Source organism: Bacillus sp. FSL M7-0307 (assembly GCF_038627835.1).
Classification (GTDB): Bacteria; Bacillota; Bacilli; order Bacillales; family Bacillaceae; genus Bacillus; species Bacillus altitudinis.
The window spans coordinates 3070226-3127896 of record NZ_CP152023.1; the positions used below are offsets into that span (position 1 = coordinate 3070226).

The 57671-nt window shown below is 42.3% G+C and carries 54 protein-coding genes, 1 tRNA gene and 1 pseudogene (2 of these 56 running past the window's edge); 8 read left to right on the plus strand and 48 right to left on the minus strand.

Annotation, left to right across the window (positions count from 1 at the left end; all coding sequences use genetic code 11):
- The 3 genes from MHI41_RS15820 to MHI41_RS15830 form a co-directional block, all read right to left on the minus strand.
- Window positions 1–146, minus strand: the beginning of a protein-coding gene (locus MHI41_RS15820; RefSeq protein ID WP_008347711.1) for a sugar-binding transcriptional regulator. 892 nt of this gene lie to the left of the window's left edge; 146 of the gene's 1038 nt are visible here — the first part of the coding sequence; its start codon is at window positions 144–146; its stop codon lies off the left edge, out of view.
- Between the two features lie 288 nt (window positions 147–434).
- Complete coding sequence (locus MHI41_RS15825) at window positions 435–1856, minus strand: amino acid permease (protein WP_017359211.1); 1422 nt, start codon at window positions 1854–1856, stop codon at window positions 435–437.
- 101 nt (window positions 1857–1957) lie between these two features.
- On the minus strand, window positions 1958–3151 hold the full coding sequence (locus MHI41_RS15830) for an ornithine--oxo-acid transaminase (RefSeq protein ID WP_046344494.1): 1194 nt from the start codon (window positions 3149–3151) through the stop codon (window positions 1958–1960).
- 209 nt (window positions 3152–3360) lie between these two features.
- Here MHI41_RS15830 and MHI41_RS15835 point away from each other — a divergent pair, with 209 nt between their 5' ends.
- A complete protein-coding gene (locus MHI41_RS15835) occupies window positions 3361–4803 on the plus strand; it encodes a sigma 54-interacting transcriptional regulator (protein WP_017368078.1) in 1443 nt (480 codons plus the stop codon).
- 227 nt (window positions 4804–5030) lie between these two features.
- On the opposite strand, the gene MHI41_RS15840 is transcribed toward MHI41_RS15835, so the two are convergent.
- Window positions 5031–5768 carry a FadR/GntR family transcriptional regulator gene (locus MHI41_RS15840; RefSeq protein WP_017368079.1) on the minus strand — a complete coding sequence of 246 codons (738 nt, stop codon included), beginning with the start codon at window positions 5766–5768 and terminating at the stop codon, window positions 5031–5033.
- 174 nt (window positions 5769–5942) lie between these two features.
- Window positions 5943–7241, minus strand: coding sequence for an RNA polymerase factor sigma-54 (gene rpoN / locus MHI41_RS15845; protein WP_282833391.1), 1299 nt, complete (start codon window positions 7239–7241; stop codon window positions 5943–5945).
- A gap of 70 nt (window positions 7242–7311) precedes the next feature.
- Between rpoN and yvfG the strand changes: the two genes are divergently transcribed.
- On the plus strand, window positions 7312–7527 hold the full coding sequence (gene yvfG, locus MHI41_RS15850; RefSeq protein WP_017359206.1) for a protein YvfG: 216 nt from the start codon (window positions 7312–7314) through the stop codon (window positions 7525–7527).
- 24 nt (window positions 7528–7551) lie between these two features.
- On the opposite strand, the gene MHI41_RS15855 is transcribed toward yvfG, so the two are convergent.
- The 19 genes from MHI41_RS15855 to MHI41_RS15945 form a co-directional block, all read right to left on the minus strand.
- On the minus strand, window positions 7552–8877 hold the full coding sequence (locus MHI41_RS15855; protein ID WP_282833390.1) for an MATE family efflux transporter: 1326 nt from the start codon (window positions 8875–8877) through the stop codon (window positions 7552–7554).
- 63 nt (window positions 8878–8940) lie between these two features.
- Entirely contained in the window at window positions 8941–9756 is an 816-nt protein-coding gene (locus MHI41_RS15860) for a dipeptide/oligopeptide/nickel ABC transporter ATP-binding protein (RefSeq protein WP_282833389.1), read from the minus strand.
- Between the two features lie 13 nt (window positions 9757–9769).
- Window positions 9770–10585, minus strand: coding sequence for a nickel import ATP-binding protein NikD (gene nikD / locus MHI41_RS15865; RefSeq protein ID WP_197025605.1), 816 nt, complete (start codon window positions 10583–10585; stop codon window positions 9770–9772).
- 4 nt (window positions 10586–10589) lie between these two features.
- Window positions 10590–11423, minus strand: a complete 834-nt coding sequence (gene nikC / locus MHI41_RS15870; RefSeq protein ID WP_342494301.1) for a nickel ABC transporter permease subunit NikC — start codon at window positions 11421–11423, stop codon at window positions 10590–10592.
- Window positions 11420–12364 (minus strand): nickel ABC transporter permease subunit NikB, encoded by a 945-nt coding sequence (gene nikB / locus MHI41_RS15875; RefSeq protein ID WP_060832666.1) that lies wholly within the window; start codon window positions 12362–12364, stop codon window positions 11420–11422. The genes nikC and nikB overlap by 4 nt, the downstream gene beginning before the upstream one ends.
- A gap of 18 nt (window positions 12365–12382) precedes the next feature.
- Window positions 12383–14002 carry a nickel ABC transporter substrate-binding protein gene (gene nikA / locus MHI41_RS15880; RefSeq protein WP_048002931.1) on the minus strand — a complete coding sequence of 540 codons (1620 nt, stop codon included), beginning with the start codon at window positions 14000–14002 and terminating at the stop codon, window positions 12383–12385.
- Between the two features lie 164 nt (window positions 14003–14166).
- On the minus strand, window positions 14167–15330 hold the full coding sequence (locus MHI41_RS15885) for a DegT/DnrJ/EryC1/StrS family aminotransferase (protein ID WP_282833387.1): 1164 nt from the start codon (window positions 15328–15330) through the stop codon (window positions 14167–14169).
- Window positions 15327–16016 carry an acetyltransferase gene (locus MHI41_RS15890; protein WP_052321040.1) on the minus strand — a complete coding sequence of 230 codons (690 nt, stop codon included), beginning with the start codon at window positions 16014–16016 and terminating at the stop codon, window positions 15327–15329. The genes MHI41_RS15885 and MHI41_RS15890 overlap by 4 nt, the downstream gene beginning before the upstream one ends.
- Window positions 15979–16572, minus strand: coding sequence for a sugar transferase (locus MHI41_RS15895; protein ID WP_050826619.1), 594 nt, complete (start codon window positions 16570–16572; stop codon window positions 15979–15981). Before MHI41_RS15895 ends, MHI41_RS15890 begins: the two co-directional genes overlap by 38 nt.
- Before the next feature lie 20 nt (window positions 16573–16592).
- A complete protein-coding gene (locus tag MHI41_RS15900) occupies window positions 16593–18122 on the minus strand; it encodes an MATE family efflux transporter (RefSeq protein WP_282833386.1) in 1530 nt (509 codons plus the stop codon).
- Between the two features lie 28 nt (window positions 18123–18150).
- On the minus strand, window positions 18151–19179 hold the full coding sequence (locus tag MHI41_RS15905) for a polysaccharide pyruvyl transferase family protein (RefSeq protein ID WP_282833385.1): 1029 nt from the start codon (window positions 19177–19179) through the stop codon (window positions 18151–18153).
- Window positions 19179–20207, minus strand: a complete 1029-nt coding sequence (locus tag MHI41_RS15910; RefSeq protein ID WP_224558725.1) for a glycosyltransferase — start codon at window positions 20205–20207, stop codon at window positions 19179–19181. Before MHI41_RS15910 ends, MHI41_RS15905 begins: the two co-directional genes overlap by 1 nt.
- Window positions 20208–20234: 27 nt before the next feature.
- On the minus strand, window positions 20235–21338 hold the full coding sequence (locus MHI41_RS15915) for an EpsG family protein (RefSeq protein ID WP_171465787.1): 1104 nt from the start codon (window positions 21336–21338) through the stop codon (window positions 20235–20237).
- A 14-nt stretch (window positions 21339–21352) separates the two neighbouring features.
- Window positions 21353–22483 carry a glycosyltransferase family 1 protein gene (locus tag MHI41_RS15920; protein ID WP_171465788.1) on the minus strand — a complete coding sequence of 377 codons (1131 nt, stop codon included), beginning with the start codon at window positions 22481–22483 and terminating at the stop codon, window positions 21353–21355.
- On the minus strand, window positions 22476–23315 hold the full coding sequence (locus MHI41_RS15925; protein WP_019743110.1) for a glycosyltransferase: 840 nt from the start codon (window positions 23313–23315) through the stop codon (window positions 22476–22478). Before MHI41_RS15925 ends, MHI41_RS15920 begins: the two co-directional genes overlap by 8 nt.
- Before the next feature lie 2 nt (window positions 23316–23317).
- A complete protein-coding gene (locus tag MHI41_RS15930; protein ID WP_019743109.1) occupies window positions 23318–24457 on the minus strand; it encodes a glycosyltransferase family 4 protein in 1140 nt (379 codons plus the stop codon).
- Entirely contained in the window at window positions 24423–26297 is a 1875-nt protein-coding gene (locus MHI41_RS15935; protein ID WP_019743108.1) for a nucleoside-diphosphate sugar epimerase/dehydratase, read from the minus strand. Before MHI41_RS15935 ends, MHI41_RS15930 begins: the two co-directional genes overlap by 35 nt.
- A gap of 165 nt (window positions 26298–26462) precedes the next feature.
- Complete coding sequence (locus MHI41_RS15940) at window positions 26463–27146, minus strand: CpsD/CapB family tyrosine-protein kinase (RefSeq protein ID WP_008347761.1); 684 nt, start codon at window positions 27144–27146, stop codon at window positions 26463–26465.
- Window positions 27136–27867, minus strand: coding sequence for a Wzz/FepE/Etk N-terminal domain-containing protein (locus MHI41_RS15945; protein ID WP_007500132.1), 732 nt, complete (start codon window positions 27865–27867; stop codon window positions 27136–27138). The genes MHI41_RS15940 and MHI41_RS15945 overlap by 11 nt, the downstream gene beginning before the upstream one ends.
- A gap of 257 nt (window positions 27868–28124) precedes the next feature.
- Between MHI41_RS15945 and MHI41_RS15950 the strand changes: the two genes are divergently transcribed.
- Complete coding sequence (locus MHI41_RS15950) at window positions 28125–28595, plus strand: helix-turn-helix domain-containing protein (RefSeq protein WP_019743107.1); 471 nt, start codon at window positions 28125–28127, stop codon at window positions 28593–28595.
- Window positions 28596–28887: 292 nt separating this feature from the next.
- On the opposite strand, the gene MHI41_RS15955 is transcribed toward MHI41_RS15950, so the two are convergent.
- The 4 genes from MHI41_RS15955 to MHI41_RS15970 all read right to left on the minus strand — a co-directional run bounded on the left by MHI41_RS15955 (window position 28888) and on the right by MHI41_RS15970 (window position 32185).
- Window positions 28888–29112 (minus strand): phage holin, encoded by a 225-nt coding sequence (locus tag MHI41_RS15955; protein WP_008347764.1) that lies wholly within the window; start codon window positions 29110–29112, stop codon window positions 28888–28890.
- 133 nt (window positions 29113–29245) lie between these two features.
- The gene (locus MHI41_RS15960; RefSeq protein ID WP_007500130.1) at window positions 29246–30142 is read right to left on the minus strand and encodes an iron-hydroxamate ABC transporter substrate-binding protein; all 897 of its coding nucleotides are present in this window, start codon (window positions 30140–30142) and stop codon (window positions 29246–29248) included.
- A 16-nt stretch (window positions 30143–30158) separates the two neighbouring features.
- Complete coding sequence (locus tag MHI41_RS15965) at window positions 30159–31160, minus strand: iron ABC transporter permease (RefSeq protein ID WP_017359188.1); 1002 nt, start codon at window positions 31158–31160, stop codon at window positions 30159–30161.
- On the minus strand, window positions 31157–32185 hold the full coding sequence (locus tag MHI41_RS15970) for an iron ABC transporter permease (protein WP_207209290.1): 1029 nt from the start codon (window positions 32183–32185) through the stop codon (window positions 31157–31159). The genes MHI41_RS15965 and MHI41_RS15970 overlap by 4 nt, the downstream gene beginning before the upstream one ends.
- Window positions 32186–32519: 334 nt before the next feature.
- Between MHI41_RS15970 and MHI41_RS15975 the strand changes: the two genes are divergently transcribed.
- Window positions 32520–33929 (plus strand): polysaccharide deacetylase family protein, encoded by a 1410-nt coding sequence (locus MHI41_RS15975; protein ID WP_048001963.1) that lies wholly within the window; start codon window positions 32520–32522, stop codon window positions 33927–33929.
- A gap of 16 nt (window positions 33930–33945) precedes the next feature.
- Here the strand turns inward: MHI41_RS15975 and abc-f are convergent, their stop codons facing one another.
- From abc-f to MHI41_RS16025, 10 genes are all read right to left on the minus strand, one after another.
- Window positions 33946–35505: an ABC-F type ribosomal protection protein gene (gene abc-f / locus MHI41_RS15980; RefSeq protein WP_216895298.1), complete on the minus strand. Its 1560-nt coding sequence runs from the start codon at window positions 35503–35505 to the stop codon at window positions 33946–33948.
- A gap of 334 nt (window positions 35506–35839) precedes the next feature.
- Complete coding sequence (locus tag MHI41_RS15985; RefSeq protein WP_073412768.1) at window positions 35840–36610, minus strand: dipeptide/oligopeptide/nickel ABC transporter ATP-binding protein; 771 nt, start codon at window positions 36608–36610, stop codon at window positions 35840–35842.
- A complete protein-coding gene (locus MHI41_RS15990) occupies window positions 36604–37422 on the minus strand; it encodes an ABC transporter ATP-binding protein (RefSeq protein WP_272511146.1) in 819 nt (272 codons plus the stop codon). Before MHI41_RS15990 ends, MHI41_RS15985 begins: the two co-directional genes overlap by 7 nt.
- On the minus strand, window positions 37385–38272 hold the full coding sequence (gene opp1C / locus MHI41_RS15995) for a nickel/cobalt ABC transporter permease (protein ID WP_073412772.1): 888 nt from the start codon (window positions 38270–38272) through the stop codon (window positions 37385–37387). Before opp1C ends, MHI41_RS15990 begins: the two co-directional genes overlap by 38 nt.
- Before the next feature lie 5 nt (window positions 38273–38277).
- Complete coding sequence (opp1B, locus tag MHI41_RS16000) at window positions 38278–39207, minus strand: nickel/cobalt ABC transporter permease (RefSeq protein ID WP_017368098.1); 930 nt, start codon at window positions 39205–39207, stop codon at window positions 38278–38280.
- Window positions 39208–39222: 15 nt separating this feature from the next.
- Window positions 39223–40866 (minus strand): nickel ABC transporter substrate-binding protein, encoded by a 1644-nt coding sequence (nikA, locus tag MHI41_RS16005; RefSeq protein ID WP_342494302.1) that lies wholly within the window; start codon window positions 40864–40866, stop codon window positions 39223–39225.
- A 289-nt stretch (window positions 40867–41155) separates the two neighbouring features.
- A complete protein-coding gene (locus tag MHI41_RS16010; protein ID WP_317328060.1) occupies window positions 41156–42325 on the minus strand; it encodes a macrolide family glycosyltransferase in 1170 nt (389 codons plus the stop codon).
- 167 nt (window positions 42326–42492) lie between these two features.
- A complete protein-coding gene (locus MHI41_RS16015) occupies window positions 42493–43383 on the minus strand; it encodes an ABC transporter substrate-binding protein (RefSeq protein ID WP_073413322.1) in 891 nt (296 codons plus the stop codon).
- Window positions 43384–43632: 249 nt separating this feature from the next.
- On the minus strand, window positions 43633–44097 hold the full coding sequence (locus MHI41_RS16020; RefSeq protein ID WP_073412777.1) for a DinB family protein: 465 nt from the start codon (window positions 44095–44097) through the stop codon (window positions 43633–43635).
- Window positions 44098–44397: 300 nt separating this feature from the next.
- A tRNA-Arg gene (locus MHI41_RS16025) sits at window positions 44398–44473 on the minus strand.
- Window positions 44474–44726: 253 nt separating this feature from the next.
- Between MHI41_RS16025 and clpP the strand changes: the two genes are divergently transcribed.
- Window positions 44727–45323 carry an ATP-dependent Clp endopeptidase proteolytic subunit ClpP gene (gene clpP / locus MHI41_RS16030; RefSeq protein WP_007500118.1) on the plus strand — a complete coding sequence of 199 codons (597 nt, stop codon included), beginning with the start codon at window positions 44727–44729 and terminating at the stop codon, window positions 45321–45323.
- A 55-nt stretch (window positions 45324–45378) separates the two neighbouring features.
- Here the strand turns inward: clpP and MHI41_RS16035 are convergent, their stop codons facing one another.
- Complete coding sequence (locus MHI41_RS16035) at window positions 45379–45957, minus strand: TIGR00730 family Rossman fold protein (protein WP_060781447.1); 579 nt, start codon at window positions 45955–45957, stop codon at window positions 45379–45381.
- Window positions 45958–46093: 136 nt separating this feature from the next.
- On the opposite strand from MHI41_RS16035, the gene MHI41_RS16040 reads away from it, so the two are divergent.
- Window positions 46094–46435 carry a MazG-like family protein gene (locus tag MHI41_RS16040; protein WP_017368102.1) on the plus strand — a complete coding sequence of 114 codons (342 nt, stop codon included), beginning with the start codon at window positions 46094–46096 and terminating at the stop codon, window positions 46433–46435.
- Window positions 46436–46464: 29 nt separating this feature from the next.
- On the opposite strand, the gene MHI41_RS16045 is transcribed toward MHI41_RS16040, so the two are convergent.
- A complete protein-coding gene (locus tag MHI41_RS16045) occupies window positions 46465–48087 on the minus strand; it encodes a SulP family inorganic anion transporter (protein ID WP_060781448.1) in 1623 nt (540 codons plus the stop codon).
- A gap of 37 nt (window positions 48088–48124) precedes the next feature.
- On the minus strand, window positions 48125–48706 hold the full coding sequence (locus tag MHI41_RS16050; RefSeq protein ID WP_025208023.1) for a carbonic anhydrase: 582 nt from the start codon (window positions 48704–48706) through the stop codon (window positions 48125–48127).
- A gap of 563 nt (window positions 48707–49269) precedes the next feature.
- On the opposite strand from MHI41_RS16050, the gene MHI41_RS16055 reads away from it, so the two are divergent.
- On the plus strand, window positions 49270–50247 hold the full coding sequence (locus tag MHI41_RS16055) for a D-glycerate dehydrogenase (protein ID WP_035390199.1): 978 nt from the start codon (window positions 49270–49272) through the stop codon (window positions 50245–50247).
- Between the two features lie 342 nt (window positions 50248–50589).
- Window positions 50590–50916 (plus strand): annotated as a pseudogene (locus tag MHI41_RS16060) (ribonuclease); the annotation flags it as partial.
- Between the two features lie 166 nt (window positions 50917–51082).
- Here MHI41_RS16060 and MHI41_RS16065 read toward each other — a convergent pair.
- The 7 genes from MHI41_RS16065 to MHI41_RS16095 form a co-directional block, all read right to left on the minus strand.
- Window positions 51083–52324 (minus strand): dicarboxylate/amino acid:cation symporter, encoded by a 1242-nt coding sequence (locus MHI41_RS16065; protein WP_282833381.1) that lies wholly within the window; start codon window positions 52322–52324, stop codon window positions 51083–51085.
- A 13-nt stretch (window positions 52325–52337) separates the two neighbouring features.
- A complete protein-coding gene (locus MHI41_RS16070) occupies window positions 52338–53648 on the minus strand; it encodes an aminotransferase class V-fold PLP-dependent enzyme (protein WP_234900739.1) in 1311 nt (436 codons plus the stop codon).
- A 600-nt stretch (window positions 53649–54248) separates the two neighbouring features.
- Window positions 54249–55121, minus strand: a complete 873-nt coding sequence (locus MHI41_RS16075) for a MurR/RpiR family transcriptional regulator (RefSeq protein ID WP_039963728.1) — start codon at window positions 55119–55121, stop codon at window positions 54249–54251.
- Window positions 55122–55369: 248 nt separating this feature from the next.
- Window positions 55370–56122 (minus strand): arylamine N-acetyltransferase, encoded by a 753-nt coding sequence (locus tag MHI41_RS16080; protein WP_282833380.1) that lies wholly within the window; start codon window positions 56120–56122, stop codon window positions 55370–55372.
- A 39-nt stretch (window positions 56123–56161) separates the two neighbouring features.
- Window positions 56162–56419 carry an HPr family phosphocarrier protein gene (locus tag MHI41_RS16085; RefSeq protein ID WP_008348124.1) on the minus strand — a complete coding sequence of 86 codons (258 nt, stop codon included), beginning with the start codon at window positions 56417–56419 and terminating at the stop codon, window positions 56162–56164.
- A gap of 26 nt (window positions 56420–56445) precedes the next feature.
- The gene (gene whiA / locus MHI41_RS16090; protein WP_008348125.1) at window positions 56446–57396 is read right to left on the minus strand and encodes a DNA-binding protein WhiA; all 951 of its coding nucleotides are present in this window, start codon (window positions 57394–57396) and stop codon (window positions 56446–56448) included.
- Between the two features lie 17 nt (window positions 57397–57413).
- Window positions 57414–57671, minus strand: partial view of a YvcK family protein gene (locus MHI41_RS16095; RefSeq protein WP_035389612.1) — the end only. Its footprint extends 702 nt past the window's final position; the window shows 258 of its 960 coding nt (coding positions 703–960); its start codon lies beyond the right edge, outside the window — the gene reads right to left on this strand; it ends in the stop codon at window positions 57414–57416.

Genomic DNA, 57671 nt, shown 5'->3' on the forward strand with positions numbered 1-57671 from the left:
CGTTCACTCAGACCAAGACTTGTCGCAAGACTTCTGCGACCAATTGGTTCAGCTAATCTGATGTACTGCAAAATGTCGTAGCGTTTTTGCATAACTGTGAGAAGATCTGGTAATAATTTTTTTTGAGCTTCCAATAAACGATTCATGGCTAACGACCCTTTCTTTTCACGTTGGACTAAAAACGTCCCACTGTGACAAAAAACGTCCCGCCACAGCCAAAAAAAATCAATCCCTGCTTTCTTTAATTATTTTAACAGGATAATCTTGCATTTTCAACTCTTACAAACACATTTAGACAAAAAATAGACACATTTTGACCGATAACCTGCTTGTCATCTAGCTTTCCGCTATTTTATTTTTTTCAAACTATTTATTTTCTTCTATATTGAATGCATTTGTCTTTGAAAAGGTGCAGGCGGTCAAAAGCCGCCTGCTTATGTTTTCGGTATCGTTTCTTTCTCTTCATTAAACCGTTTCGCATCTTCCTTCGGTTTAATCTTGAGGTAGTAAATGATGTAGCAGGCGGCCATAAATGGAACTCCGCAATAAAGACCAATCCGCTGATCCTCAATAAAGAATAAACTGATAAGAACAATGCCAAATGCGATAAAACCTGCTAATGGCACAAATGGATAGAAAGGCGTTCGGAAGACCAGATCCTTTACATCTCCGCCCTCTTTTATGAATTGTCTCCTAAAGAAGTATTGGGATAAACAAATAGACATCCAAACAACGACAAGCACCATACCCGAAATGGAGATGAGCCAGACATATACCGTTTTTGGTGCTACAACACTCGTGAGCAGTGATAGAGCGGATACACCCATTGTCACCAATAAGGCATTGATCGGGATTTTACGTTTGGATAATTTTTTCGTGAAAACAGGTCCTTTCCCGTCTTTTGAAAGCGCCCATAGCATACGTGATGATGCATATAATCCAGAGTTCGCTACAGATAAGACGGCTGTAATGATGATAAAATTCATGATATCTGCGGCGTATGGTATGCCGACCTTGTCCAATACCACAACAAACGGACTATCCACTGCGCCGGCGGTCTGCCATGGAAGAAGCGCTGCAAGAACCGCAATGGATAAAACAAAAAAGACCATCGTCCGCCAAATAATATTCCGAATAGAACGCGGGAGTGTTTTTTCCGGACTTTCACTTTCACCTGCTGCAATCCCTACAAGCTCTGTTCCTTGAAAGGAGAAATTGACTGTGACCATGGTTAATAAAATCGCCAAAAGACCATTAGGAAAAAGGCCGCCATGATCCGTCAAATGACGAAATAGTGGGGCAGGTTCCCCGCCTTTTAAGTGAATCATTCCGAAAATTGCGCCAATTCCAATGATAATAAACAATAAGATCGCAGCAACCTTGATGGCTGAAAACCAGAACTCTGTTTCAGCGAAACTGCGTGCCGAGATGGCATTGATGGAAAATAAGATGACGCTAAAGGCAAGACACCAAAGCCAAACAGGGATATCTGGGAACCACCTTTGGAGTAGAATACCTGCTGATGTAAACTCAAGTCCAATCGTACACGCCCAGCTAAACCAATAGAGCCAGCCGATCATAAAGCCCGTGGATGGACCAATATACTTCGTGGCATACTCCTGAAAAGAACCAGCTGTCGGCATCGCCACTGCTAATTCACCAAGACAGAGCATCACCAAATACATGAGCAATCCGCCAATGATAAACGAAAGAATGGCTCCCCCTGGGCCTGCCTGATGAATAATGAGTCCTGACCCAAGGAAAAGGCCTGTTCCAATGACCCCACCTAAGGCAATCATAAAGAGATGTCTACTTTTCATGGAACGCTCTAGTTCATTATGCTGTTCTGGCTTCAAATCCGCTTCCCCACTTTCACTCTTCTATTCATCAACCTTTGACAAAATTCGCCGTTCATTGAAAGAGAAAGGGAGAATTTGAAGGCTTCTCCCTTGATCATTTATGCTTGAAATAACGCTTCGATATGAGCGATTGCCCAATCCAAGTCTTCTTTTGAAATGGTGAGCGGCGGTGCAAATCGAATTACTGTCTCATGGGTTTCTTTGCATAACAGCCCGGCTTGCTTGAGCTTCTCGCAATAGGGTCTAGCTGCCTCAGTCAGTTCCATTCCAATAAATAGTCCACGCCCGCGCACTTCCTTAATGACAGGACTTTGAATGCGTGACAGTTTGTCTTTGAAATATTCCCCAAGCTCCAATGAGCGCTCGGCAAGCTTCTCGTCGATTAAAACATCTAGTGCAGCTAGCGATACTGCGCACGCAAGAGGATTCCCGCCAAAGGTAGACCCGTGAGATCCTGGGTTAAACACACCTAAAATATCACGATTTGCTACAACACATGAGATCGGGAATACCCCGCCGCCAAGTGCTTTACCAAGAATCAGCATATCCGGCTCAATGCCTTCCCAGTCGCATGCAAACATCTTGCCAGTCCGCGCTAATCCCACTTGAATTTCATCTGCGATCAATAACACATGTTCCTTCTCACAGATCGCTTTTGCCTCTTTTATAAAGCCCTCGGGCGGCATGACAATGCCCGCTTCCCCTTGAATCGGTTCAAAGAGAAAAGCTGCTGTTTGCGGAGTGATCGCTTCGCGTAACGCCTCAATATCTCCATAAGGGATGAGCTTTATGCCCGGAAGCATCGGACCGAAACCTCTTTGATATTCTGCTTCCGAAGAAAGTGACACAGCCGTCATTGTACGACCATGAAAATTCCCGGTACATGCAATGATTTCTGCCCGATTCTCTTCGATACCCTTGACATCATAGCCCCATCGTCTCGCTGCCTTTATCGCCGTTTCCACAGCCTCTGCTCCTGTATTCATCGGCAATGCCATCTCTTTATTCGTTAATTTGCAAATCTTCTCATACCAAGGACCAAGCTGATCATTATGGAAGGCCCTTGATGTGAGTGTCACACGGTCAGCTTGTGTTTTAAGCGCTTCTATAATGCGGGGATGGCGATGTCCTTGGTTCACTGCAGAATATGCACTGAGCATATCCATGTATCGGTTGCCCTCAGGATCAGTCACCCACACTCCCTCAGCCTCTGAAATCACAATTGGCAACGGATGATAGTTCGCCGCACCGTATTGTTCTGTTTGATGAATCAATGCTTTTGTCTGTGTCATCGTGTATTCCTCCTTCTGTAAGCTTGCCTCTTTTTATGGGGTTCATCTTCACTCTTATGTTATGCAAGGATCATGCCAACTTAGTGATCGTTCTGTGCCTAGGATTGTTCTCACCTTTAACGCAAAAATATTTTGCACATGCAAATTTTTTTAGAGGAAACCGCAAAATTTTTCATGTAAAATAGAGGTAATGTCTGGAGGTGGCGCAAGTGAAAAAAGATCAGCATACCGCAAAGCTTGAAAATGAGATTGATCTATATAAACAAATGCTCGATTTAATTGATGTTGGGGTTCACGCCATTGACGAAAATGGCAATACCATTGTTTATAATAAAAAAATGATGGAGATCGAATCTTTAAAACGTTCTGATGTCCTTTATAAAAATGTATTAGACCTCTTTGTGTTTCAGGACGAGATGCACAGTACACTTGTCCAAGCGCTGCGAACCGGGAAACAAACGGTTCATGCAAAGCAGACGTATCACAACTACAATGGAAAAGAAATCACAACGATTAACCATACATACCCGCTCGTTCGAGACGGTTTGATTCAAGGGGCAGTTGAAATTTCGAATGATGTCACGAAACTGGAACGGCTCATTCACCACAATATGAAGAAAAAAGGAAACACACGCTTTACATTTGATTCAATCATTGGGGAAAGTCCTGCCTTTTTAGAAGTAATTGAACATGCGAAACGAGCCACACGTACCTCTTCTTATGTGCTGATTGTTGGTGAAACAGGGACGGGGAAAGAGCTATTTGCACAAAGCATTCATAATGGCAGCAGCCGTTCATCTGGACCATTTATTACGCAGAATTGTGCAGCGCTGCCTGATAACCTCATTGAAAGTCTGCTTTTTGGAACACAAAAAGGGGCTTTTACAGGGGCAACAGATCAGCCCGGTCTATTCGAACAAGCACAAGGTGGTACACTGCTTTTAGATGAAATCAACTCATTACACCCGGCTCTTCAAGCAAAACTATTGCGCGTCTTGCAGGAGAAGCGCGTGAGAAGGTTAGGCAGTACAAAAGAAATCGCCATTGATGTGAGAGTGATTGCTAATATGAATGAGGACCCTGTGGATGCGATCGCAGGTGGACGGATGCGAAAGGATTTATTTTACCGGCTTGGCATTGTCACCTTGTTTATCCCGCCGCTCTCTGAGCGAAAAGAAGACATCCCGACATTTGTGATGCATTTTATTCAAAAATATAATGAACTGTTTCAAATGAATGTGAAGGCGGCTGATGAAGAGGTACTTGCCCTGTTCCAAACTTATCATTGGCCAGGTAATGTAAGAGAGCTGGAGCATGTGATTGAGGCTGGAATGAATATGATGATGGACGAAACATACTTAAGCTTGCATCACCTTCCTTACCATTTCCGATTCAAGCAAGGAGAAGGTCATCCTAGTGAACACATGCAGATGAGTCCGGTGCAGCCTACAGCTGCAGCTGATACCTTCGTCTACACGAGCTCAGAACATACGACTGATTTCCAAACCCAAATGGAACGATTTGAAAAACAATACATCGTCCATTACTTAAATAAAATGGACGACAATATTTCACAGACTGCAAAGATATTGGGCATGAGCAGGCAAAGTCTGCAATATCGAATGAAAAAATTGCATATTTCTCTTCAATAATAGAGCTGTGCCCTTATGCGGCACAGCTTAGATTGTTGACAAAGGGCTAAAATGACCTTTATTTTAGCCCTTTGTCTTCTTTTCAGCGTGATAGAAAACCTTTGCAGTCTAGGAAGGACGAGCACTGGCACGGAGCGAATTTGACATTCGTGAGTACCAGCGCGCAGGACTGACAAAGAATGCGAGGGTTTGTCTACACGCTGAGCTGTGCCCTTATGCGGCACAGCTTATTGTATATCTGGCTTTCCTTCCTGTTCTTGCAGCACATCACCAAGAAGTTGTTCTACTTTTTCCAAATGTGTGAGCATCGCCCGCTCTGCTTCTTCTGGCTGTTTGTCCATGATAGCTTGATAAATTCGTTCATGGTCCTTGTAAAGCTGACGTATGGACGCTTTTCTTGAGAATAACACGACTTTTCTTGTTTCTCGCATCGTTTCCATTAACAAGGTTGAGACCTGATTCATTAAAGCCTCTAGTAAATGATTCTTTGAGGCTTTGGCGATGGCAAGATGAAATGTGAGGTCTGCCTCCTCACCAATTTCTTTATGTGCTTCTGCACGCTTCATTTGTTCAAGTGCATCATGCAGTCGATGGAGGTCATCGTCTGTCCGCAGCAATGCTGCCTTTTTGACAGCACCTGATTCAATGATTGATCTCACTTCAAGAAGCTGCGCGATATCCTGCTGCTTCATCAAAAAAGCAGGAGATAAACAAAATGTGAGCTGCTCAGGATCGAACTGCTTCACATATGTGCCTTCTCCTTGCTTCATCTCTATTAATCCGATCGCTTTCAGAGCGGACAGTGCCTCTCTCACAGCGGAACGGCTGACTTGAAAGTTTTCAGAAAGTGCTTGAACCGAGTCTAGTTTTTCCCCTGGAAGTAGCTCCCCCGTTCGAATGGATTCGACTAATGCGTCCGCAATTTCTTCATATATTTTTTTCGTTTTAATTTGTTTATATTTCAATTGGTCTCACCTCATCACTGTTGTCTTCCTATCAGCTCATGCCCTATCTTATACTTTACCCCAAAATTCAGATCACACCTCTCCCCTTTTCTCAATTCTCAAGAAATCTTCGATCCCGCTCTTCCACTCATCAAAAAAGAAGCACGTGCCTTTGTTTCTGGCATGTGCTTCTTTTTAATCATAGCGTTTCCGCAGCGTGGAAGACGGAAGGTTCATTTGCTCACGATATTTGGCAATGGTTCTGCGAGAGACACGGATACCAAAGGTTTGTTGAAGCTGCGTCATGATTTGCTGATCCGAATATGGTTTTTTCTTATTTTCTGATTGAATCAGCTCTGCAATGTGCGTCTTCACTGTGTAGCTGGATGCTTCTTCTAGCGAATGCCCTTCTAGTTTCGCTTGAAAAAACTGTTTCATTTCCATTAACCCATAAGGGGTCTGCACCATTTTTCCTTTGACTGTTCGGCTCACTGTCGACTCATGCACTTGTAATATATCTGCAATCCGCTTCATCGTAAGCGGTTTCATTTTATGCTTTCCTGTCAGGAAAAAATCAGTCTGTTGTAAGATAATCTCACGAACGACATTTGTCATCGTTTGTTTTCTCTGCTTCAGCGCTTGAACAAGCCAATTGTACTGCTGCTGCTTTTCCTTTAAATACGTGTATGCTTCATGCCGCTTTTGATCTTGAATCATGGCGAAATACCCTTCATTCATTTCAATGTCCGGAAAAGCACGCTGGTTCAGCTCGAATGTGATGTGACCTCCCGTAGCTGTAATCAACACATCTGGTTCTATATACACATCCTGGTCTTCATAAGAGAAATGAAGGCCTGGTCTTGGTTCGAGAAGCGACACCTCATCTTGTATGGCCTGCAAGGTTTTCAAAGGTATACCTGTTTTTGCCGCGATTTCCTTCCAAGCCTTCCTTGCGAAAAGAAAGAAATGCCCTTCGATGATCAGCTCTGCTTCATACCAGCGATCCTTTTTTCGTCTAAGCTGGAGCAGGATACATTCTTGCAATGATCTAGCGCCAATACCAGCAGGCTCTAATGATTGAAGCTGATGAAGAACAGCTTCTACTTCTTCTGCCGAAGCCTGTAAAACAGCGGCCATTTGGTCAACCGGTTCATTTAAATAGCCATTGGAATCAATGGACTCAATCATGAAGTGAAAAATCCTTTGATTCTTTTCACTTAAATTCAAATCAATGGCCTGTCTCTTTAAATACATTTGCAGGCTTTCTTTTTGATGCGTACGATACGGCTCTGTCATTCGATCTTGCGTTCTTTTATGATAAACTGGTTGATAGCTGTCCGTGTCTTTCCGCTCAATCAGAGGGTTCTCAAGCGCTAACTGATCAAGATACTCACCCAGCTCTGCACAATTCAGTTGCAGCAGCGTAATCGCCTGCCTGAGTTCTTGTGTGAGTACCTGCTTTAATACTAGTTCTTGTTGCAGTTTAAGGCTCATTGTCTCCCCTCCCTCTCATCATTTTACATGAAGATTGACGGACCGTATATACGAAATAGGAGTGATGTCCATGTCTGAACTTTTTTCTGTTCCATACTTTATTGATAACTTAAAACAGCACATTGCCATGAATCAACATGAAGACAAGATTCATGCCATGAACGCTTATTATCGTTCAGTGGTTTCTACACTTGTGCAGGACCAATTGACGAAAAATGCTGTTGTCTTGAAGCGAATTCAGCATCTCGATGAAGCGTACCAAAAGGTGAAAAAAGAAAGCGAATAAATGGACGAAAAACAGCACCCTTTGTCACGATTGCAAAGGGTGTTTATCATGTAGGAAAAGCTTTTGATCCAGCTTCGATTTGTACATCATCAAAAAGCCGGACCGCCCTACAGTATAAATGATAAAGGCAAACCATAGTCCGTGATTGTGCCATATCGGAATGACTGCCGCTTGAACAGCCACAAACAAAATCATCGCAAACAGCATTGAATTCCTGACAGGAGCAATTTCTGTCGCACCTGTGAATACACCATAAATCACCAAGCCAAAACAAGCAGCAAACGGATAAAGAACGAGCCAATCGGCATATTGCAGTGTCACATCAAGAAGCTGAGGCAAATTTGTAAACAGGCTCAAAATCGGTACTTTAAAGAAAAAGTAACCTGTCGCAATGACACATGCCATCACAACTGCCCACTGTCTCGAAAGGGTTAATGTTTTATCATAGAGCGCTCGGTCGTTCGCCCCTACTGATCTGCCGACAAGAATACTGGATGCATTGGCAAATCCATCGAACAAATAGGCCATGATGTAGTGAATTTGAAATAAAATGGCATTCGCCGCCAATTGCTCCGTTCCGAAAGACGCTCCCTTCGCTGTAAACATGTTGATCACGACAAGCAGACAGATCGTTCGGATAAACAAGTCTTTATTCACATGAAACATTTTCTTTACTGCACGTGTGTCCATCACCTGCCGGATAGACGGCATCCGAAAACCGTTTGACGTATGCTTCAAGATGATCCAGGCCCCTAACACAAAAGCAGTGAGTTCAGAGATCAATGTCGCCGCTGCCACACCTTTGACGGCAAAAGAAAACGCATGAACTAAGATCAATGCCAAGATCATATTCATGACATTGATCAAAATTTGTAAAGAAAGGGCTTCTTTCATTTTTGCCATCCCCATCAGCCAGCCGAGTATGACGTAATTCATCAAGGTAAATGGCGCTCCCCAGATCCGAATATGAAAATAGTCCGCTGCATATTCGCGCACATCAGCAGCAGGAGAGATGATCCATAATGCGGATTGAATAATGGGCCATTGAAGAGCAATAAAACAAAGCCCGACAATAATAGCCAGCAAAAAAGGCCTTAGAAAAGCAAGAACACCCTGCTCCTCGTTCTGCGCTCCGTTTGCTTGGGCAGCAAAAGCAGATGTACTTACCCGCAGAAAACCAAACAGCCAGTACAATGTACTAAAAATGAGACTGCCGACTGCGACGCCCCCTATATAAGCGGGGTTGGCAAGCTGTCCGACAACTGCTGTATCGACAGCTCCAAGTAATGGCGTGGTCATCGTTGAAATGGTTAAAGGGATCGCCAAAGCTAAATATGCTCGATGGTTCACGATGCCACCTGCCTTTCATGAAAAATAGCCTCTCTTAAAAGAGGCATTGAGGGAATGAAAAGGTTAACGAACCGGCCTGCCAATCGTTCGGGACAAAGGGTGGCTGGCGAGCGTTGCCTCCTTCATTTTCAGCACAGCTTCGTGCTCTGATATAAAGAAATCATCCTTCGATTGAAACTGAGCCACAAGCTCACCCTGATCAAGAATCGCTAATTGATCACTTAAATGATAGGCCGCTGTCAAATCATGTGTAATAAATAAGTATGCAAGCTTCAGCTCTTTCTTTAATTCTACTAACAAATCTAAAATGACTGCCTGCGTAACCATATCTAAGCTACTGACTGATTCATCCAGCACAATGAGCTTTGGCTGAAGCACCAGTGCTCTGGCGATGTTGATCCGCTGTAGCTGGCCGCCGCTAAATTGGTATGGGTACTTGGACAAATCCTGCTCACTGAGCCCCACTCTTTCTAACCAGTGAATGAGTATATGCTGACGTTTTTTTCGGGTCATTGGTTCATAGTTTTCAAGCGGCTCAGATAGAATTTGTTCCACTGTCCATCTTGGATTCACTGCTGAATATGAATCTTGAAATACCGCTTGTACATGCCGGCGGAAATGCTGATGTGTCCGCTGATCTGCACGAATAATATCCTGACCTTCAAACAGAACTTGTCCGCTACTTGGCTTCTCTAGTCCAAGGATGATGCGGCCAAGTGTACTTTTCCCTGCACCACTTTGACCTAATAATCCAAGACAAGTGCCTTCTTCAATGGTCAAATGGACGTTTTTCAGGACAGGGGCTCTCCCTTTTGTCCTCATCAGAAACGATCGGCTGCCATATGAATGACTAACTGCTTTCACTTCTATTAAATGCAACGGTCTTCTCACCTCAAATCGGGCAAACAGCTGGAATGGATGGACGAGCTGCTAAAAGTTTCTTTGTATAATCATGCTTCGGGTGTTCAAAAAGCTCAAGAACTTCAGCCTTTTCAACGATTTTTCCTTGTTTCATCACCACGACCTGGTCTGCCATTTCCGCAATCACACTAAGATCGTGGGTAATGAGCAAAATCGCCGTTCCGTATTCATGACGAATTTGATTCAAGTGCTCAAGCACCAGCTTCTGATTGTGTACATCTAATGCGGTTGTCGGTTCATCTGCGATGATCAGAGGCGGATGCATACAGGCAGCCATAGCAATCATGACACGCTGGAGCATCCCCCCGCTTAATTCAAAAGGGTACTTACTCAGTAATTGATCTGGATGCGGCAGGTTCATTTTCTCTAAGGCTTCAATTGCCTGGACCCGAGCCTTCCTTTTACTGACAGATGTATGCCGGCGGATTGTTTCAATCAATTGATGTCCAATTGTCCATACAGGCGTAAAGCTATTCATCGGATTTTGCATAATATATGAGAGATCTTTGCCACGAATAGACCGCATATGCTGTTCACTCAAACCGATCAATTCTCGACCTTGTAGAGTGATACTGCCTGTCACTTCCGTTGTTTTTCGATCAAGCATGTTTAAGATCGACATACTTGTCACCGTTTTTCCGCATCCGCTCTCACCAATTAATCCAACAATTTGACCGCGCTTTACCTCAAATGCTATTTCTTGAACAAGAGAAATGGTTCCTTGCGGCGTTTTCGTATGCACATGCAGGTTCTCTATATTTAAAATAGACTCTTCCAACTGACTCATTCCTTTACACACGACGTTTGATGCCATATTTCTCTGAAAGGGCTTCTCCCAGTAAGTTGAATAGAATGACCACAGCCATAATCACAAGGCCCGGATAAAGCATCAGCTGAGGATTTGTTTGAATATAAGATTTTCCTTCATGGATCATCGCTCCCCATTCAGGCATAGGCGGCTGAACCCCTAAGCCTAGAAAAGACATGGCGGAAATGTCCATAATCGCCCAGCCCATTTCAAGTGTGCCCACAACTGCGAGTGGCGGCAGTACATTCGGAATCATATGCTTTCTCATGATATTCCAATGGGAAGTACCACTAATCTTCGCAGCTGCAATAAAGTTTTGTTCTTTTAAACTAAGGACCATCCCTCGAAAGACGCGAGCGTAATACACCCACTGCACAAGCATCAAAGCCAGCACCACTTGAGAAAGCCCCGGTCCAAAAATACCGACTAATCCAAGGATCAGTACCAAATTCGGAAATGCCATGACCCCGTCGCACAATCTCATCAATACGTGATCGATCCAGCCGCCTTTATATCCAGATATCAGCCCTACGATTAAACCGATAGATAGAGAGGAAACAAAGATTAACAACGCACAGCCTAGTGAAATACGAGCACCATATAGAATACGAGATAAATTGCATCTTCCCAATTGATCGGTGCCTAGAGGATACTCCCATGAAGATCCCTTTAGTTTCATTGCAAGATTAACAGCCGCCGGGTCATGCGGAGCGATCCATGGTGCACATACCGTCACAATGAGCAGGAGACCGAGCAGCAGCACACAGATCGAGATCATCTTTTGATGATAGAAGAGGTGTTTTACTTTTGTCATCATGGCTGGCGGCCTTCCTTTCTAGAAATACGGGGGTCAATGAGCAGCTGAAGAAGATCCACTATCAAGCTGCTTAAGATAAAGATACACGCCGCCATCAACACATAAAATTGAATGACCGGCAGATCCCGGTTAAAGATCGCTTCAATAAAAAATCGTCCAAATCCAGGCCATGAAAAAACAGCCTCTACAATAATAGTCCCTGTGAGTAGCTTGCCAAGATTCACGCCAAGTCCTGTCAGCATCGGTGATATCGCCATTCTGAAGACATGTTTGAACATAATCGATTGTTCCTTTAACCCTCTCATTCTCGCATATTGAACAAAAGGCTCGTGAAGCGTCTCACTCACACTCGCTCGCAATAATCTCGTATACATCGCAATTAACGGCACAGCCAGTGTAATGGATGGCAGTACAAGATGTTCCCATGTACCAACACCTTCAACAGGTAAAAGATCGAGTTTCACTGAAAAAAAGAAGATGAGCAAATACCCCAAAACAAAGGTCGGGATAGATGCTCCTAGGAAGGAAATCAACCGGCTCACATGATCTACAACGCCATTTTTTCTCACCCCGCTGAAAAAACCCAGTGGAATACTGACACAAATTGCGATCAGCAGACTAGTGAACGCCAATTGAATCGTCGCAGGTATTCGATAGATCACCTCATCAAGCACAGGCTGATTGGTCATATACGACCGCCCAAAATCAAGACGGACGACTTTTTCAATCGTATGAAGGTACTGCATGTAAAAAGGTTCATCTAAACCAAATTCACTTCGTTTTTGGGCTAATACCTCATCAGTAGGCTGAATATGAGCCGCTGCTAAATATGCCTCCGCTGGATCAACTGGTGACAGATGAATCATGCCAGTTGTGAACAGTGTGGCTAGTAGAAATACAGGAATGATAGATAACATTCGTTTGATGATATAGCGGCTCATTTGCTTACCTTCCTTCTGTTACTTCAGCTTGATGCCTGTGAAAGGATGTTCATCTCGATTCGCAGGGAAATCAAAGTCCTTCACATCTTTTTGATAAACAGCTGTCTTTTTAAAATAAGAGATTGGCACAATCGCCCCTTGATCTTGCAAGGAAGATAAGACGGACGAATAAAGTGCTTTGCGTTTGTTTTCATTTGTTGTCGATGGAATCTCCGTCATTTCTTTGATCAGCTTATCTTTATTCGGATACGCTGAGATCGCCTCTTTGAATCCAAAACCATCTGATGAGACAACGTTCATAAATGTATGCGGATCATACGGCGCTCCGTAATTGCTAAAGAAGTTCATATCAAATTTGTTCGCTTTAAACCGCTGAACCTGCGTCGCCAGCTCGACACCTTCAAGTTTGACGCCAACGCCAATGGCTGCCCATTCTGCCTGCAGTGTTTCAGCCATTGTTTTTTGAATCGATTCTGCTGAGTCATACATCATACTAAACTCAAGTGTTTTTCCGTCTTTTTCGCGTATGGTTTTTCCTTTTGGAAGCGTCCAGCCCGCTTCATCCAGTAAAGCCTTCGCTTTGTCCACATCATATTGGAAAGATTTCACCCGGATGCCTGACGTATATGGCATGTTTGTCGGCAAGATGTGATCTGCTACATCCTCTAAGCCAGAGGTCACACCTTCCACCAATGATGTTTTATTGATCGCATACTGAAGGGCGTGACGCACTTTCTCATCTGACAGCTGATCGACTTTTGTGTTCATGACAAGCTGTCTTGTGGCTACAGGCTCTGACATCTTCGTTTCATACTTGCCGCTCGCCTCTAGTTGTTTAAAAGCATCAAGGCTAATCGTTCCTTCTCCATAAAGTAAATCTACATCGCCTTTTTCAAATGCCATCACTCTTGTTTCGGCATCTGGAATGACCTTCACTTTGATTTCTTTGACCTTTGGTTTCTCTCCCCAGTAGTGGTCATTTCGTTCAAAAATCGCGTAATCATCTTTTTTGTACGTCTTTAATACCCAAGGACCTGTCCCCACTGGTTTTTCGATTCCTTTTGATGTATCTCCGTTTTTCGGAAAACCTGCTTCGCCTAGGAAACGTACGGGGCGCACAACAGCTAACTCTTGAACAGTTGGATAATAAGGCTCAGTTAATGTGAGTTTAAACGTTTGCTTGTCCACTGCTTCTGTCTTTTTGATTTTCTTTATGACACCTAACCAGCTATGTACTTCTTTGTTTTTTAAAATCGTATCAAAATTCTTTTTCACAATGTTCGCATTAAATTTAGATCCATCTGAGAACGTGACATTGTCTCTAAGATGGAACGTATACACCTTGCCATCCTTTGAAACATCCCATGATTTTGCTAATTCAGGTTTAAGCTTTCCATTTTTTTGATAGCTCACCAATGGTTCGTAAATCATGGATTGGGCAAACAATTGTGATGGATTGTATATGTGTGGATTCATTTCGCCAATATCTCTCGGCCATGCCATGGTGATCATATCAGGATGATCCTTGTCTCCACCTGCTCCATTATTTGCTTGAGAACAGCCTACTAGTAAGAAGATCAGTAGGATAGGTAATATTGTATTTATTTTAATTTTCGGAAAATTACTCCAAATAGACATAAGTTGCTCCTCCTAATTGATGCTGATAATCATTTTCATTTTAAGGAGGAAGGACTCTGTTGTCAATATCATATTTGAAACGAAATGACAATATATATTCCTTATTATTCCACAAATTAAGGGATTTGTTAAAAAGAGAGGCAGGCTGCTGATGAACGAGCAGCCTATGAGGAGGGTAATGCTTTCTTTTGCAGGGCGTTGTACAGTGTATCAATGACAAGCTCCTGTTCCGCGTCTGTCATGCTTGTACCAGATGGCAGGCAAAGACCTGTCTCAAATAACAACTCAGATGCAGGGACTTCATCGGCTGTTGTATAAAAAGGATAACCATGAAAGAGCGGCTGCTGGTGCAGCGGCTTCCATACACGCCTTGCTTCGATCTGCTTTTGTTCTAAAGCATCTATCATCTCTACTGGAGACATCTGTGCATGATGATCCATGGTGAATGTGGTCAGCCAGCGGTTTGATGTGGTTTCTTGATATTCTGGCATAAATTGAAGGGCTTCAATATCGGCTAAAGCATCTTGATAACGCTCGAAAATGCGGCGTTTTTGCTGAACACGCTCCTCTAACACTTCCATTTGTGCAATTCCTACACCTGCGAGCAGGTTGCTCATCCGATAGTTATATCCCCCCTCTTGATGTTCATAGTGTAGGGCATGTTCTCTTGCCTGTGACGCGAGAAATCGGCATCGGTCGATCGCTGCTTCATCATCACTGACAAGCATTCCGCCTCCTGATGTTGTAATGATTTTATTTCCGTTAAAAGAGTAAACACCGAACCTGCCCATTGAACCGCTTTTTCTTCCTTTATATATACTGCCTAACGATTCAGCCGCATCTTCAATGATTGGCACATCATATGCCTCACACACTGCTATGATTTCATCCATTTTCGCACTTTGTCCGTATAAATGAACGACAATAACTGCACGGGGTCTTTTCCCAAGTCGTTTTGTTTCAGCAAAGGCTTTCTCTAACGCCAGCGGACACATATTCCATGTCTCTTTTTCTGAATCAATAAAAACAGGTGTCGCTTGTTCATATAAAATAGGATTTGCACTGGCAACAAATGTGAGAGTGGAACAAAAGACCATATCTCCCTTTTGAACGCCAAGGAGTTTTAAGGCAAGGTGAATGGCTGCTGTTCCTGAAGATAATGCCGCTCCTCTCTTCACCCCTGCATAATCCGCGACCACTTGCTCAAATTCATTTACAAGCGGTCCTAATGGTGCAATCCAATTGCTCTTAAATGCCTCCTCTATTTTCATCTGTTCTTTTCCACTCATATGAGGAGGAGATAAGTAGATTCGTTTCCTGTCTCTCATGATTTCCCACCTTCTCTTCGATCTTTGATCTCAATTGCAGGAACGCCTACGGCGACTTTCTGATCATGTATATCTCGGGTCACTGCCGCTCCTGCGCCGATCACTGCCCAGCTTCCAATGGTTCTGCCAGGTATGACAGCAGCCCCAGCTCCAATATGAGCACCCTCTCGCACAGAGACACAGCCGGTGAGCACGGCTCCCGGGGATAGGTGCGTAAAGGATTCGAGAAAGCAGTCATGCTCCACGATAGAACCGGTGTTGATAATGGCATGCTCACCAATTACTGCATCTGCTTGCACAACAGCCCTTGCCATCACAACCGTTCCTCGGCCAATCTTCGTTGACGAGCTCACAACTGCCTCTGGATGAATCAGTGTGGCAAATGCCCTCTCTTCAAATGCGAGACGTTCTTTGATCCTCTGTCTGATTTCATTTTGCCCAATGGCAATCAGCCATTGCATATCAGGTATTTCACATCTTACCTTTTGACTCATAGAAACCGGACCATACAGAATACCGGTTTGAGTGTCAGCCTCCTCAAATCGATCGTCTAATACAGCACACAATGAGTAATCAGGATGCAAAAAAATCAACTCCTGAATGACCTTGCTGTGTCCGCCAGCCCCTATTAAGCCAATGGGCTGCTCTTTACGTATCGGTTCCTTTGAATTTTTCAGCTGTTGCATGATTTGGCTGCTGCACCCCTTCTGTTTTGATGACTTTCAGCAAGGTCATCCATAAGATTTTCATATCGAGCCAAAACGATTGGTGCTCTACATACCAGAGGTCATAGGTGAATTTCTCCTCCCAAGAGAGAGTATTTCTCCCATTCACCTGGGCCCATCCAGTGATACCAGGCTTCACAAGATGACGCTTCGCTTGCTCCTCTGTGTACATTTGTAAATACTCCATTAAAAGCGGTCTTGGGCCAACGAGACTGATTTCCCCTTTGAGTACATTGACAAGCTGCGGCAATTCATCAAGACTGAGCTTACGAATAAAGGTGCCGGTTTTTGTTAATCGAAGATGGTCTGGAAGCAGTACGCCATGTTCATCGCGTTCCTCGGTCATCGTCCGAAATTTATAAAGCATAAACGGCTGTCCGTACAGACCAGGCCGCTCTTGTCGAAACACCACAGGAGCTCCGATTTTCCACCTAATGAGTCCATAGATGAGAAGGAAAAGAGGACTCCCTGCGATGAGCAGTGTCAGTGCCACGACCACATCTATTATTCTTTTCATCATTGCTTCTCCTTTCCACACTAGCGGGAGACAGCCCGTTCAATAGCAGCTTGTTTCACCTTGCGCATGAGCTGTATCCGCTCTTGTTTTGTTCCTGCAAATTGATACAAATAGCCTAAGTAGAGAACGAAACATATTCCGCCAATACAAAATAGCTCCCACCATCTCGTCACATCATACACAGCCTGAATGCCGGCACAGATCCCCCATATGAATAGAGTCCCAAACAGCGGAACGACTGTATGTTTGTAAAAGATGGTGCTTTTCTGTTTCGTGATCTTGGCTGTATACAATGGGAGAAAAACGATATTTTTCATCAATAAAACAACGGCCCCTGCTGATGCAATGCCATATAACCCAAGCTGAAGTAGGTGAGTCAGTCCATAGGCGAACAGGACATTGGAACCGCCTAATATGAGTGTCACAACCGCCGGCACTTTAAAGCGGTTAAAGGCAGTAGGTACATAGGTCAGCGGTAAAAACATCAACGTGAAACACAAATAAGCCGCATGAATCATCAGCAGCCATTTCAGTTCCTCAAAGGCTGGTCCAAGCCATAACAGCATGAGTGGACCGGCAAGACCTCCTAACAGAGCTGCGGGGAATGCCACAAATAAACCACTCCATTTCATGGCATTGGCGGCGTATTGAATGAGCCCCTGCTCGTCTTGGTTTGAATATAATTTTGTGATCGTTGGCGCAAACACAATCGCAAGTGTCCCTGCAAGGGTGCGCAATAATAATGGAAATTGTAAAATGGCGGCATACTGTCCAGTCGCTTCTGCCCCAATCAGTAAGTTGGTCATCAATAAATCGATTTGTAAAAACAACAAAATGCCCATTTGCTCAAATGAATGCCACACCCCTGATCGAACCAGCGTGAGACTTGAAGATAAAGAAACGTACCGCCACTTAAACGAAAACCAAGGAATGAGTTTCTTAAAATAATAGAGACCCATTCCCAAAGCGGCGAGACTCCCCATAATGGCTGCAAGTGGAATATGCCAAATAGCTGGTGTCGTCACGGTAAATAACAGCACAATCACAAGCGCCCTGCCAAACATCTGAATGGCCTGTCCAACACTCGATACATATAATTTGTTCGCATAAAACGGTGCCGCCCCAATACCAGACATGACGAAATTGAGCATAAATAAAAGACCCCCTAACACAAAGGCGATCTGTGTATCTTTTGCAAGATGAGCAGGCACATGGAGCCAATCAACCAGCTGCTGAGACATGAATAGACAAAGTAAAAAAAGACAGATGGATAAAAAGAGAGAACTGACAAAATAGGAAGCGAGATAGCGCTGCGCTTGTTCCATCTCTCCTTTATGAGCCGCAACAGAAAAAAAACGCACCACCACAGCACTTAATGAAGCCGTAATGACCGATAAATAATTGATCATATTTTGCGTCAGATGAATCAGACCAAACGCTTCCACTCCAAGTGTATGAACAATGTAAGGCGTTAAACAAACAGACATCAGCATCATCAAGATAAACGTCATCACATTTGCACTGACATTGTAAAGAAACGCACGGTTCATGGTGATTTCACGCAGTGTTTAAGGGCCTTCATCCAGCTTCCTCTCCCTTTTGTCCGCTTGTTTTCATATGCTGATGAATGGCCTTTTTCACCGCTTCCTCCGTTGGTTCCTTCAAAAGGGTCATAAACGGCAAGTGCGCTACCCATTCATATCCTTCCATGACTTTATGATCAAACGACCTGATGACAACACACGGTGTTTGTGTGATCGCACAAAAGATCATGCCATGCAGTCGATCTGTCACGACGACTTGTGCCTGTCTCAACTGCGTCCATAACGTGGATAATTCCTCTAAACGAGTCGTTCGATTTACTCGCTTACCAATGGTTGTTGTGATAAAACCAACTTGATCATACGTTTCTTTGATATGCTCCTGCAGTTGTTCTCGTTTCTCTTTCGTGAGATATGCCTCCTTATCCTCACGCAGACAAAGCAGCACTCCTTTACGGGTTTGACTCTTTGATGTTTCGTCTAATGTCAGGACCATATCAGGCTGTTTCCACACCTCTTTATTAGGAAAATGCTGCTTCATCCATTGATAGGTGGTTTGATCTCTTGCCATCAAAAGAAGCCTCGGGTGTTGTTGATATGCTTGAATAGCGCGGCGTTCTTCTCTTTTCCCTCTCTTTGTTTCTGTAAAATGAGCAGTAGCGGGCAGCTGAATGACGGGATAGGACTTAAAGGCATTCATGATAAATTGTCTTGTCCATTCTTCATATCGATATAAATCGCCCATGTTGCCCCCGCCGATGATACAGACAATGTCCTCTGGGTGCCGCGCGTGCTTCAGCGGACGTGCTAGACGATACATCTCCTGCATGTCTACTTCTATGATTTGATAGTCTGGAAAGTGCTTTTGTAAAAAACAGCAGCTGGCATAGGCAATCGCGTGATCACCTAAGTTGTCATGTGCCGGCAGCAGCGTGAGAATGATTTTCTTCTGATGACGCAGCTCTGGCAGTCTTTGGCGGCTCAACCTATATTGGAGCGGATACTTGACCTTTAAGAGCAGCCACTCTGCGGCATGTGCTTTTAATTGCTGCAATGTCACAATCATCACCCCGATTTTCTCGTTTGATATTCAATCCATTTTTGATAGCTTGAAGCTGCGACAGAGAGCGGATACACCCACTGCAGCCTAGCAAGGAATAAGATCATTCGCTTGCGCACAGTCAGCTTCGATGGTTCCACTTGTTTCACAGCCTTCTGAAAAGCTTCATGTGTCACCATTTCACGCATATGACCAAGCTTTTTTTGAAAGGACAGGGAATTTTGGCTCTTCCATTCATTGAGCATACAATGCAGCGTATGATTCACGATAAAAAAATAAAAAGCCTTCTCATATGGTGTCAGCTCATCATGCTCTTTTAAAAACAAACGCTGCGCGTCATAAAACGCCAGTCCATGCTGAAAATACTGCTTTTGATATCGCTGGACAATGGATGACAAATGAACCCGGTAATAATAAAGCGGCTCATGAACAAAGGCAATGACACGTGATAAAGAAAAACAGCGCAGCGTGACATATTGATCTTCAATATTCTCAAGCTCACCTCTCAACGGAAAACGGATATGATGCTTTTCGATAAACGCCCGCCGATACAGCTTATTCCATGAGAATCCCGTGATCTCACCATGTAATAACGATTCTATTAAACTTGTCTTATCGGCTTCCTGCTGAGCTAACAGCGTCGTCGGTATGATCCGTTTTGACTGTTCAAACTGAATCCAATATTCACTGACAACAAGATCGGCACCGGTGTTTTCGGCTTCTTGATATAAAGCCTCACAGTATTGAGGAGCGAGAACATCATCTGAATCAACAAAGGCAAGATACGTTCCTGTTGCTTCTTCTATGCCCCTGTTCCTCACCGCTCCCAGCCCTTGATTGATTTGGTGAATCACCCGAAATCGCTCATCACGCGCAGCAAACGCTTCAAGGATGTCTCCACTGTGATCGGTAGATCCATCGTTAATAAGGATGACCTCTATATCTGAAAAGCTTTGGTCTGCAATCGATTGAAGACACTGCTCCACATATTGACTAGTGTTATAGACTGCGACCAATAGACTGATAGCTGGCATGACAGCAAGCCCCACCTTTCTTCAAATCTACTTTGTAAAAATCGTTCGGTACGGTAAAACAGAAGAATCAAACGGCATCAGCATGATGCTGTACAAAATATAGCAAACCGCAATTCCGATATACATAAAGAAATTGGTTCGCTGATCAAAAATCCGTGTGAAATAAGGCAGTAAAATGAGCTGATACAGACCAAAGTAAATATGAAATCTTGCATAAATGACATCCTTCGTTGCAAGGATGCCAAACAAAAATCCAAGCAAGCAAAAATTCACAATATAATCACTCTCTGGCGTCAGCTCACGAAGTCGTTTTCGACAAAAGAACGCAAGCAATAACGGCAAAATCAAGACACCAATTTTCGTCACATTCATTCCATTCGTATTCGTTGTCAGCCACTCCTCGTAATGACCATAAGAACTCCCTTGCAGCATCACCACAAACACGGAGACAAAGCGGTCATACAGAGCGGTTAAGCCTAGAAAAATCATACATAACACAAACATCATCCAAGACCATGCCTTTGTTCTGACAATGAAATAGACTGGAATCATAATGAGTGCCGATGAATGAAACAGCGCGCATACAAGCACGAGCGGAAAATACCATTTCCACTGACCTTTGATGACAAACTGGATGGCATAAAAAAGAATCGCTGCCACCATATACTGCCGCATGCCATTAAACGAAGCGTAATAATGAAATGTGCCGAGAAATAGTAGCATACTAAGCTCAAATGGCCGTCCATATCGCACAAGTGTTTTGATAATAAAAAAATAGGTGATGATCCCAACTGTGATATACATGATTTGCGGCTCATGTGACAGTTGATTGAGCATCCATAAGATCAATGTAAACCCCGGATCAGTGGCGGCCTTGTCTACACCGAATCCGAAAATATGCCAAGGCTTGTCATAGTTGACGGAGAACTCATACATTTGTCCATAGGTTACGAAATCAGTTCCTACTTTGTAGCGTATGCCCGCCACAATACAAAGAAATAAAAATGGAAAAAACACCAGAAGCTTGTTCGGCCGCCAGCCGCTTTGTATGGTATCATCACGTCTGCCATAAAATGCGGCAAAACTCGACCATAAATAGACCATGATCATGTTCACCAAATAAACCGCCATCTGCCAATCCTTCCTTACAATCCATACACATTCATCACACGGGTGATGTTCTGTTTCACATCAAATCCTCTAAGGCCAAGCTGAGAAATAATCGTCTCCTGAAGAGGAGGGTCTGCATGGTAGGCTTCTAGTATGGCTTTCATCCACTCATGTGCTGAATCTTGCAAGGATTTTCGTTTCACAAGCCCACAACCTAAATCGACTTCCTTTGTGATATGATCTGAAATCACACAAGGAAGTCCAGATGCCTGCGCTTCCACTAATACGAGCGGAAGACCTTCAAACAAAGACGGCATCACAAACACATCAAATGCTTTCATATACTGCGGAACCTCTGAGACAACGCCCGTAAACACAATGTCTTCCATTAATCCTGCTTTCACTGCATACGATTCAACCACTGGCCGGAGCGGCCCATCTCCTATGAGAACTAGCTGAAAGGAGACCCCTTGTTTTTTCAGTGTCTGCGCTAATTCGATGAAAAAAACATGGTTTTTCTGCTCATGAAATCGGCCAATATGTCCAATAATCAGTTTTCTCTCGTGAAGATGGAGGTCTTTTTTCATCTTCACCTTCGCTTCTGGCTCCAACTGAAAAAAAAGGTCCAAATCAATCCCATTTGGCAAAATGTCCACTCGTCCATCGTGCATTCTTTTTTGTCCAAATAAAAAGGTACCGGCATCTTCACCGCATGCAACGAGCTGCGTAGAAAAGGCAAAGATCAGCTGACGAAATCCTTTGAGCATCAAATGATCAACCCGGCTAGGAGACTGTTTCCAAGCGGTATTATGTGAATGGCAAATGCGTATCTTCACACCTGCCAGTTTCGCAGCAAGGGCAGAAAAGCCCGTTTGAAAATCTGTATGTGCATGCACCGCCTGATAAGGTCCCGTTTGCTTAATCGTCTTCGTCAACGTTCTCACAAACGTCCATGGAGAGGACGCTCCAATACTTGGGACATAAAAAATTCGCCCACCAAGCTGACGAATTTCCTCATCGTAATCACAGACATCCTCCCGGTGGGTAACGAAATCAAATTGAAGAACATTCCGGTCGAGCGCTCGATAGATGTTCATGATCATCGTTTCTGCTCCGCCTCTATTCATTCCGCCCACAACGTGCAGTACACGCTTTGGCTCACTCATCCCGAATCGTCCTCCTTTTCCCCATAGATCCTCCAAGCTTTCGCTGATGATAAAACCTCATGATCTTTGGCGACAAACAAGCGCGGATGACCGGCTTAAGCGCAAAGAGATAATCAAACGGCGACAATTTTAATTGCTTGCATGCTTTTAAAACAAGCCAAGCATTATCCATTGAGTATCGGAATTTCCGGCGCTGAAAGGCCGCTTCATCCTCCCTTACAAGGTATAAGGGCTCTTGCAAATTAAAGCCTTTTCTCCCCGCAGCAAAAAAACGAATCCACAGATCGATATCTTCCATCCGTCTGGTTGTTTTGACAGAACGATAGCCATTTAAAGACTTGTAGGCAGACGCTCTCATCATAATCGTCCCATGACAAAAAGGCGTTCCTCTTGCCAGCACCCTTCGATCAGGCTCTGAGACAAGTGCCCGAACGCCCTTCGTCCCTGACTCATCAAACACCGTCATCGCCGTCCCAACCACATCATATTCCGGATGTGCTTCAAGGAAATGAACCTGTTTTTCTAATCGTGTAGACACCGATATATCGTCGCCATCCTGTCTTGCAATCAGCTCTCCTTTAGCTTCAGTGAGACAACGATTTAAACTGGCGGCAAGTCTTTGATTATGTTCATTTCGGATGATGCGAATTCTATCGGGATCACGCATGGTATAGTGCAGCACTTTTTCATAGGTGCCATCTGTTGATGCATCATCACATATGAGGAGCTCCCAGTTTTCATAGGTTTGATGAAGAATCGATTCAATGCTTTCTTCTACTGTCTCTTGGCAATTGTAAACACCCATGATAATCGATACTTTCGGCTGACGCATGCTCACATCACCTTCTCTTTTTGATCCATATACGTTGTGTAAATTTCCTCCATTGCACTTACCGTCTGCTCCTGTGCAAATGCGTGAGCCATAGAACGTCCCGCTTTCCCCATCAGATGGAGCTGGTCCTTTTTATGATAGAGCTGCTGTAAATAAACGGCTAAACCATTCACATCATGCGGTTTGACTAAAAAGCCGTTCACTCCATGTTTGACGAGCTCACAATGCCCTCTATTTTCTGTTGCAATCACCGGCTTTTCAGCAGACATCGCTTCAAGAAGATTCATCCCAAGTCCTTCTCTCAAGCTGGTTGATACACATACATCGCTCATATGCATCCAATCTTCGATGTGTTTGCAAAATCCCGCAAACTGTACATGTTCCTCAAGATTCAGCTGACAGACCAGCTTTTCATAGGACGACCGACTTGTCCCTTCTCCAGCAAATACAATTTTCACTTGTGGTATATTCCGATACACCTGCGCGCAAGCTTTGATGAGCATTCCTTGATTTTTATTGTCATTTAATTCACCAGCACACAGCACGATAAAATCTTGCGTGGTAAAACCATATGCTTTACGAAGGCGTTTTTTTTCTTTGTCATCAACTGGTGCAAACCGCTTCATATCCACACCCATACCGGGAACATAATGCACAGCTGCCTTCTCTTTTGACAGACGATCGGCTCTTTCATAGTCTTCTCCATTAATGGTGATGAGTGCATCTGTATATTGAACGAGCCATCTCTCAACTGGATAATAAAGCAGCCAATTTTGAAGCGGTGCCCCCTTCCAAAAGTGAAAGCCATGCGCTGTGTAAAGAACTTTCGTCCCTTTTTTGCGCGCTCCTTTGGCCGCTAGCCTGCCAATGACACTCCCCATCGGTGTGTGACAATGGATGAACTGATAATGCTCTTTTTCTAACAGCTTTTTCAGCTCCACATAAGCAAGCCGGTTGTGCAGATGAAAAGGGGAACGCTGAATCGGAATGGAATGCGCTTGATCCACATACGGCAGCTCCAGCTGGCCATTTGCCGCTGTATGCACTTCCCATCCTTGTTCCTGAAACCACCTGAAATACGGGAGATGGAACGCCTTAAAATGATAATCAACCGTTGCGCAAAACAAGACTTTTTTCTTCATTAGCAAGTGGCTCCTCCTCTCGTTGCATCGGTTCAGGCAATACATCATGCGACTCAATGGCGGCAAACAAGGCCTGTCTTAATTGATCGTCACTCATCATGTTAAATTCGTGAATAAAGCGGTTCAGCACATACGGATCACCATCCAAGGCATGGCCGATATGGATTTTCGGGAAAATTTGCTCCTGTGCTTTTTCATGCTGGTTGAGTAACTCCTCGTACATTTTCTCTCCGGGACGAATACCCGTAAATGTGATGGGAATCTGGTCTGTGGTGTAGCCTGAGAGGTGAATGAGGTTTTCTGCGAGGTCGACAATTTTGACTGGCTCCCCCATATCTAAAACAAAAATCTGCCTTCCTTCTGCTAGTGCACCAGCTTGAATAACAAGCCTTGATGCTTCTGGTATCGTCATAAAATATCTTGTCATGGCTGGGTGCGTGACGGTCACTGGCCCGCCTTTTTCAATTTGTTTTTTAAAGATTGGAATGACACTCCCCCTGCTCCCGAGTACATTCCCAAACCGAACGGCGACAAATTTCGTTTCACTGCTTGCCCCCATTTGCATAATCACCATTTCAGCAAACCGCTTTGTGGCTCCCATCACATTGGCAGGGTTGACCGCTTTGTCAGATGAGATGAGGACAAATGTTTCAACTCCGTGCTCATGTGCAGCTTCTGCCACATTTTTTGTCCCGATAATATTGTTTTTCACCGCTTCTTTCGGGCTAATTTCCATGAGCGGGACATGTTTATGAGCGGCGGCATGATAAATCATATCCGGCTGAAAATGACCAACGATTTCACTCATTTTTTGTTTATCTTGAATATCCGCAATTTGTGGATATAGGCTAATGCTATCTCCATACAATTCTTTCAGCTCTAGTAAAATAGAATGAATGCTAAATTCTCCATGTCCCACAAGCACAATCGCCCGAGGGGCAAATACACAAATTTGACGACAGATTTCTGACCCGATAGACCCGCCAGCTCCTGTCACCATAATCGTTTTTCCTTTTAGGTGAACGGATAGACGGCTTGTATCTAATTGAATCGGCTCTCTTCCAAGCAAATCCTCTGGCTGTACATCCCGCAATTGATTCAGCGCATGGGTTCCTTTTAAAATCTGTTCCATTTCCGGCATAATCTGTGTTTTGATTCCAGTCGCTACACATTCCTTATACAGTCCTTTTAATGTGTGACTGCTTTTGGATGGAATGGCGATAATGATTTTTTGAATATCCATCATCGCAACAGCCGTTTGAATATGTTCTTTTCCCCCAAGAACAGGCAGCCCCATAATTTCAAGCTTATGCTTTGTTTTGTCATCATCAATGAAAGCGACCGGCTCAATATGTACATCACTCGACTGCTGAAGCTGACGAACGATAATGGTCCCGGCTGATCCAGCGCCAATGATTAGTGCCCGCTCCTTTTCAACTTGATACCGCTTCGCACCATCATGAAACAGCCTGGATGCCATACGAGATGCACCGATGAATAACACATGGAAAAGCCAGACAATAAATAAAAAGCGAAATGGCCATGTCTGCACAAAAATGTACAGCATCGTCATGGAAAATAAAAATGAACACGCAAAGGTCTTCATTAAAGAAAATAGCTCTCTAACCCCTGTATAGGCCCATACTTGCTTGTACACGTGAAAAATATACGAAAACAAATGGTGCCCGATCAGTAGACTGAGCGAAGAAATGACGAGCATTTCAAATGTATATACGGTTAACGCTGCCTCTTGGACAAATTGAAAGCCAAAAAAGACGGCAACTAAAATGAGATATGAATCTAGTGCCACGATGATTGATAATCTTTGGGCGTAAGTCAACGCTCCTCCCCCTTTTTAAAGCATCACTATTCTTACATAAAATGGGCATCAAACCCGTCCTCACATCCCACTACCGATGACGAGCATCTAAGGCATATGTCATGCCCACAGCAGGATCGAGTGCCTCCGTTGTTAAAGATTAGGAGACATCACCTATCAATCTCTTTAATACATATAGTGCCTTCCCTTTTTCACTTTCTTGCCATTTAGCATCGCCCCAAGCAGTTTCCCTGTCGTACCCTCTAATACTTCTTTTGATTTCTTCACAGCGGCAATCTTCGTTTTACCACTTAAAACCACAAGAATGCTTCCATCCGTCCGGTTCGCTAATATTTTTGCATCGGCTACAGGCAGAAGCGGTGTGGAATCAACAATCACCATGTCATACTGCTGTTCAATCTCGTAAAATAGCTGCTTCATCACAGAGGAGGAAAGCAGCTCAGCGGGATTTGGCGGAATGGTCCCACTCGGAAGCAGCTCTAAATGCTCAATCGGTGTAGGCAAAATGGCTTCCTCCAAACTGCAATTATTTAATAGCACATTGGTCAAACCGGTGTGCGGACTCAGATCAAAATATTCATGAATGGCTGGTTTACGTAAATCAGCATCCATGAGCAAAACCCGTTTTTTCTGCTGTGCAAAAACAGCTGCCAAGTTTGCAGCCGTAAATGATTTTCCTTCCTTCGGCAAGGAGGATGTGACCAATATCGACTTCAGCCTCGTTTGAATCGACGTGAATTCGATGTTCGTTCGGATCGTTCGGAATTGTTCCGCAATGACAGAGTGAGGATTTAATACAGAAATACAGGATAAATCTCTTTTTTCTCTTTTTTTCCTCTTAAAAATCAATGTTCTGTCCTCCCGTTATGACGGACTGCTTGTCTTTTTTTGCCCTCCTGTCTGCATGCATCTGATAGACACTGCCGAGCGACGGCAATCCGATCTCTTCTCTTATTTGATGTGTTCGTTTCACCGTATCATCGAGTAAATTCATTAAGAAAATGAGTGTCATTCCCCCTAATACAGAGGCGCCTAGTGCCAGAACAATGTGAACGAATTTACGTGAGTTCATCAGTATCGTGTTGGACAGCTTGGCTTCAGACAAAACATTAATGCGATCCATATTCATGGTTTTTTTGATTTCTTCTTGCAATACCTCTGTGGCTGTATTCGCAATGGCTACTGCCTTCGCTCGGTCCTCATCTTGTACAGAAATATTTATGACCTCTGACTCATTTTCTGTACTTGTGGCAATTTTGTGTTTTAATCCTTCAGCCGATTCTGTAAGATTGAGTGTTTCTTTTACTTTTTCAATAACGATTGGACTTTTTAATAGGACTTGAAAGGTACGTGTATATTGAAGGTTCATCTGAATATCGTTTAAATTCGCTTGTGCATCACTGCTTCGTTTATGAACAAGAATTTGAGTGGTTGCCTGATATACAGGAGTCGAGACATAGAACTGATAGTAGGCTGAAATGCCCGTTACGATCAGGACAATCAGGATCAGAAGGGCCATTTTCTCTTTTATGACAGAAAACAGCTGCTTAAAACCTATATTCTCATTCATAGATACCTCCCGATTTCATCATAAAAAGGTTATATATGGTTTCTTTTTGTTAATGATTGGATTATAAAAGATAATACCCGCAAAGAAAAATGTCATAATAGGTCTTATAGTTCTTTTTAAAGAACGAAATCGTTCGTTTTCTTTTGTTTACTTCCTGTTTCTTACGTTTTTGAATTTTATAAAGAACAATTTATTTCTTATAATGAACGAAAAGGTCGCAGAACGATTCGCCGGGGAGAAGGGAGATCATATATCGAATGATAGGAAAGGTGATACGCATTTACCGAAAGAGGAAAGGATACTCAATTCAGCAGTTGGCTGAAGATGCCCATGTCTCTAAATCGTATTTGAGTAAGATTGAGCGTGGTGTCCATCGTAATCCATCTGTCCAGTTTTTAAAAAAGGTATCCTCATCACTAGACATTGATTTACAAGAGCTGTTTGATGCAGAAACGATGATGTTTCATTACGCTGAGGGCGGTGAACAGGAGTGGCGGGATCATATCGTTCATGCCGTCCAATCCGGCATGCCTAAAGAAGAACTGTATCAGCTGCTCCAAACCTACAGAAAGGAGCAGGAAGGAAAGACGTTGCATGTCAATCAGAGAAAGCTGACCGACTCAAATATGTCAGAATGGAAGCGTCTCATGAATGAAGCAAAGGCCATTGGCTTAACCATCGAGGAAGTGAAAGCGTTTCTTACCAATATGGGAGAACACCGGGCGTAAGCCACTGAGATAAAACCAATTTGCGGGGAGAAGCGCTTGTCGCTTCGATGAAATAGAGCCTTTTTGCATGAAAAGGCTCTATTCAGTTTATGGACAAAGGGCTAAAATGAACTTGATTTTAGCCCTTTGTCTTCTTTTCAGCGTGATAGAAAACCTTTGCAGTCTAGGAAGGACGAGCACCGGAGCGGAGCGAATTTGACATTCGTGAGCACCGAAGCGCAGGACTGACACCGAATGCGAGGGTTTTTCTACACGCTGATAGCCTTTTTGCATGAAAAGGCTCTGTTTTCTGTTATTCTTCTTTTTTGGTTCGTGCTTTTTTCGTAATATCATTGTTCTTCCAATAGGCCCATAGTGATGTGATGCCAAGAAAAGCTAACGTAATGAATTGCTGCACACCTTCTTCATCAATTGGAATTGGGCTTTTTCCTGCAGCGGTGAGAGCGCTGTTCACAAGTGCCAATAAAAGCAGCACAAGCCTCGCAATAGTGCCTGCACTAATTTTTTGAACCTTCAACTGTAACCCCTCCCCTTGGACGATACTGCTCGTTCCCTCTCATATGTATGCAAAAAGCGAATGAATAGAAGAATGAATCAAAAAAAGAGACATCATTCCTAGATGCGGAATGATGCCTTGATTTATGTGCTGATTATTTAGAGAACATCTTTTTTGCTTCATCCATTGCCATTTTGTTGCCTAAAGCTGAATAATCTAGCCATGGCTGATCGGCAATCGGATACACTTGGTTTTTCTTCACAGCTTTTAGGCCTTTCCAAATCGGCGTCTGCTCTAACTGTTTGAATGCCTGTTGCGCCTTATCATCACGGTTCACGACGACAAAAATAGCATCTGCATCAAAGTCAGGAAGCACTTCTTGAGAAATGACTTCAAATGGACGTTTGCTGTCCAGTTTTTTCACACCATCTACAGGTGTCAGTCCTAAATCATCGTATAAAATTGGACCCATCGGACGTTTCATACTAAATACTCGAAGCTCTTTTGCTGTTACACGAATCGCCATCACTTTTCCATTTCCAATCTTTTTCTGGATGAGTGATTTGACTTCTTTTGCTTCTTGATTGTAGTCCTTAATATATTGATCGGCTTCTTTTTCTTTATTGACGAGCTTGCCGATTTTTTTCAAATGATCACGCCATGTGCCATCATTTAAATTAAACACTTCGGTTTTGGCAATTTTTTTGTATTTTGATAAGTCTTGTCCAGCTAGTTCTTCATCGACGTAAATGACATCTGGTTTTAAAGCAAGCAACGACTCCATATCAGGATCTGCTGCAATGCCCAGCTTTTTCGTCTGGCTGAGCTGCTTCTTCGCATGTGGAAGGAAATCTTTTAAGTCTCCCCCTACAACAGAGCCAGCAGGTTTTATACCGAGTGCTAATAAATCATTTGTTAAATGAATCGACAAGGATGCAATCTTAGGTGTTCCGTTTTCATCTTGATTTGTTGTCTTCTTTGTTTCCTGTTGACCACAAGCGGCAAGAATCAAGAAACAGAGCGTTAAACCAAACACAAGTACTTTTTTCATGATGAGTTCCTCTTTCTTATTTTGTTTTTGTTAATAAATAGAGAAAATAAGGTGCTCCGATAAAAGCCACAACCACACCCGCTGGGATGGCATTTGGGGCAAATATGGAGCGTCCGAGTGTATCAGCACTGACCAAAATCAACAATCCAAGCAAGGCGCTCACTGGTAAAAAATATTGGTGCAGTGAGCCGACAAGACGCCTCGCCAAATGAGGTGCAACAAGGCCAATAAAACCAATTCCGCCTGTCATCGATACACTTGCACTCGCTAGACCAACAGCTAAGGTGAGAAGAAAAAGTCGTTTGCGCTGTACACGTACTCCGACACTTGAGGCGACGGCATCACCTAACGTTAACGCATTGAGTGTGCTGGACTGCATGAGCGTAAGCGGGACAAGACATACGATCCAAGGCAGGAGCGCAAGTACATGAATCCAGTCTCTTCCCCATACATTTCCCACAAGCCACCTTGAAGCGAAGGTGTATGTATCTTCATCCAGTTTCAATGACAAATATAACGTCAATGCACTAAACCCCGCAGCTACGGCAATTCCAACAAGGATCAGCCGGATAGGTACAAGCCCTTCATGCCTGTCGTACGCAAGAAGAACGATGACTGCCGCCGCAAGTAGGCCACCACCAAATGTAAAGAGCGGAATGAGTAAAGATGGATTTCCTTCTAGTACGTGAAAATACGTCACAAAGATGATTAAGCCGAATGCGGCTCCTGCATTCAGACCGATAATCCCAGGATCGGCAAGTGGATTGCGGGATAAACTCTGCAAAATGCCACCTGCGATACCTAGACCTATTCCAGCTAGTATCGTCACGACGATTCGAGGGAGACGATAATCAAACAGCACCGTCTCACTTTGGAAATCTCCAAAGCCAAATAACGTTTTGACGACAACGAGAGGACTGAGTTTCAGCGTGCCGGTATTTAAACTATACAGCACGACAGCCGCACTCAGACAAAGCAAAACGGCTGTCACGACAAGAGCACGCCGTTTCTCTTTCATGACAGGTTCCTCCCTTCTTTTCTGGCAATATATAAGAAGAAAGGAACACCAACAAGTGCCACCATGACGCCAATGGCAAGCTCTCTTGGCGGATTTACTGTCCGGCTGGCAAGATCAGCGAAGACGAGAAGCATTGCGCCTAAAATCGCTGACATCGGAATGACGAAACGATAATTGACCCCAACCAGCTTTCGTGCAATATGCGGAATGACAAGCCCGACAAACCCAATAGACCCAACCGCCGATACAGAAACGCCTGCCAGCAGAACCGCAGCTGCCATACCTAGTATTCGCACTTGCCGGGTTTTCACCCCTAAATTCGCAGCTACATCTTCACCAAGTGATAATAACGAGAGGGATCGTCCTAATAACATCGCCCAAACGATGACAATGAGAATGACTGGAGCAAGGATCATCAGCTGCGGCCATTTGACACCTGCCACACCCCCTGCATACCAAAAAGCCAGATCCTGACTGAGATCAAAGTAAATGGCGATACCCGAGCTTAGCGCATGTAGCAATGCGGCAACAACAGCTCCAGCTACAGTGAGCCGAAGTGGGGTCAGCACGCCGCCAGCCGCCCCAATGGCAAAGATCAGCAGTGTACTGAGAACGGCCCCAAAAAAAGAAAATAACATCAATGCCGAATAAGGCATTCCTGGAAAAAAAGCAAAACAGAGAGCGACTACAAACATCGCACCGCCGTTAATGCCTAATATCCCGGCATCTGCCAGCGGATTTCTTGTAATGCCTTGCATAAGCGCACCTGCCACAGCAAACGCCGCTCCAACAAGCGCAGCTCCTAGCACACGCGGAAGCCTTATTTCATGAATGATCTGCTGCTCTGTCACATGAGACTGATAGTCAAACACAGCTGTCCAGACCGTTTGCAAAGACAATGACTTTGCACCGTATGAAACAGCCAAAAACATAGCCGCCAATAAACCAATGACAGCGAGAAAAAACAATAAAAAGAACAAAATAGGTGATGATCGTTTTTGTTGAGATGTTCGCTTATCCGGCAAAATCGGTGTCATCCTTTTCTTCATTAAAAGTCAGTTTGAAAATGAGAATCATAATCATCAAAATTATAGCCGTCAGCCTCTGAAAAATCAATGTACGGCTCATTTTTTTAATTATTGAAGGTATGTGTAGACAGCAAATAAGAGAATTCTTTCCTTCTGCTTTTTCTCGTTCTGAAAGACCTATCATTTTTTACAGTAGTTTAATAGGAAAATAGTTGACATTCCGCATGAAAATCCCCTAAAATTACAAAAGCAAGTCAATTGTTATAAAAATATTACAAACAGATGTCAAAGGAATAAAGAATGACCCGTCGTGAGAGGAGAATTGAAAGTTGTGTCAGTAAAGGGAAAATGGAGTATCATCCTATTTGCGCTTGCCATCGTCATTGGAGCAGTTGCATTCTTTCAAAATCAGCAAGCAAGCGGTACAGAGAAGAAAAATGTGAAGCAGGATACGAATTATAAAAATGTTGAAATTGTCACTCTTGTAAATGACGGGAAGTTTATGAGATATGCGGTGAACTATCCACTTTTTCATCAAAAAAAGCTAGATGACAAGATTCAAAGCTATGCGAATTCAGCATTAGAGCATTTCAAAAAGACATTTAGTGAAGCAAAGGACATTGATGAAAACAAACGGTTTGAACTGAATATTGACTATGACATGGTGCACTATGCAAAACAATCTGCGGCCATTTATTTTACGACCTACACATATACAGGTCAGCAAAATGGAACCACTCATCACGTCACAATCAATTTCGATTTTCAGAAAAAAGACTTTCTTGACACAAAAGATTTATTTCAACCCAAAAAGGACTATTTGAAAAAATTATCCTATATTACATACACGGAGCTTAAAAAAGATAAAACCTTGTCTAAGGATCTATCACTCCTTCAAAAAGGAACAGCCCCTACTGATCAAAACTTCAGTCAATTCGCCTTAAAAGAGAAATATATAGAGTTCTATTTCCCAGCTTCTCAAGTAGCCGCAAAGGACTTAGGTCCGCAAACGCTGGCGATCAAAAAGACGCTGCTAAAAGATATCTTGAAGCCGGAATATATGAATAAGACCAAAAATCAGAATGAAATCAAAGAACCGAATCCAAAAAGAAAAGCCGTCAAGCTGCCGCAAAAGCCAAAGCTTGATCCGAATAAAAAAGCCATCGCACTCACATTTGATGACGGTCCAAACCCAGCCACAACTTCAACCATTTTAGCAGCGCTGAAGGAAAATAAAGGACACGCCACCTTTTTCGTATTAGGAAGCAGGGTTCAGTATTATCCTGGAATGCTTGCCGACATTTTAAAGGGCGGAAATGAGATCGGAAACCATTCATATAACCATCCTTTATTAACGAGACTCCCTCTAAAAGAAGCGGTCAAACAAGTAAAAGACACGCAGAAGCTGATTAAAAAGGCCAGTGGTTATACTCCTACGCACTTTAGACCGCCATATGGAGGAACAAATCCCGACATCAATCAAGCGGTTGGCATGAACGTTTCATTGTGGGATGTCGATCCTGAGGACTGGAAAATTCGCAACAGCCAGCAGATCACAAACCATGTTCTCTCACATGCAGCAGATGGCAAAACCGTACTCATGCACGATATTTATGACAGCTCTGCTCGAGCAGCAGTGAAGATCATACATGAACTCACCAAACAAGGCTACCAGCTTGTCACAGTCAGCGAACTTGAACAATTGAAAAAAGAACGAAATGAACAAACCCCTGTGCAGTAAACACAGGGGCTTTTTTTTATGACTCTAACAACTTCTTTCTTTTTAACAACGCTTGAAACGTCTCTTCAAGCTCATGAGAAGGCTCGATGCTTAAACGACTGAGCACTTCAGACAGCTGCATATCAATCAGCAGGAGCTCTTCTTCTTTCTTTGTAGCAGCTGGCTTTTCTTCCTTTTGTTTATATTCTTCATAGGTGCCATCAAAGCGTTCAATGGTTCCCTCGTGCACATGAAGAATACGAGTAGCCACCTGCTCAATGAGCCGCCTGTCGTGGGAGACAAACACAACTGTGCCCGGGTAATCTTTTAAAAGTCCTTCAAGCGCTTCTACTGCCGCAAGGTCTAAAAAGTTCGTCGGTTCATCAAGCATCAGAACATTGGCATCACTGACGAGCAGCTTTGCAAGCATCGTCTTCACCCGTTCCCCGCCGCTTAATACGTTCGTCAGCTTGTACACATCGTCTCCCCGAAACCCAAGTCTCGCTAAAACGGTGCGAACGACAGTCTCATCTTGAATCGCCTGTTCCAGTGCATTTTGTAAGATCGATTCATCTAGATTCAGTCCTGAAAGATCTTGGCTAAAATAACCGATCTTCACGGCTTCTGAACGAAAAATCCCGGGATGTCCGTTTACAAGCATTCGGAGAAATGTCGTTTTACCGCTCCCATTCTTCCCAATGATCGCGACTTTGTCTCCGCCTCTCACTTCTACATTCGCCTTTTTCCAAAGGACTTTATCTCCTGCCATGCCATCTACATGTTCGACACGAAAAATGGTGCGGCTTGCCACTTCCTTCATGGTGTGCTGCGTCATTTGAAGAGGCTGGGCTTCCTTTACCTTCTCCACCTTTTCTAATTTCTCCATTCTTGTTTCGATGGATTTGGCTGTTTTTTGAAGCTTTTTTTGCTTGTTTGCATAGTAAGGCTTTGCAATTTTAGGCCCCGAGGATTTCAGCTTTGGAGATGGCTTTGTCGCTTTGTCGGCCTTTTTCATTTTCTTTTGCATGGCATGTTCTAACTGTTTTTTCTTTTGGGTATACGCCTCGTACGCCTCCACTTGCTGACGATGTTCGAGTTCTTTTTCCCGGGCAAAATCGCTGTAGTTGCCTTTGTATGGTTTGAGTTTCCCATCCTCCAATTCCCAAATGTCTGTACATAACGCATCTAAAAAAGCACGGTCATGCGAGACGACAATCAGAGCACCTTGATGATAACGAAGCTTTTCTTCTAGCCACTCAATATGCTCCGTATCTAAGTGAGTCGTGGGTTCATCGGCTAATAAAAGGGCAGAAGGCCGGCTTAAAGCTCTCTCAATATAAGCTTGAGTCATCTCTCCGCCACTTTGTCTGCCATCTCCTGTCTTTAGTTGAGGAAGCAGCGTACAAGTTGTAGTGTGTGCAAATGTGCCGCTGTCTGGTTTTTCCCTACCCGCCAGTACATGGAGCAATGTCGTTTTCCCACTGCCATTCGTTCCCACAAGGCCGATTCGGTCCCCTTGATGAATGGCCAGCTCCTCTATATCAAATAACAAGCGATCCTTTCTAAATACTTTTAATTGGTGGGCTCTCAGTAACATCCAACCCTCTCCTTTCGTATCAGGAGACATGAAAAAGCCTCCCATTCTCAGAATAGGAGGCAAAATGGTGTACAAAAATAAGCGTATCGATACAGAATGACATGCGGTTCATCAAATGAGCACACATATCCCCCGTATCCATCACTTCAATCTTTGATTCCCAAGCTGTACCATCCTATTCCGAAGCTAAAAAATGAAAACGCAGCAAACATAGCAACACATATCGTTTGCTCACTGCCTTCGTTCTTTCATTTTGCTTACAGGTCATAGGATTAGTACTTCATTGCATTGGGTCACCCTTCCGTCATTTGTTACGTATACGATAAAAGATTGGTTATTTTTTGTCAAGCTGAAAAGGCATGAGTGAGTCTATTAGCTTGAGCGTAAATGGATGAGTCGCTTCAAACAGCTGGTCACTTTTACATTCTTCCACAAGTTTTCCCTCATGTAAAAAAAGAAGTCGATCACATAAATAAACGGCTGCCTCTAGATCATGGGTAATCATGAGAATGGTCATATCTAACTCTTGCTTTAATGTCTCAAGAAGCTCCAATATTTGAACTTGGACAGAAACGTCAAGTGAGCTAAGGACTTCATCTAAGATGAGAATGGCTGGATTCGTCGATATGGCTCTTGCTATGCATACACGCTGGAGCTGACCGCCGCTTAGCTGATGAGCATATTGATTTAGCAAAGACGATGGAAGTCTTACTTGCTTGAGCAGGGACAACACTTTTTGGTTCACATTCATGTTTCGCTTTATTATTTGCATGGGTTCTGCTATGATCTCTTTCACTGTAAAGGAAGGATGGACAGAAGATAGATAATCCTGAAAAACAACACTCATTTCCCCCCGGTTCATCTTACGCCATGTATGAGCTGGCCATCCATCTATCTTTATCTCTCCGCCGTCTAATGTTTCTAAACCAAGCAGCGTACGTGCTATTGTACTTTTACCACTACCGCTCTCACCGACTAACCCGACACATTCACCTTCTCCAACCTGAAATGAAACCTGAGCTATGCGTGCTATGGATTCCTCTTTATGAAAAAAGCGCCCTTTATCTTCTCCATGTTTAAGTAGTTGATTTGCTGTGATCAGCATGGGAATGCCCTCACTCTCTTCTGCTGCCTCAGTGCTTCAAGGGGTGCCGATAAGCGAAGCCTCGTTTCTAGTAAATGCCTCGTTTGAGGATGCTCAGGTGATGTAAATATCTCTTTTGCATGACGATGCTCAAGCATCTTCCCTTGGTGCATCACCAACAATTCATCAGCGATTGCCTGAACGACGCCTAAATCATGCGAAATGATGATCAAGGCAGCTCCTGTTTCTTCTTTCAGCCTCTGTAATTGTGTGATGACTTCGCGCCGGTTATATGCATCTAATGATGCTGTAGGCTCATCGGCAATGATCACGTCAGGAGAAAGCATGATCGTAATGGCAATCACGACACGTTGAAGCATTCCTCCCGACAGCTCATGAGGATATTTTTTCATTAACATATGCGGATTGTTTAAATGGACACGTTCTAGCCCAGTGATCGCATGTGCTGTCCCTTCTTTTCCACGTAAACCCAAATGCCGCTGGAACGTTTCAAGTATTTGATGACCAATTGTTTCAATTGGATTGAACGCATTCATAGCATCTTGTGGAATGTAGCCAATTCGCTTTCCTCTCCACTGCTGTGAAGTCTGACTTGTCAATTTTTCACCGTCAAACAAAATGCTCCCAATCATCTCTAGCGAAGGAGGGATAAGGCCAATTAATGCTTTTGCAACGGTTGATTTTCCGCTTCCACTTTCTCCAATAACGCCTAAACAACGTTGTCTATGTAATGTAAACGTGATATTTGCCACTAAATCCTTTTGTTGAATCGGATCATGTACGGACAGATTTTTTATCTCGATGAAAGGCAAACCGTCTCCCCCCTTTTTTGTTGGTAAGGTGCATGGCAGGGTTCATGACCTGCTGAAGACTGTCTCCTAAAAAATTCAGTGCCATGACCACAAATAAGATCGCAAGTCCAGGCGGGAGCATGTGAGCCGGGTGCGTCACCATGACATTCTTCGCCTCGTTGAGCATCATGCCCCATTCCGGTGTAGGTGCACTCACACCTAATCCAAGAAAAGACAGAGCAGAAATATTTAAAATGACCCAGCCTGCGTCAAGTGTAGCAAAGACAGCAATCTCTCCTGAGATGCGAGGAAATAGATGTTTTCGAAGGATATAAAAAGGTGAACCCCCAGATACTTTCGCAAACTGAACAGATGGTTCATTCGTATATTGCAGGACTGACGAACGAATCATCCTTGTATACCAAGCCCATTTTGCAAGGACATTGGCCAAAATAATATTGAAAAGCCCAGGTCCCATAATGCCCACAACGGCCAAAATCATCACCTCTGCTGGAAATGACAGCATGACATCACATATTCTCATTAGAGCTCCATCAACTTTCCCTCTAAAAAAACCAGCCATGAGTCCAAGTATCGTGCCAATGAGCATCGTGATACACATTGTCAGCACGGCAGCAAGCATCGTTGTCCGAATACCATATAAGAGCCGCGACAATACGCATCTCCCCAGCTGATCCGTTCCGAGCGGATATGTTAGACTCACACCGGCATATTTTTGAAGAATATTCGTGTCAGTTGGATCATGTGGCGCTAGCACTGGTGCAAACAGCCCAGCTAATGTGACAAGTGCCAAAAACCAAATAGACAGAATGGCTATGCGATCTTTTCTTAATCGATTCCATCCGGGCAAAGTTCTCAGACCTCCTTTCGCAACTGCGGATTCATGATCATTTGTATGACGTCCGCGATAAGGTTGCACACAACGAATAGAATTCCCATCACAAACAAATAGGCTTGAATCATAGGGAAATCGGCGTGAAAAATAGCTGTTACACACAAACGGCCAACCCCTGGCCAAGCAAAGAGATTTTCAATAATGACGGTTCCTGCAATGAGCTTTGGTATTGACATACCGAGTGCTGTTACCGCTAGTTGAAGGGCATGTCTCATCACCTTCAATTGAATGGTTCGTTCCTTTAAACCACGAGCTCTTGCATAAAAAACAAAGGGCTCGTGCTGAAACTTTAGGATTTGATTTCGAATGAGTCTCACATAGGTCGATAAGTAGCCAAACGATAGAGTCATCGCTGGCAAAAGAAGCGATTTAAACCCTTCCATTCCACTCGTGTTGACCCAGTTAAATTTGACTGAAAAAAGCCAGATAAATAAAATGCCCAACCAAAAACTAGGCATGGAAGCTGCAATAAACACAAATGCTCTCACGATTCGATCCAACCATGTATGTGCCGCATATGCACACACCATTCCGAATAACAAACTCAGCACAATAATAAACAAAAGGGACATCCCTGCAAGCTGTAAAGTCGCAGGAAGTGCCTCCATCATCAGGTCAAGTACAGGCTCATGTGTGACATAACTACTGCCAAAATCACCTGTTAATCCGTCTTTAAGCCATGTGACATAGCGTATGAAAAAAGGTTGATCTAAGCCTAGCTCTTGACGCATAGATTCAACCATCTCTTCCGTTGGGGTTACTTGGTTCACACGTAAAGCGACCTCAGCTGGATCACTCGCACGCATCGCAAGTAGCACAAACGCAAAAAACGTAATGAATACAATGAGCGGCAAAAGAAGCAATAATCGTTTTATGATATAGCGTGTCATGTCTCAGCCTCCGATTTATGACGAAAAATACATTCGATCAAAGGGAATTTCATACTGAGATACATAAAAATCTACACCTTTGAGGCGCTTATTATAAACGGCCTTTGTCACAGAATAGGAAATAGGGATATACACATTTTCATCATGAATATACGTCAAAATATCTCGGTACATTTGTGCCCTCTTTTGCTCATCCGGCTCCACCAATACTTTCGTAATGGTCTCATCCAGCCACTTTTTCTTTTTCAATCCTAACTGAGCTTGATAATCAGCATGGGATGCAACACGGAATGAAGAGACGTATGTTTGAGGGTCATAAGGAAGTCCCCAAGATAGAGAGTACATAAGATCAAACTTTCCTGTTTTTTGACGATCTAAAAATGCCTGTTTTTCTTCACCTCTAATATCCAGCTTGATTCCAACCTGCTTGAAGTCCTGCTGAATCGATTCACTAATCGTTCTTTCACCTGCATTATCCGAATTATAATAAATGGTCACGCTGAGCGGCTTGTCTTTTTGATAGCGATAGCCGTCTTCTTTTAGCTTCCAGCCTGCCTCATCTAATAATGCCACTGCTTTCTTTTTTTGATAGGTTTTCTTTTTAAGCGGAATATCTGCGTAAGGGACTGATGGGGCGAGCAGTGTATGTGCCACCTGTTCAGTTCCATTTAAAATCCCTTCTGTAATCATCTCTTTTTGAATGGCATATTGAAATGCTTCTCTTACTTTTGGATCTTGTGTTATTGGTTGATTGGAGTTGATCACAATAGATCTTGATCCAACAGGAGGACTCACGGTTACCCCATATTGACCAGCTTCTTTTAAAGCCTGAAATGAATCTCCGTCGATCATGTCACCATCAGCTCCAAATAAGAGGTCGATCTCCCCTTTTTGCAGAGCGAGTAAAATCGTTTGGTGATCCGGCATGACCTTCCATTTCACTGTTGAAATCTTTGGCTTCTTTCCCCAATAGTGATGATTCACTTCAAAAATGGCATATTGATTTTTCTTATGTTCCTTTAACACATAAGGACCTGTACCTGCATAACCTTTGACGCCTTTTGATGTGGTGCCATCAATAAAGCTTTTGGGAGAAATAAAACGGAATGGACGTGTTAAACCAAGTTCTTCTAATGTTGGATAATAGGGCTCCTTCAATGTGAGAACAAATGTATGTTCATCTACAGCCTTTGTGGATTTAATTTCTGACACGAGATTGAGCCAAGCATTTTTTTCAATATTTTTGACAACTGCATCAATATTCATTTTGACAGCCTTCGCATTAAATGGCTCACCATCTGAAAAAGTCACGTTTTCTCGAAGATGAAATGTGTAGGTTTTTCCATCTTTAGAAATATCCCAGCTTTGGGCCAGGGCAGGTTGAATGCCTTTTTCCGTATTCACAACAAGCGATTCAAACACCATATTTTGAGCGGCCATCTCCCCGCCATATAGATGGGGATTAATGTCTCTTATATCTTTTGTACTTGCATACACCAGTTCATCATCTTCTCTTCCACTTAAACTGGAAGAGGTCTTATTTTCAGAACAAGATGCCAATAGAAAACAAGCCATGACTGAAAACAGCATCAAGGTATATGTCACAAAGGACTGCTTTTTCTCGTCCTTTTTCTTTATGTAAACAGGTTGATGATTCATATGTACTTCCCCCAAATGTTCATTTTATCGTAATCATTACGATTATTAATCGAAATGATTACGAATTGAATATTAGCATACAGATCTGGGAAATACAATGTCTTTTTTCACCGAAAAAACAGACTCATGATTGAGTCTGTCAGGTTGTTGACAAAGAGCTAAAATGATCTTTATTTTAGCTCTTTGTCTTCTTTTCAGCGTGAAAGAAAACCTTTGCAGTCTAGGAAGGGCGAGCACCAGCGCACAGACCTGCGGGCGAATTCGAGGGTTTGTCTACACGCTGAGAGACTCATGATTGAGTCTGTTTCGCTTGCATAAACTGATCAATGACACGTAATGCTTTTTCTGTTCCACCTGCTGTTTGGAAACTTTCTTCAATCTTTTCAATTCCAGCACGGTACGTGTCACTTCCCAGTACACTTTCTACAGTATCTCTCAACTGCTTTGCTGTCAGCTGGTCTTTATCGAGTGCACGAGCAGCAGAGAGATCCGTCAGTCTTTTTGCCACCATCGGCTGATCTTTGTCAACCGGAATGACAACCATCGGAACATGATAATGAATACCTTCATTGACACTGTTCATCCCGCCGTGAGTCACAAACACATCTGTCAGTTCAAGGACTTCAAGCTGCGGCACATAAGGCTCGATGAGAAAATGAGATGGCGCTTCTTTTAGGAGAGACATGTCGATTTTTTCACCAGTTGCGAGAATCACTTTTCCATCAAAGTCGGCAAAGGCATCAATACACATATTAAAGAATGCTTCAGTATCTCCAAGAACCGTTCCCATTGAAATAAAGACGACCTTCTCTCGCTCAAGCGTTTCTAACGGGAAATCGTGCTGGTCAGCACGTTTTAGAAAGCTCGGTCCAATGAAAACAAACGAATCATCCAATGCATCAACAGACGGCTGAAAATATTCACTTGTATACACCATATTCAGCTCTCCACGGTTTTTCATGAATTGCATCAAATGCTTTGGCTGAACGCCAAAACGTTCATGTATTTCTTCTAACAGATGAGCCGCCTTCTCATCTTTTCTGTATAGAGGTGTATCAAAATGTGCCTCTTGCAGCACAAAAGAAGGATTCGAACCGATGCCTGGAATCTGTAAGTAATCCCGCACAAGCTCACCTGCTCCAAACATATCAAAATAGACCAAATCAAATGAATGCTGTTGAGAAAGAGTTTCCACCACTTCTAAAATGTCTAATGACGTTTGTAGCATGGCATGGAAAAATGGCTGCATGGACTCTAAATCGCTTTCTTCGACACTTAATGTGCGAATATAATCTGGATGTATATGTATGTGAGCGCCTAAGCGTTTGATCCGCTTTTGATAATGTTCAGTTGTGACCACATGCACTTCATCACCTCGATCAACAAATGCTCTTATCATTCCTAACATTGGGTTCACATGTCCTTCAGCTGGGAACGTAATCATTAAAACCTTCGCCACAAGAATCCTCTCCTTATTGTCAATTCCCTTCCATGTTAATCTTATACAGTGATCGGGCTCAACAAATACGCCTGAAAAGGGCAGAAATGAGTCTTATGGCTAGTATTTTAAGAGGATAGCAGAAAAAAAGACAAAGCCTCCTGTTTAAGTGCTTTGTCTTCTTTTTATTAATTTTTAAGTAGCATTTGTTTAAACGTAGCAGACTGTTTTTCAATTGAGATTGGATCAGCATAGATAAATTCATTGATTGAATAGGATAAAACATGTCCTTGTTTCACTGCTTTATTCTTCTTCCATACACCGCTGCCTGTGATATCTAGATTAGGTGCTTTTCCATCCTTTGTTGGTACAAGTAAATAGTCACCTGTATACTCATTCATCTCTTCTAATGAAATACCGAGATACCCTTCTTTCGGAAGAGCCTTATCCGCTTTTTCAGGCAGGCTAAATCCATACCCTTGATAGATGACCTCCCCACCGCGGCCAAAGTCTGTACCAAATAAGTACACCTGCTTAGGCTGCACATCCATAATGGAGAACGTCTTGTCTTCACCAATTTTTGCTTTGACCTCTTTGCCGTCTTTTTTCAGCTGCTCGTCCATTTCTTGTATTTGTTTTTTGGCTAACGATTCTTTTCCAAGAATCTTTCCGATTTCAATATGCATCTCTTTAAAGCTATGTTCACTTGTTGTGAAAGTGATTGTTTTTGCGATCTTTTTATATTTTTCAACTTGATCATTTTGTGAATAAGCAATGATGAGATCAGGCTTCAGTTTGGCGATTGCCTCCACATTTTCTATCGGCACCCTCTTCACACCTGTTTCATCTAAAAAGGATGATTTAGGATAAACATCTGTCATGCCAACAGGTGTCACACCTAACTTTTTAAAATTTCCAAGCTGTGCTGTTAACACAACAATTCGTTTCGGCTTGTCAGGAATGGTGATCTTTTCACCCGTTTCAGTTGTATATGTACGAGTATTTGATTCTTGTTCTTTATTGTCTTTCTGCCCGCAAGCCACCAACAATACTGCCAGCAGACTCATAAGCCAAATCATTTTTTTCACTTACGAAACCACCTTTAATTGAGAATGATTATTAATTATAACATAAACAGTGTGGCTTAGATGTAAAGTTTTAGAAGTGAGCGCCACACAAAAAAACCCTCTTCTGATGGAGAGGGTTCGAGAAACCTTTTTCTATCGTGAACCAGGTCAAATGCACACGCGGAGAATGTATAATCCCCCGACACGATAGGTGTTATTACAGGGTCTTATTAAAGTAAAACACCCTTTAGTTGAAGAACATCATTCAAACATTAAAATTTTGGGGTCTTGATTGTAACAGTGAACAAGCATAGCATGTAATTGTCCCCTATGATGATAAACATGTGCTAATATCTCTAACAACCATTCATACCTTGTATATGTCACACCCCAATAGGAAGTGGTACGAGACAGTAGTTCTGTGTCCGATAATTTCATATAATTATTTTTTAATGAATGAAAATTAGTCATTAAGCCTTTTTCTATCGACTTTACAGTTTTATATGATACATTAGCATAAAACTTTTCCATCTCTTCTTGGGTCGCCTCATTCGCAATACGCCAGTCAGCTTCACAAATAATCGCAATGTGTTCCAGCAACTCTCCGATAGACTGCTTATGAGGTGTTGGTCTTTTTCGTAAATCAGCTTCTTCTAATTGACTGACTATTTTTATTAATGTTTTAACAGCTACTTCAATTTGATGTAAAACACTTTCACAATTCATTAGTGCCTCCTTATTAATGAATTCTGCCCTTTTCGTTGAACAAGCTTTGAGAATATTGATGCACTGACTTTATACTCCAATAATAGATTAAGTTTACTTGATTGCTATCATAAAGAAAATTTGTCTTTTTAACAATTTTAATCTGTGCTTTTCGATACAAAATGAACTCTCTAATAAATAGTGAAGTTCCTCTCAATTTACTCACACAATACCACTCATAAAAAACAAAAAAACCCTTTATTTCAAAGGGTTTTCAGCTTTTTCACAAATTATAAATCCAATCCTATCGGATACTATAGACGCGCTCGGAGGGATTCGAACCCCCGGCAGACGTGGTACCGGAAACCACCGCTCTATCCAACTGAGCTACGAGCGCACGATATGTTTTTTAAACGTCAGCATATCAAATTATAAGGGAAATGCTGCAAGAAAGCAATGATTAATCGCCAGCCCTGTCGATGTATTTTCTTCATTCCCATACATATAATCATATGATGGTTTGAAGTGAAAGGATTTTGGGGAAAATGGATAGGGGTATTTGATTTTAGGTCAGCATTTTGTTTGACCTTTATTGACCAAAAATGTATCATTGAATTACATACTTACCTAAAAGGTGAAGGAGGAACATTATGAATTTAATACCTACAGTCATTGAGCAAACAAATCGTGGGGAAAGAGCTTACGACATTTATTCTCGTCTTTTAAAAGACCGTATTATCATGCTTGGTTCTGCGATCGATGACAATGTTGCCAACTCCATCGTATCACAGCTTCTCTTCTTAGAAGCCGAGGATCCTGAAAAAGATATCTCTATCTACATTAACAGCCCTGGCGGTTCGATCACAGCTGGTATGGCCATTTATGATACGATGCAATTTATTAAACCAAAGGTATCAACTATTTGTATTGGTATGGCTGCATCTATGGGTGCGTTCCTGCTTGCTGCTGGTGAAAAAGGTAAGCGTTATGCCCTTCCAAATAGTGAAGTGATGATTCACCAACCACTAGGTGGTGCGCAAGGTCAAGCAACAGAAATTGAAATTGCGGCAAAACGAATCCTTTCTTTACGCGATAAACTGAACCAAGTACTTGCTGAACGTACTGGTCAGCCAATTGAAGTCATTGAGCGCGATACAGATCGTGACAACTTCAAAACAGCGGAAGAAGCACTTCAATACGGACTCATTGACAAAGTCTTGACCCGTAATACAGAAGAACAAAAATAATCACAAAACAAACCGTCTGCTCTTTGAACAGACGGTTTTTTGTTATGCATCTATTTTAAGACAGCTCCGTCCATTTCTGCTGAAGAGACGGTGTTTGATAGGAAGCCATCTGTGAAATCAATTCTTCCGGTTCTCCAGAGGCATGTAGCAATTGAAGGTGTGATTCATTCGAAAAACCTTCCTTTACACTAAACTTCACCATGTCTATGAGCGGATTGAAATAGTCATTCACTTGATACAATCCGATTGGCTTTTGATGGATGCCAATTTGCGCCCAACATAGCACCTCAAATAATTCTTCATATGTACCAAAACCACCTGGCATGGCAATAAACCCATCGGCCAGCTCGCTCATTTTCGCTTTTCGTTCATGCATCCCTTTGACTTCAATGAGTTCAGTGAGCTCTTGATGCACAACTTCTCCTCTAAAAAGCCCTTTTGGCATGACTCCGATCACTTGCCCGCCGTTTTTCAATACCTCATCCGCTATAGCTCCCATTAAGCCAATTCGTGAGCCACCGTATACAAGGCGGATTCCTTGCTCTGCCATATAAGCCCCTAGCTCGACAGCTTTTTGTTTGTAGATGTCATTCACACCTGGATTCGAACCAGCAAACACACAAATCGTTTTCATCAAAACAGCTCCATCTCTCTCTATGATTTCTTCACCCACTCATTCTACTATAATTCATTGTAAAGAAACAGCCGCTCCATCTATATATAGTGTAAAATCAGAAGATGAACACCATATAAGGAGCTGTATAAAGAGAATGCAAACAACTGAAATGGAAAAATGGATCAAAGATTTCTACAAAATGAGAAATTGGACAGAATACGGGCCGTTTATCAGGTTAGGTTTCCTGATGGAAGAAACAGGTGAACTCGCTCGCGCAGTCAGGGCGGTCGAAATTGGACGCGATCGACCTGATGAGAAAACACAGGAGGACGCCGCGTTAAGGAAGGACCTTATTGAAGAAATGGGAGATGTCTTAGGAAATCTACTTGTTCTAGCTGATCTCTATGATGTAACAGTAGAAGAGGTCTTCTCTTCCCATCAACAGAAACTCACACAACGGTTTTCTAGTGAAAAAGAGCAGGTAAAAAGCACGTGACTGACATGTCACGTGCTTTTTTTAGCCTTTTATAGCTGCTGTGGTGAAATATCGTCCGTTCGTTCAAAGAAATGCTGCTTTCCAATGTGATGGAAAAGTCCGGTACGATGCAAAAGCTCTTTTGGCTGTGATTGAAGCCCTACAATCATCAATTTTCCATTGTGATGCTTTAAACGATTGGAAATGTTCATCAGAACCGCTTCTGCTGAGGTGTCCATATAATTCACTTTGTTCATAAGCAAAATGAGTGTTTTCGGCTTTGTCTGAACATGATCCAAAATCGAATTTTCCAATGAATCGGTTGTACCGAAAAAGAGTGGCCCTTCAATCGAATACATACTAACCCCTTTCTGATCGGTCTCCCTTTCTAAGGCAGCCGCCGTTTCGATTTGAGGAACAGCGACATTTGTGTGGATATTCGTTGTCTGGCTCATTTTTTTGATAAAGGCGATAAACGCTAAAATGAGACCTGCAGTCACCCCTATAATCAAATCACCGATGACCGTTAGCAGGAAGGTCACGACAAGCACAAGGGAATCCGCATTTTTGACTTTGACAATATTGATAAACTCTTTTTTCTCACTCATATTCCACGCCACAAACATCAAAATCGGTGCCATGGCAGCAAGTGGAATCATCGATGCATATGGTGCAAATAACATTAAGATGAGCAAGACAACAACACCATGCACGACTCCTGAAATGGGGCTTGCTCCACCATTTTTAATGTTTGTTGCCGTACGAGCAATCGCTCCCGTCGCTGGGATCCCTCCGAAAATCGGTGCCGCCATATTGGCAATTCCTTGCCCGACAAGCTCCTTGTTGCTGTCATGCTTTGAGCCTTTCATATTATCAGCAACCATAGCTGACAAGATGGACTCCACGCCGCCTAAAAGGGCAATGACAATAGCCGGCGGCAGCAGATAAATCATTTTTTCAATCGTCAATTCAGGAAAAGAGAAAGTTGGCAGCTGACGAGGGATTTCGCCATATGCAGAGCCGATGGTTTCAACTTGTCCTTGAAAAAAGAGAACAGCTATAAATGTTGAAACAAGTAGACCTAATAGAGCACCAGGTATTTTGGGAATGTATTTTTGTGCCGCCAAAATCACGATGAGCCCAACAATCGCTGTGAGAATGGCGAAACTGTTTGCGGTACCAAGATGGACCACGATTTCTCTCATATTGAGGAAAAAGCTTTCATGCTTTTCAACACCCTTTAATCCGAGGAAGTTGGCAATCTGTCCTGAAAAAATAATGACAGCAATGCCGGCAGTAAAGCCGATGATAACCGGACGAGGAATAAATTTCATGAGCTTTCCTAGTTTGAATATTCCGAATAATACAAGCATACAGCCTGCCATAAAACCAGCAATGAGTAAGTTTTCAATACCGTACTGACTGACGATCCCGAATAAAATTGGAACAAATGCCCCGGTCGGTCCGCCGATCTGATACTTTGAACCACCAAACAATGAAATCAAAATGCCGGCAACGATGACTGTGTATAATCCGTATTCTGGTCCGACACCAGATGCAATGGCAAAAGCCATGCCTAAAGGAATTGCCACAACGCCCACGACAAGCCCAGCGATTAAATCGCGTCTAAACTTTGATGAATCATAACCTTCAAATCTTCCATAAAAACGCATGGTATGTGTTGGCCTCCTTCAAGTATGTGTAGATGATTTAGGTATACTGTGGGTCGATCTGTTTATCTTTTATAACGACATCCAACTTTCCTGTTGCCGGATGAATCACTAGTCCATGAACAGCTACATCACTTGGCATGAGCGGGTGCTCTTTGACTAATTTCACACTTTGGGATACGCTCTCTTCCACTGAATCAAAGCCTGTCAGCCAGCCCTTTAAATCGACACCTGCGCTTTTCACAATGCTCAAACACTTTTCCTCAATTCCCCGTGCTTTTGCCTTTTCAAGTAAAGGGTCTGCCGCAAGGCCTGCCATTCCGCATTCATGATGGCCGACAATGCATACTTCCTCTGCTTTCAGCTCATAAATGGCTAGTAAAATACTCCGCATAACACTGCCAAATGGATGTGTGACGATGGCTCCTGCATTTTTAATGATCTTCGCATCACCATTACGAAGCCCCATGGATTGCGGTAATAATTCCAACAGGCGTGTATCCATACAAGTTAATATAACCAATTTCTTCTCAGGAAATTTTCCCGCCTTGAAAGGCTCATACTGTCTCTCTTTCACAAAATCTGCATTGTGCTGAAGAATCTGTTCTAATGTTGATCCCATCCTGTCATCTCCTATCTTTTTTAAGTGATTGTAACGCCTTACCTGGCCTCCTTTTCCCTTGTGTGTTCTCAAGCATAGAGAAGAAAAATGATAGAAAAAAAAGAAAAAAATGAGAAAACGATGAGAGAATATGTAAGCATTTTCTCTATTTTGCTCTTTGTTCCGCTTCAGCACAGGGGATATGCGGCTTTTGCTTACAAACGATAGCTCTCATTTCACCAAAAGACGATGAAAAGGTTTAGTAGAAAATGACCATCCCGTTTAATACACTGCAAATATAATAAATTTTCTATCAAAAAGTCTCGATCTATTTTCCAGTTTGTCAGATTATCTCTCGAAACATCTAGCATTTTTCTATGACTCATCTACTAATCACTCGTTTTTCTACATCGTAAAAAGACATCAGATGGCCATGTCATTTACTCTTTCACTATAAAAATCTCTCCTTTTCCGTTATTTCAGTATATTAAATATTGAGCAGCTCATATTCAAACGTGTACTGCCAAAATGGTTGCTTTATAATAAAAAGAGAAAGATGACCATGTGAAAGGAGCGAGTTGATGATGAAACCACATATTTTTGTCGCCAAACCCTTACCTGCCTCTTTTGAAGACATGCTAAAGGAACATTGTACATACGAGGTATGGCAGTCAAAGGACCCGATCCCAAGAGATCTGTTATTTGAGAAGCTGCAGAAGGCTGATGGCCTTTTAACATCTGGTACGAAAATTGATCAAGATTTATTAGATCACGCACCCCAACTCAAGGTGGTGAGCAATAATTCAGTCGGCTATGACAATTTTGATCTAGAAGCCATGAGACAAAGAGGCGTGATTGGTACGCACACGCCTTATACACTCGATCATACCGTTGCTGATCTTGCCTTTTCGCTCATTCTCTCTTCTGCGAGGAGAATTGCCGAGCTTGATCGTTTTATCCGCAAGGGAAAATGGACAAAATTTGTTCAAGAGGAAGATATATTCGGCATTGATGTCCATCATCAAACGCTTGGGATCATTGGGATGGGACGAATCGGTGAGCAAGTAGCCAAACGAGCCGCTCATGGTTTTGATATGAACGTCCTCTATCACAACCGGAGCCGAAACGAGAAAGCCGAATCGGCATACGGCGCTGTATATTGTGCACTAGATGACTTGCTGAAGCAAGCTGATATCATTGTGTTAATCACACCGCTGACGGATGAGACGTACCATATGATAGGAGAGCGGGAATTGAAATTAATGAAGCCGACAGCCTTATTCGTGAACATCTCCCGTGGAAAAACCGTCGATGAGAAAAGCCTCATTCAAGCACTGCAGGAAGGGTGGATTAAAGGAGCTGGTCTGGATGTGTACGAGCAAGAACCGCTTCAGGAAGATCATCCTTTCAAAGAGATGGACAATGTCACACTTGCCCCGCATATCGGTTCCGCTACTGAAACGACAAGAGACCTTATGCTGAAACGAGCCATTCATAATGTGATTCATGGAATTGACGGCAAAGCCCCTGTTGATATTGTGAAGGAGCTTGCCTCATCTTAATTGAAAAAAGGCGCAGGGAACTGCGTCTTTTTGTTTACGTCATCTAGAGACAGTAGGTCAAAAAGCCTCATTTTCACCAATCTCCTGATTCTTTACATTCTCTTTATATGCCGGTGCTATAATATGAGGTAGACAAGCATCAAGAGGACGGCATCCCATTTCCTTTTGAGGAGGATCAAGATGAAAAAAATAAGTTCGATTTTTACTCTGTTCGCTCTGATTGCTGCCATTCTGTTTTCTGGATTTATCCCGCAGCAAGCCCATGCAGAAACACCACTTACACCAACAGCCACAAATGAAACTGCTTCCGTACAGCTTGCACCAGACCTTCGTACCCTTGCCGTCATTAATACCTTTGATGGTGTAGCAGATTACTTAATCCGTTATAAACGACTACCTGATAATTACATCACCAAACCACAAGCGAGCGCCCTCGGATGGGTTGCATCAAAAGGAAATTTAGCTGAAGTCGCGCCGGGCAAAAGCATCGGTGGAGACGTATTCTCTAATCGGGAGGGACGCCTTCCATCAGCTAGTGGCCGTACATGGCGTGAAGCCGACATCAACTACGTCTCCGGTTTCCGTAATGCTGACCGCCTAGTATACTCAAGTGACTGGCTCATTTATAAAACAACCGATCACTATGCGACATTTACGCGGATTCGTTAATTAATGAAAAAGACAGCCCTTTGATGAGCTGTCTTTTTTATAATGTTTGCTTGCGAGCTGCAAACGTTGTGTCAATTGATATTGCTACATGAGATTTATCACTAGGCAATCATGTTATTTACAATAGACAGAATATTAAGTTAATTATACCTTTACATCAACTCTTTTAATATTTTATATCGTTTATTTTATTCACATTTAGTTGTTCATCTTCTATCATATTTTCACTACGCGCAATACACAGTGTACTGACTACGTCACCTGTCACGTTAAGTGAGGTGTGTCCCATATCGATGATTCTATAGATCCCAGCAATCATTCCAACTATCTCCATAGGGAGTCCTAATGTAGTTAACAGCATAATGGTCATAACGATACCACCTCCAGGAATGCCGGGAGATCCAACTGATATTAAAGTTGTCATGAATATGACTAGTAATTGCTGGCTAATTGGCATGTCAATCCCATATATTTGCGATACAAATATGATGGCAGCAGAGTAATACACAACGGCACCATTCATGTTCATCGTTGCTCCAATAGGAAGGGTAAATTGCGCTAGTTCCTCTTTCACCTTAAAATCTTCTTTCGTCACAGAAATAGTAACAGGTAAAGTTCCAGAACTGCTTGTCGTACTCGCAGTCACTACCCAAATTTTACCGATTGACTTAAAGAATTTGGATAAAGGAATTTTCGCTATGAATTTTAACATAAACAAGTACATCAAAATGATGACAGAAATCAAACCTATATAATCAACTAAAATAAATTTGCCCAAAGGCCCAAATATTTTCAAACCGTATTCCCCAATCGTACAAGCCATTAAAGCAGCCACACCTATAGGTGAAAATGCCATGATGATTCCTGTCATTTTATACATTACCTGTGTACCTTCTTCAAAAAAATGTCTAAGGGTGACTGATTTATTTCCTACTAAAACGATGGATATCCCCAAGAAAATAGAAAAGATGATAATTTGCATGAGATTTCCTTCTGCTAGAGCCTGAACAGGATTTGATGGAAATAGACCTAATATCGTCTCTCCAAAAGTAGGAATATTGGCAGCTTTATATTCAGACGATGTCTTGATACTATCAATATCGATTCCATTCCCCGGTTTAAATATATGCGCAACCAAAAGACCGATTCCACCTGCTATTAAAGTCGTTCCAATATAATAAATCAACGTCTTTGTTCCGATTTTCTTTAATTTTTGAACATCACCAATACTAAAGATTCCAGAAGTGATGGAGAAAAAAATGAGCGGAACCACGATCATTTTAATGAGTGTTAAGAATATATCCCCAATAGGTTTAATGATTAATATTTTTTCTTTAAAGATTAAACCTAGCAATATACCGATGACAAACCCAATAAATACTTTTGTACCGAGACCTAATTTCTTCATTAGTAGTTCCCCCCTAGTTGATGAGTTTGCTCATTCTCTTCGTTTCAGATAACTCTTTTGTTACACATAAAAATTGATCGATGTCCTCTTCTGTATGACAATGGAACGGCGAAACCCTTATCGCACCAGTTAATCCAATGGCTTCGAGTATACGTTTTGAGTAGACACTAGTATTCACTCGTTCATAAACGGTAATGCCTCGATCTTGATAATCCTTTCTCAGTTGTTCATCATCTATCCCCTGAATTCCCATTGCAACGATAAGATCTCTTTTCGTTAAATCAGGGTCATCCGCAAAAACTTTTACGTTCTCCATGTATCTCAATCCCTCGATCTTATCACTGCCTTCAAGAAGTCTATGGAGGAGTGCTCTTTCGTGAAGAACTATTTTTTTCATACCCTTTAGATACTTCTCTCTTCTAGACATTTCTCCAATACTGTCGTACGAACCCAGCCAGCATACATAGTCTATAACAGCTGACATAGATGCAAATAGCGAAGGTGTTGGTGAACCAAGTTCCCATTCACGATCATCCTTTGCTATTAATTTTTGATGTGGAAGTTTCGATAATCTGTCTGAAACATAGGCGAATCCAATACCTCTTGACGCCATAAATTTATATGGTGCAAAGTTTGCTCCATCTATACCAAGCTTTTCTACATGAAGAGTCCCATGCGGCATATGCTGGACTGCATCAACAATAATATATAAATCTGGTTTTTTCTTTCTAGCAGCTTTTATCATTCCTTCAAGATCCATGATATTTCCCGAAATATTACTGGAAGCAATGACGCTTAACAAAATCGTATTCTCGTCAATTTTATCAGCGATCGCTTCGGGATCAACAAAGCCTGTATTCACATTTGCTTGAGCAACTCTAAATTCTTTATTGTTCTTTTGACAGTAAAATTCTAATGAATCATACGCAGAAGGATGTTCAATATTAGTCGTGACGGCATTCGTTCCCTCAACATTTTCAATAATAGTTGATACCATTTTAAACATGGCTTGAGAAGCTGTTAAATCTGTTATTAAAGAACCTGACTCAGCTCCGAACATGACACTCAATACATCATTCTTACATTTGTCCATCATATCATTCAGATCTGTTGCTCTTTGATGGTACCTTTCTGGACAATCCGGTAACAAATCAATCTTTTCTTTCACCTTGATGGCTTCCTTTAACCTTAAAGAGCCTCCTGAATTATCAAAAAAAAGTCTTTCCCCATAGTCTGGGTCAAAGGATAGAAACGAAAATTTTTCACGTAATTCCTTTAATAGCTGCTGATCCATTAATTTCCCTACTTTATAATCATTCAACATACTTCCTCCTCTACAACACAGAAAATGTTTTTTAAAATTCTTTAAAATAATATAAATGAATAAATTTCTTCAATATTATGATGATATAAGCTTCTTTTTCTGTCAGTTATCTTGTTAAAAAACATGACGGGATTTTTTCACACTAAATATTTCTTCCAAATCACTTGAATTAATACACTTTATAGAAATCATCGTGAAGAACCAGCCACACAAGCAAGCGTTTTCATTTATTCTTTTTTAAAAAAATATGAAGAATTTATTTCATTTTGATTTTATCATATACATTTTGTTTATAACAATATTTTTTTGAAATTTTCAAAAAATATTAGTTTATCATTTCCTAGTCCTGTTCCATTTTTTATCTTCTCAACACATGCACAGTTTCTCAAAATTTCTCCATTAGTCATTTAAAGTAAACAAACAATAACCCACCAATTAGAAAAACTGGTGGGTCGTTTTTTCTTAAACTTAAGTCCCGTTCTGTGCGAATTTACTTTATTGGAGTCATACATGATTGTAGTAATACAAGCTTGACCTCCCTTAAAGAATTCAAATACACCTGCAAAGGTCAGATCATATTTATATCAACTATACTTTTTATTAATACATACCAAACTGGCTAATATGTTTATTAATTCTTTCTAATTTTTCCTCACTATGAGCGACTGTCGCTCGACTGACATGTGTACATATTAACTCAGCTAAAAATAATACAGGTGTGTAAGAATTGAAGAATGCATTACTATCCACTGAAACTAAAAGTAGGACATCAGCAAAATGTGCTATAGGTGCTGTGGCTTTATCAGTAATGATGACAACTTTCGCATTGATTTCTTTTGCCATTTTGGCTGCTGCAAAGTCTACTTCAGAGTATCTTGGGAATGAAAAAATAAGGACACAATCATCCTGACTACATGAAGCTAAGGAATCAAACGGAGTAAACGATTGTTGACTATTAATCACTACATGATCAATGATCTGATTTAGGAAAACTCCCATTATTTCTGTTAAACCAGTTCTAGCTCTACTGCCTAAAATATAAACTCTTCTAGCGTCAATGATATAATTGATTGCCTTGTTAAACTCTTCAGATGAATTTTTCTCTGAAATAGAATATATATTTTTTTCAAGAATTTTTAAATTGTCATTCAGTAAATCTGACTGTATCACTTTATCATAACTTAATTTTAATCTTTCAGAGGGAATGGTCACATCATCAGAAATGGCTAAGCTTTTGTCATAGTACTGTTCTCTAAGATATTTTTGAAAGTCACTATATCCAGAAAAGCCTAACTTTTTCGGGAATCGAACAACTGTAGCATTACTCACTTTTAATCTATGAGCTAGTTCTATTGAAGTGACAAGACATGCTTCTCTTACATTATTTAAAATGTATTCCGCTATTTCTTCTTCCTTTTTTGTTAGTTTAGTGTTACTTATCATTGTTTTCAACGATTTTTGTGATACATCCATTTGGCATCCCTCCATGTTCACTTATATTGATTCATTATATTAGGGGAATAGAATGATGAAAAGCACTTGATAAAGTACGATACTAACCCCGGCCTTTTTGACAGCAATTATGAGCGGTGAGTCATACGCCTAAAGGGGGATGAGCGATTCAGCTAGTCAAGCCGGGGTGCACCTTTAACATTCGTGAGTGCGACAGTGGATGCAAGAGTTTGTCTATCCGCAAAGACAGCCGATCAAGCAGACTGTCTCTATGATTTAGGCGCAAGATGTGTTTGTACATATACTTCAAAAGGTTGAGGAAGCAAGTTTTTCGATACTTCTTCCTGTTCATGTATCGTGACATGATCTTCTGTCACGATCACACGACCTGTTGGTGTCAGTTTGGATGCAAGCGGCCTTTTGTTAAAAGGAGAGGCTTCATTTTCATAAATCTCATGCCGCAATTGCACAAGTGTATCTTCACCGACTTCTTTTAATGTGAAAGCATAACCTGTTTCAGCACCCGCTCCCCTATCCAATTGGAGTAGATGGGTTCCTTTTTCTGTTTCTTCTGCGTTCACGCGAAAACGAAGGGACGGTGCTTCCACCCATTCACCTGTAAAAGGGACAGGCTGAAGGGGTAAATTCACACCAAATCCTGCATCAATGAGGTAGCGCTCATGGTGATGTTGAAGGACGATGGCTACATGCGTCCCATCCAGTGCCCACTTCTCTGCTTCTTTGTTATATACGGTCCCTTGAACGAGCTGTACAGCGAGACCTGCCTCTTTTAAGACATAATATAAGAGCGGATTGAGGTCATAGCAAAGCCCACCTCTGCTGCCTTCCAGAAGATGAAGCTTCAAACCTTCTTGATCCAAAGCATAGGCGTGTTTACCCACCACAGATCTATTTTCAAAAGGAAAGGTATAAGCCATCTTCCTTAGTAAATCAGGCAATTGATCAAAGGTAATGGACACGGCTTCGTATCCAATTTTCTGTAAAAAGGCTGATTGAATCAACAACTTTCCCTCCTAAAAAAACTGAGCCCTTGAAGAGACTCAGTTTTCTTGATTGATAAAATCCGTTAACGCATCGATGGCTTCTTGTTCATCTGCTCCATCAGCTATTAGTTTGACGGTGACCCCAGAGCTGATCGCAAGACTCATCAGTCCCATAATACTCTTCGCATTGACCTTTTTCCCATCTTTCTCTAGAAAAATATCAGCACCAAAACGATTGGCTTCTTGAACGAACAAAGCAGCCGGACGTGCCTGCAAACCCGTTTTCAGCTGAATTGTGACCGTTTTTTCCACCATATGATCTGCCTCCCTTTTTTATTTCCCTATTTGAGTGTAACAGCTTGTCCGTTTCTTAATTGTTCTGCAATCTGATCTAGCTTTCTTAAACGGTGATTAATGCCTGATTTGCTGATCTTGCCGCTTTCCACCATTTCGCCAAGTTCCTTTAGTGTGACTTCTTGGTAGTCAATACGCAGTTGCGCAATTTCACGCAGCTTATCTGGCAGGGCGTCTAGTCCAATCTTTTCGTCAATGAATTGAATATTTTCAACCTGGCGCAGTGAGGCACCGATCGTTTTATTCAAGTTTGCTGTTTCACAATTGACGAGCCGGTTCACAGAATTCCTCATATCTCGGACGATGCGCACGTCTTCAAAACGAAGCAATGAGTTATGAGCACCCACAACACTTAAGAATTCCGTAATTTTCTCCGCTTCCTTCATGTATGTGATAAAGCCTTTTTTGCGTTCAAGGGTTTTACTGTTAAGGTGGAATTGATTCATGAGCTCACAAAGGGCATCATTATGTTCTTTGTATAGTGAAAAAATCTCAAGGTGATACGAAGAGGTTTCTGGGTTATTCACAGAACCTCCTGCTAAAAAAGCACCTCTCATATAGGAACGCTTGCAGCATCTTTTCTTCACAAGTTCTTCTGAAATGTTGCGTTCAAATACAAATTGTTCACCTAATATCTTCAGGTCCTCTAAAATGGTTTTCGCTCGTTCTACCAGTCTGACAATATACACATTATTCTTTTTTAATCTCATTTTTTTACGAACGAGCAGCTCGACGGTCACATCGTATTTCTTTTTCAAAAGGGTATAAATACGTCTTGCAATGGCTGCGTTCTCTGTCTGTATATCTAAAATCAATTTTCGATTAGAAAAAGATAATGAACCGTTCATACGGATGAGGGCAGAAAGCTCTGCTTTTGTGCAGCAGTCCTTCACTTCCAGATTAGTCAGCTCTTTTTTTGTTTCGGATGCAAATGACATCCTTGCCACCCCCATTCCTATTTTTTCTGATGCAGCAAATCGACGAGCAGCGAAGCTACTTTCAGCGTATCATGACGAATCACATGCTGGTCATATGTAATAATTTCCCCTGGGATGACTTCTAGTCCCATGGCTTTGAGTACATCTGTGTCGAATTGTACAGGCTGCGCCTGTTCTTCTGCATATTTTGCTTTGATTTCTTCTGGAATTTCTTTATTGTTCACAAATATCGTATCGATAAATGGTCGGTCCATATGATCGTTTAGTGCCTGCAC

What these genes read in the sequence shown, in the direction of transcription:
- MHI41_RS15830 (WP_046344494.1), bottom strand. Translation starts at nt 3,151, where the DNA reads ATGACACAGACAAAAGCATTGATTCATCAAACAGAACAATACGGTGCG.
- rpoN (WP_282833391.1), bottom strand. Translation starts at nt 7,241, where the DNA reads ATGAGCCTTAAACTGCAACAAGAACTAGTATTAAAGCAGGTACTCACA.
- yvfG (WP_017359206.1), top strand. Translation starts at nt 7,312, where the DNA reads ATGTCTGAACTTTTTTCTGTTCCATACTTTATTGATAACTTAAAACAG.
- nikD (WP_197025605.1), bottom strand. Translation starts at nt 10,585, where the DNA reads ATGAGTCAGTTGGAAGAGTCTATTTTAAATATAGAGAACCTGCATGTG.
- nikC (WP_342494301.1), bottom strand. Translation starts at nt 11,423, where the DNA reads ATGATGACAAAAGTAAAACACCTCTTCTATCATCAAAAGATGATCTCG.
- nikB (WP_060832666.1), bottom strand. Translation starts at nt 12,364, where the DNA reads ATGAGCCGCTATATCATCAAACGAATGTTATCTATCATTCCTGTATTT.
- nikA (WP_048002931.1), bottom strand. Translation starts at nt 14,002, where the DNA reads ATGTCTATTTGGAGTAATTTTCCGAAAATTAAAATAAATACAATATTA.
- MHI41_RS15885 (WP_282833387.1), bottom strand. Translation starts at nt 15,330, where the DNA reads ATGAGAGACAGGAAACGAATCTACTTATCTCCTCCTCATATGAGTGGA.
- MHI41_RS15890 (WP_052321040.1), bottom strand. Translation starts at nt 16,016, where the DNA reads ATGCAACAGCTGAAAAATTCAAAGGAACCGATACGTAAAGAGCAGCCC.
- MHI41_RS15895 (WP_050826619.1), bottom strand. Translation starts at nt 16,572, where the DNA reads ATGAAAAGAATAATAGATGTGGTCGTGGCACTGACACTGCTCATCGCA.
- MHI41_RS15900 (WP_282833386.1), bottom strand. Translation starts at nt 18,122, where the DNA reads ATGAACCGTGCGTTTCTTTACAATGTCAGTGCAAATGTGATGACGTTT.
- MHI41_RS15905 (WP_282833385.1), bottom strand. Translation starts at nt 19,179, where the DNA reads ATGATTGTGACATTGCAGCAATTAAAAGCACATGCCGCAGAGTGGCTG.
- MHI41_RS15910 (WP_224558725.1), bottom strand. Translation starts at nt 20,207, where the DNA reads ATGCCAGCTATCAGTCTATTGGTCGCAGTCTATAACACTAGTCAATAT.
- MHI41_RS15915 (WP_171465787.1), bottom strand. Translation starts at nt 21,338, where the DNA reads ATGGCGGTTTATTTGGTGAACATGATCATGGTCTATTTATGGTCGAGT.
- MHI41_RS15920 (WP_171465788.1), bottom strand. Translation starts at nt 22,483, where the DNA reads ATGAGTGAGCCAAAGCGTGTACTGCACGTTGTGGGCGGAATGAATAGA.
- MHI41_RS15925 (WP_019743110.1), bottom strand. Translation starts at nt 23,315, where the DNA reads ATGCGTCAGCCGAAAGTATCGATTATCATGGGTGTTTACAATTGCCAA.
- MHI41_RS15930 (WP_019743109.1), bottom strand. Translation starts at nt 24,457, where the DNA reads ATGAAGAAAAAAGTCTTGTTTTGCGCAACGGTTGATTATCATTTTAAG.
- MHI41_RS15945 (WP_007500132.1), bottom strand. Translation starts at nt 27,867, where the DNA reads ATGAATGAGAATATAGGTTTTAAGCAGCTGTTTTCTGTCATAAAAGAG.
- MHI41_RS15950 (WP_019743107.1), top strand. Translation starts at nt 28,125, where the DNA reads ATGATAGGAAAGGTGATACGCATTTACCGAAAGAGGAAAGGATACTCA.
- MHI41_RS15960 (WP_007500130.1), bottom strand. Translation starts at nt 30,142, where the DNA reads ATGAAAAAAGTACTTGTGTTTGGTTTAACGCTCTGTTTCTTGATTCTT.
- MHI41_RS15965 (WP_017359188.1), bottom strand. Translation starts at nt 31,160, where the DNA reads ATGAAAGAGAAACGGCGTGCTCTTGTCGTGACAGCCGTTTTGCTTTGT.
- abc-f (WP_216895298.1), bottom strand. Translation starts at nt 35,505, where the DNA reads ATGTTACTGAGAGCCCACCAATTAAAAGTATTTAGAAAGGATCGCTTG.
- MHI41_RS15985 (WP_073412768.1), bottom strand. Translation starts at nt 36,610, where the DNA reads ATGCTGATCACAGCAAATCAACTACTTAAACATGGAGAAGATAAAGGG.
- opp1B (WP_017368098.1), bottom strand. Translation starts at nt 39,207, where the DNA reads ATGACACGCTATATCATAAAACGATTATTGCTTCTTTTGCCGCTCATT.
- nikA (WP_342494302.1), bottom strand. Translation starts at nt 40,866, where the DNA reads ATGAATCATCAACCTGTTTACATAAAGAAAAAGGACGAGAAAAAGCAG.
- MHI41_RS16015 (WP_073413322.1), bottom strand. Translation starts at nt 43,383, where the DNA reads ATGATTTGGCTTATGAGTCTGCTGGCAGTATTGTTGGTGGCTTGCGGG.
- MHI41_RS16020 (WP_073412777.1), bottom strand. Translation starts at nt 44,097, where the DNA reads ATGAATTGTGAAAGTGTTTTACATCAAATTGAAGTAGCTGTTAAAACA.
- clpP (WP_007500118.1), top strand. Translation starts at nt 44,727, where the DNA reads ATGAATTTAATACCTACAGTCATTGAGCAAACAAATCGTGGGGAAAGA.
- MHI41_RS16035 (WP_060781447.1), bottom strand. Translation starts at nt 45,957, where the DNA reads ATGAAAACGATTTGTGTGTTTGCTGGTTCGAATCCAGGTGTGAATGAC.
- MHI41_RS16040 (WP_017368102.1), top strand. Translation starts at nt 46,094, where the DNA reads ATGCAAACAACTGAAATGGAAAAATGGATCAAAGATTTCTACAAAATG.
- MHI41_RS16045 (WP_060781448.1), bottom strand. Translation starts at nt 48,087, where the DNA reads ATGCGTTTTTATGGAAGATTTGAAGGTTATGATTCATCAAAGTTTAGA.
- MHI41_RS16050 (WP_025208023.1), bottom strand. Translation starts at nt 48,706, where the DNA reads ATGGGATCAACATTAGAACAGATTCTTCAGCACAATGCAGATTTTGTG.
- MHI41_RS16055 (WP_035390199.1), top strand. Translation starts at nt 49,270, where the DNA reads ATGAAACCACATATTTTTGTCGCCAAACCCTTACCTGCCTCTTTTGAA.
- MHI41_RS16065 (WP_282833381.1), bottom strand. Translation starts at nt 52,324, where the DNA reads ATGAAGAAATTAGGTCTCGGTACAAAAGTATTTATTGGGTTTGTCATC.
- MHI41_RS16070 (WP_234900739.1), bottom strand. Translation starts at nt 53,648, where the DNA reads ATGTTGAATGATTATAAAGTAGGGAAATTAATGGATCAGCAGCTATTA.
- MHI41_RS16075 (WP_039963728.1), bottom strand. Translation starts at nt 55,121, where the DNA reads ATGGATGTATCACAAAAATCGTTGAAAACAATGATAAGTAACACTAAA.
- MHI41_RS16085 (WP_008348124.1), bottom strand. Translation starts at nt 56,419, where the DNA reads ATGGTGGAAAAAACGGTCACAATTCAGCTGAAAACGGGTTTGCAGGCA.
- whiA (WP_008348125.1), bottom strand. Translation starts at nt 57,396, where the DNA reads ATGTCATTTGCATCCGAAACAAAAAAAGAGCTGACTAATCTGGAAGTG.